Source organism: Novosphingobium sp. (assembly GCF_030696665.1).
Lineage (GTDB): Bacteria > Pseudomonadota > Alphaproteobacteria > Sphingomonadales > Sphingomonadaceae > Novosphingobium.
This window is the reverse complement of the sequence record NZ_JAUYRV010000014.1, coordinates 1-56,480: the sequence shown is the minus strand read 5'-3', so window position 1 is coordinate 56,480 and position 56,480 is coordinate 1. Positions and strand designations below refer to the sequence as shown.

The window sequence follows — 56,480 nt, the reverse complement described above, 5'->3', positions numbered from 1 at the left end:
GCAGGCCGCCACCCGTGGTCGCCACCTGGCCCAACACCCGGCCAACAACGGCGCGCAGGGCCTCCTGCACGATTTCGTCATAGGGGATCAGGCTGTCGGGTGCATCGCTCATGCCGCCACACCTGACCGCACAGGCCGCGTGGGTCAAGTAGGGACGGTGATTGATTCTCAAGAAGAGGGGCGTATAGGCGCTTGCCATGCGCACCGGATCGATCACGCGAAGGACCGAGGAAACCGACATTGCCGTGTCGGTAAACCTCGATGGCACGGGCACCTACAAGGTGGAGACCGGCATCGGCTTTCTCGATCACATGATCGAACAGTTCAGCCGCCACTCGCTGATCGATGTGGAATGCCGCGTGAAGGGCGATCTGCACGTCGATCAGCACCACACCACCGAAGACAGCGCCATCGCGCTGGGGCAGGCGATTGCGCAGGCGCTGGGCGATAAAAAGGGCATCACCCGCTACGGCCACACCTATTCGCCGATGGACGAGGCGCTGAGCCGCGTCGCGCTCGACATTTCGGGCCGCCCGGTGCTGGTGTGGAAAGCCGCGTTCACCCAGCCGCGCCTTGGCGAGATGGACACCGAACTGTTCGAACACTGGTTCGCCTCGATTTCGCAGGCCGCCGGGATCACGTTGCACATCGAAAGCCTTTACGGTTCGAACAACCACCACATCATCGAAGGCATCTACAAAGGCTTTGCCCGCGCGATGCGGCAGGCCATCGCCATCGATCCGCGCAAAGCCGATGCGGTGCCCTCCACCAAGGGCATCCTCGGTGGCTGAGACGCTCGCGCTGGTCGATTACGGCGCGGGCAATATCCGCTCGGTCGAAAACGCGCTGAAAGCGGCAGGCGCGCAGGGCGTTGTTGTTACCGCTGATCCCAGTGTCGTTCGTGCCGCTGATCGCATCGTTTTGCCGGGTGTTGGTGCGTTTAAAGCGTGCGTAGGTGCTCTTAGGTGCGTTTCAGGATTGGTCGAGGCGATGGAGGAGCGCGTGCTGGTTGGCGGCGCCCCGTTCCTTGGAATTTGCGTGGGAATGCAATTGCTTGCCGATCGCGGCGTTGAGCATGGCGTCACCGATGGCCTTGGCTGGATCGGCGGTGAAGTGCGCGTGATCGAACCGGCCGACTCCACGATCAAAGTCCCGCACATGGGCTGGAACGATGTTGCCCCGATGCCCCACACCGGGGCTGCGGAACTGCTCGACGCGGGCGAGGCCTACTTTCTCCACTCCTACCACTTCGTGCCAGAACAAGGCGCGCACGTGGCGGCGATGAGCGATCACGGCGGCGGAATTGTCGCTGCTGTGGCGCGTGACAATATCCTCGGTGTGCAGTTCCACCCGGAAAAGAGCCAGGCTTACGGCCTTGCGCTGCTCGCCCGTTTTCTTGAATGGAAGCCCTGATTCTATGATCGTTTTCCCGGCCATCGATCTCAAGGGCGGGCAAGTCGTCCGCCTTGCAGAAGGCGACATGGACCGCGCGACGGTCTATGGCGACAACCCGGCGCATCAGGCCACGCTGTTCGCACAGGCGGGCAGTCAGTTCCTCCATGTCGTTGATCTCGATGGTTCTTTTGCAGGCCGGGCAGAGAACCGCGAGGCTGTGGAGGGCATTCTCAAGGCATTCGACGGTCACGTTCAACTTGGCGGCGGCATCCGCACGCGCGAGGCGGTGACCGGTTGGTTCGACCTTGGCGTTGCCCGCGTCGTGATGGGCACGGCTGCGCTGAAAGACCCGCAGTTCGTCAAGGACATGGCCAAGGAGTTTCCGGGCGGGATCGTCGTCGCGGTCGATGCGCGCGATGGCATGGTTGCGACCGAGGGTTGGGCCGATGTGTCCGACGTCGAAGTGGTCGACCTCGCCCGCCGGTTCGAGGATGCGGGCGTTGCCAGCCTGCTGTTCACCGACATCGGCCGCGATGGCCTGCTCAAGGGCGTGAACCTTGATGCGACGGTCGAACTGGCACGCCGTGTGGATATTCCGGTCATCGCCAGCGGCGGGGTGAAGGGCATCGATGATATTCGTATGCTCAAGATTCACGAAGTCGACGGGATCGAGGGCGTCATCACCGGTCGTGCGCTGTTCGAAGGTCGGCTCGATCTGGCGGCGGCTATTGCGATGGCTGAGGCGTGAGCGTGATTTCGCACACGATCCTCCCCGGTACGGGGAGGGGGACCGCCGCAGGTGGTGGAGGGGGCTCTCGTCCACTCGGAACCTCGGTCGCGCACTTTGACGCAGCCCCCCCTCCACCATGCTACGCATGGTCCCCCTCCCCGTGCCGGGGAGGATGGTTGTGACCGTCCGCGTCCGCGTCATCCCCTGCCTCGATGTCCGCGATGGCCGCGTGGTCAAGGGCGTGAACTTTGTCGATCTGCGCGATGCGGGCGATCCCGTGGAGCAGGCGCGCGCCTATGACAAAGCGGGCGCGGATGAACTGTGCTTTCTTGATATTTCCGCGACGCACGAAGGGCGCGGCACGCTGCTCGATGTGGTCGCGCGCACCGCGGAGGTCTGCTTCATGCCGCTGACGGTTGGTGGCGGAGTGCGGGCCGTGGAAGACGCGCGCGCGTTGCTGCTCGCCGGGGCTGACAAGGTGGCCGTCAATTCCGCCGCCGTGGCCCGGCCCGAACTGGTGCGTGACATTGCCGAGAAGTTCGGCGCGCAATGCGTGGTCGGATCGGTCGATGCGCGCAGGGTAGCACCCGGCAAGTGGGAAATCTTCACCCACGGCGGGCGCAAGGCCACCGGCATCGATGCGCTGGCCCATGCGGTGAACCTCGCCATATTGGGTGCGGGCGAACTGCTCGTCACCTCGATGGATGGCGACGGCACGAAGCAGGGCTATGATCTTGAACTGACCCGCATAATTGCCGATGCGGTGCCGGTGCCGGTGATTGCCAGCGGCGGCGTCGGCTCGCTGGATCATCTGGTTGAAGGTGTAACCAAAGGCCATGCCAGCGCGGTGCTGGCAGCTTCGATCTTCCACTTCGGCACACATTCGATTGCCGAAGCGCACGCCGCATTGCGGGCTGCCGGGCTGCCCGCACGATCTTGAGTCCCAAGATGGGGCATTAACCATCTGATATAAGGGATATTACCGAATCACGCGTTCTGGCAGGGGAGGCGCATTAACTAATGCAAGGTCGTCTGTCCTGTGGTTCGTCTGGTTTCCTCTCTTCTCCTCGCCATTGCGTCGGCTACGCCCGCTTTTGCGCAGTCGAGCGGCATTTCAATTCCTGAGCCGACCGATGGCGCGCTGTTCGCGCTGGGCGTGGTCGGCCTGATCGTCGGCCGCCAGATCGCCAAGCGGCGGGGGTAAGGTTTACCCATCGTCATTCCCGCGCAGGCGGGAATCCAGCCCCCAAAGAGTCGTCGCTTTGCGACGGCTTTTTTGTTTGACTGGATTCCCGCCTGCGCGGGAATGACGATCGTGCGCACTGGAATGACGATATTGAGCGTGGGAGTGGCGAATGTCGGGTAAAGCGCCGCCACTTGACCATAGCCCCCCATCCGCGCCATTGCGGGCGGCATGGAACACGGTGACACTCTCGCCCGGCTTGAAGCCACGATAGCCCAGCGCCGCGCGGGCGATCCGTCTGCCAGCTATGTGGCCAAGCTCAACGCCAAAGGCATCGCCAAGATCGCGCAGAAAGTGGGCGAGGAGGGCACCGAAACCGTCATCGCCGCGCTCGTCGGAGACCGGCAGGAATTGGTGGGTGAGGCGGCAGACCTGATCTTTCACCTGATGGTGCTGCTATCGGCCAAGGACGTGCCGCTGGCCGATGTGCTGGCGGAACTCGAACGCCGCGAAGGCACTTCAGGTATCGCCGAAAAAGCCAGCAGGAGCAGCTGACATGGCCGTTGACGCCACGCTTCCCTATGATGACCAGAACATTTTCGCGAAAATCCTGCGCGGGGAAATCCCCAACCGCACTGTCTATGAAGACGACTTTGCGCTGGCGTTCCATGACATCAACCCGCAGGCGCCAACGCATGTGCTGGTGATCCCCAAGGGCGCCTATGTGTGCTGGGATGATTTCTCCGCCAAGGCCTCCGAAGCTGAAATTGCGGGATTCGTTCGCGCCGTGGGCAAGGTGGCGCGTGATCTGGGACTGGTTGCGCCGGGCTATCGCCTGCTCGCCAACACCGGCACCGACAGCCATCAGGAAGTGCCGCACCTGCACGTCCATCTCTTCGCCGGACAGCCGCTCGGCCCGATGCTGGTGCGCTGAATAGCACCACTGCGGGGGTAAGCGGTTAACCAAGCCTTGCCCAACGACTCGTCGCAAGGGTAGAGTCGACCGCGAATGCTTTTGCCCCAGCCCCCTTCCGGCCTGTTTGACGGCCCGCAGCACCTCTACCCGGTCCGCGTCTACTTCGAGGACACGGACCTTTCGGGCGTGGTCTATCACGCCAACTATCTGCGCTGGTTCGAACGCGCCCGGTCAGACATGCTCCGCCTGCTTGGCATAGACCAGCGCGCCGCGCACGAAGCGGGGGAGGGGGCCTATGCCGTGAGCGCGATGGACTTGCGCTATCTGCGGCCCGCCAGGCTGGACGACGATGTACTGATCCGCAGCCATGTGGCCGAACTTTCTCCCGCCACCTGCCGGATCGTGCAGCGTGCGTTCAGGGAAGACACGCTTCTGTGCGAGGCGAAGGTGCGTGTTGCCTTTGTCGCCCCCAATGGCCGCCCGCGCCGCCAGCCGCGCGAATGGGTGGCAGCCTTTCAAACCATACTTACCGCTCCTGAAGGACCGATAGCCGCATGATTCTCCCGATGCTCGCCAATGGCGTTTCCTTCGCGCCCACCTCGCTGAACCCGGTGCAACTGTTCCTCGATGCCGATTACGTGGTGCAGGCGGTGATGGTCGGGCTGGTGCTGGCCAGCGTCTGGACCTGGACCATCATCATCGGCTTTTCGCTGAAGATGGGCAGCACGCAGCGCGCCTGCGACAAGTATGAGCGCGAATTCTGGGAGACGCGCGATATTGACGCGTTCCAGAAGGAGCAGAAGGGCAAGGACCTGCCATCGATGCGCGTGGCAAATGCTGCGCTGGCCGAATGGCGGCGCTCCACCGCAGGCAAGGCGATTGACCGTGAAGGCACGCGCCAGCGGCTGACCACGGCGTTGGATGGCGCAGTGGTGCAGGAAACCGATACCTTGGCGAGCCGGTTGAACTTCCTTGCCACGGTCGGTTCGGTCGCGCCGTTCGTCGGCCTGTTCGGCACGGTTTGGGGCATCATGGACAGCTTTTTCAACATCGGCGCGCAGCAGAATTCGTCGCTCGCCGTTGTTGCCCCCGGCATTTCCGAGGCGCTGTTCGCCACCGCCATCGGCCTGTTCGCCGCTATTCCCGCAGTGATCGCCTACAACCGCTTTTCGCACCGCGTGAACCGCTTCGAAACGCGGCTCTATCGCTTTGCTGATCGGTTCCACGCCTCGCTCAGCCGCGAACTGGAGGCCTGAGGCATGGCAATGTCGGTAGGCGGCGGCGGAAGCAGCCGCGGCAGAGGACGGCGGGGCCGGGGTGGCCGCACCGCGATGAGCGAGATCAACGTCACGCCGTTTGTCGACGTGATGCTGGTGCTGCTGATCATCTTCATGGTCACCGCGCCGATGCTGGCCGCAGGCGTGCCGGTAGATCTGCCCGACAGCAAGGCCGATCCGCTGGACCAGCAGCAGGACCAGATCACCGTCAGCATCGACGCGCAGGGCGGCGTGTTCCTCGATGATGAACAATTGGCTCCGGGCGAACTGACCGATCGTCTGGCAGGCCTGCAGCGTGGCGAAAAGCCGCCGCTGGTTACCCTGCGGGCTGATCGCGTGCTCGATTGGGGCCGCGTTGCCGCCGTGATGGGCGAATTGAACGCGGCGGGCTTCAAATCGATCTCGCTGGTCACCAACAGTTCATCCGCGCCGCAATAGGCCTGATTTGATGCGAGAACCCACCGCAGGCAGCTTGACGAAGCAGGAAGGCGCAGGGCTGGTCATTGCGGCCGCAGCCCACGCTGCGCTGCTTGTTGCCTTCACGCTGTCCCCGCCGGGCAAGACGGTGAAGCCGCCGCCCGAGCGGATGGAAGTGACGTTTTCCGAAGAGATCTCGCAACAATCGACTTCGCCCGATCCGATGGCTGAGGCCGCACCCGATGTTGCGCCCGAACTGGGGGAGGCGCAGCCAGAGCCGGTAGTGGAACCGCAGCCGAGGCCTGAGCCGCCCAAGCCGGTGCCGCCAGCGCCTGCGCCAAAGCCGCAACCAGCGCCGCCCAAGCCTCAGCCGCAACCCAAACCAGTGCCGCCGAAGCCCGCGCCTCCGAAACCTGCGCCGCCCAAACCCGCGCCGCCCAAGCCTGCCCCGAAGGTCCAGCCGAAACCCGCGCCAAAGCCTGCGCCATCCAAAGCAGCCACTCCGGCCAAGGCATCGCCCGCCAAGAAGGCCACTGCCGACACCAGCCCGCGCCGTCGCCCCGATGCGCCTGCGGGCGGCAGCCGGATCGGTGACGATTTCCTCAAGGGCATTCCCGGCGCGACCAAGCCGGGCACCGCCAAGGCTGCACCTGCTGCCACGATTGGCCCGGACGTACGGTCCTCGCTCGCCAGCGCGATTTCGCGTGAGATCAAGCCACACTGGGCGGCGCCGCAGGGCGTGGATGCAGACAAGCTGGTGACGATCCTTGCATGGGATCTCAACGCAGACGGAACTCTGGCCGGGCGTCCGCGCGTGGTCGACCAGCAGGGTATCACGCCAGCGAATGAGGCGCAGGCCAAGCGCCATGCCGAACAGGCGGTGCGCGCGGTTCAGCTTGCCGCTCCGTTTGATCTGCCCGACATGTATTATTCCGGTTGGAAGCGCGTCACCGCCTTCCGCTTTGACAGGAAGTTGTCCCAATGAAGTTGCGTTTTCTCGTCCTTGCAGCGGGCCTCGTTTCGATCCCGGCACTGGTGGCCGCACAGCAGGTTACTCTGCCCACATCGGCGGCTGAACCCGCTGAGGAAGGTCTGACCGGCTCAGTCTCGGACGAGAACGAATGGCAGGATCTTGGCATCGCCATCCCCGCGTTCCCCACCAACTCCAGCGTGGCGACCGAGGCAACCGGCGGCACCACCGAGGCGCTGGGCAAGAACGTGGCGCGAGTTGTGTTCAACGATCTGAAGAATAACGGGCTGTTCAAGCCGCTTGGTCCGGACCAGTTGCCCGCTGTTGCATTTCCGCAAGTTGCTGCGCCCACTTTTGACACGTGGCGCGGGCGTTCGGCAGAAATGCTGGTGCAGGGCTTCGTAAAGGCCAACCCGGACGGTCGGCTGACGGTCGGCTGCTATCTTTATGACGTGGCGCTGGGCAGCGAACTGGCGCGGCAGGGCTATGTGGTAAAGCCCGACGAATGGCGCCGCGCCGCGCACAAATGCGCCGACATGGTCTATTCGCGCCTGTCAGGGGAAAGCCCGTTCTTTGACAGCAAGATCGCCTATATCGCCGAAACCGGCCCCAAGGACCGCCGCCGCAAGCAGCTGGCGATCATGGATTCGGATGGTGCGAACCACCGCTTCATCACCAATGGGCAGGCCACGGCGCTGACCCCGCGCTATTCGCCCGACTACAGCAAGATCGTCTATCTCAGCTACCTGAACGGCGCGCCGCGTATCTATGTTTACAATATCGGCAGCGGGCAGCAGACGCTGGTCACATCAAGCACCAACCCCACCTTTGCCCCGCGCTGGTCGCCCGATGGCAAGTACATCCTCTATTCGATGGCGATTGCGGGCAATACCGACATCTACCGTGTGCCCGCCACCGGCGGCACCTCCACGCGGCTGACCGACAGCCCCGGCATTGACGTGGGCGGGTCGTATTCCCCTGATGGCAGCAAGATCGTGTTCGAAAGTGACCGGTCAGGCGGGCAGCAGCTCTATGTGATGAACGCCGATGGATCGAACCAGAAGCGCATCAGCTTTTTCGGTGGCCGTGCCGCTACGCCCGAATGGTCGCCGCGCGGAGACCAGATTGCGTTCACGCACATGGCAGGCAACTTCAAGATCGCGGTCACCGATCCCTATGGCAAGGGCATGCGATCGTTGACCGATTCGTGGCAGGACGAAGCGCCCACTTGGTCACCCAATGGCCGCATCGTGCAGTTCTTCCGCACCGAACGCGGCAGCGGCAAGACGGGCATCTGGCAGGTTGACCTCACTGGCCGCAACGAGCGGAAACTGAACACGCCGGTCGATGGTTCAGACCCTGCGTGGGGTCCAGTCCTGCCGTGAAACACGTAAAAATCCGCCTCTTGTCATTCGTCCGTGCAGACCGCACGATGCACCCATCATCTCTCCCGTTCCTCCCAAAGGAGAATGCCATGAACCGTTCGCTCCTCATCGCCGGCATTGCCGCGACAACGCTGGCGCTGGGCGCCTGCGCTTCCAAGCCCAAGGAACTGCCGCCCGAACCGGGCACCGCCAACACCCAGACCACGCAGCCGCCGATGCAGGCGACGGGGCCGGTCCCCGGCAGCCAGGCTGATTTCATGGCCTCGGTCATGTCTGACACGGTGCTGTTCGATCTGGACCGCTACAACATCGATGCGTCGGATCAGGGCGTCCTGCAAAGTCAGGCGCAGTGGCTCGGCCGTTATCCGAACAAGTCGGTGACGATTGAAGGCCACGCGGACGAGCGCGGCACACGCGATTACAACCTTGCGCTGGGTGAGCGCCGCGCCAATGCGGCGAAGAACTATCTCGTCAGCCTCGGCATTGATCCGTCGCGCGTGATGGTGGTCAGCTATGGCAAGGAGCGCCCGGTTGCGCTGGGTTCTGACGAAGAATCGTGGGCGCGCAACCGCCGTGCTGTGACCGTTACAGTCAACTGATCCACGCCGTCTGATGCAAAAGGCCCGGACGTTACACCGGGCCTTTTTTGCGTTCCCGTCACCCGGTTCATCTTGACCTTTGCTCCTGCGTTCGGCTTTGCATTTCTGATGGCGCGTCCAACACGATCCTCTGACTGGGGTTTTCCCCGCTGGCGCGGCTATGGCAGCGGGCGCGATGCTGCGCCTGTCCGCCTGTGCGATCGCGCCGGGTGCAATGAAAAGGGCGATTGCCCTGCGCCGAAGTCTCCGAACAATCCGGATCGCTGGTATTTCTGCGTGGCCCACGCCGCCGAATACAATCAGGGATGGAACTACTTCGAAGGGCTGGACAAGGAAGAGGCCGAGGAGCGTGAACAGGCCGAACGCAGCGACACTTCGGGGTATCGGCAGGCGTCATGGGCCGAATGGGGCGGTTCGGGCGATGGCAGCCGCAGCCGCGACGAACTGCGCGCGCTCGAAACGCTGGGCCTTGATCCCGATGCCGATTTCGATGCGGTGAAGAAGGCCTGGCGCACCAAGGCCAAGGAAGTCCACCCCGACGTCCGCCCCGGTGACAAGGCGGCAGCAGAGCAGTTCCAGAAGCTGCAGGTGTCCTATGAAGTCCTGCGCGCCGCCGAAGAACGCCGCGAGTGGAAGGGCTGAGGCTCAGCCCTTCGCCAGCGCCTCATCGAGCAGCGCCGAAACCCGCGCCTCATCGGGAAATCCCTCGGCAACCCAGCGGCTCTCAACCGCCCGCAGCAGCCGCGCCACGTCCGGCCCAGCGGTAACCCCGCGGGCAACAATCGCGCCGCCCTTGAGCGGGAACGTGGGCACGTCCCACCCATCGAGCGCCGCCACGGCCTCTCCTGCCAGCAGCAGCCGGTCCCGCGCCTCGGTCATGCCGAGTCGATAGGCCATCGCCCGTGCATCTACCTTAGCGCCATCACGCGAAGCCGCTGTTGCCAGCCGCTTGCGCTGCGCCACCGACAACCGGAGACGCGCGGCCACTTGCTCTGCCAAGGGCGGATCGGCAGGCAACAGCGCTGCCAGCCTGCGCAGCGCATCCGGCCCAACGCCCAGCGCGGCTTCATGCGCCGTCAGCGCCTCCAGTCCGTCCACCTGCGCCTCGGGCAGCACTTGCGCCAGCACGCCCAGTTCCGCCATCCGCCTCACCGTGGGTGCAGGGTCCGGCAGCGCTAGCAGCGTCATCAATTCCCAGCCCACCCGCTCGCGCGAGAGGCCCTTCATCCCTGCCGCCAGTTCACCGACCGCGCTTTCCGCCTCCGCATCGGCAGGTATCGATCCAAACCGCGCCTGAAACCGGAAGTAACGCAGGATGCGCAGGTAATCCTCGCGGATGCGCTCGCGCGCGTCGCCGATAAACCGCACCCTTCGCGCCGCCAGATCATCGCGCCCGCCGTGGTAATCGAACAGTTCCAAGGTCCGTGGATCGGCATAGAGCGCGTTGATCGTGAAATCGCGCCGCGCCGCATCGTCCTGCCAGTCGGAAGAGAACGCGACGGTGGCGTGGCGACCATCGGTGGAAACGTCGCGCCGCAAGGTGGTGATCTCCACCGGAGAGCCGCTGACCACTGCCGTCACCGTGCCATGCGCGATCCCGGTCGGCACAGCCTTGATCCCCGCCGCTTTCAGCCGCGCGGCGGTCTCCTCCGGCAGCAGCGTTGTTGCCATGTCGACGTCCTTGGGGGCAAGGCCCAGCAAGGTATCGCGCACCACACCGCCAACCCAGCGGCAATTGCCTTGCGCCTCAGGATCGAGCGCCTGCACCAGCGCCGCCAGATCCGCGCGTGCGGTCCATTCCGCAGCAGGCAGCCGCTCAGTCATGGTTTCATCAGGCATGCCACATCATCCGTTTGGAAAGATTGGAGATGATCGCCGCCGTCACGCCCCATATCCGGTGTTCGTTCCACATTATCTCGATAAAGCGCCCGGTGCGCCCGTTCCATTCCGCCGATTGCCACACGTGGTTCACCGGATCGAGCAGGAAGCCCAGCGGCGGCTCGAACCAGTCCGCCACCTCTGCCGGGTTGGGGTAGATCGGCAAGTCCGGCGGCACCATCGCCAGCACCGGCGTGATGTCATAGCCGGTGCCGGTCCGAAATCGGTCGCTCGTGCCGATCACGGTCACGTCCTCGGGCCGGATGCCCAGTTCCTCGTTGGCCTCACGCAGCGCGGCCTCGACCGGCGTCTCGCCCGGATCGAGTTTTCCGCCCGGAAACGCCGCTTGCCCCGGATGCGCGCGCATATGCGAGGGGCGATGTGTGACCAGCACGCCCGGCCCATCTGCATGGCCCACCCGATCCGTCACGGCGATCAGCACCGCTGCAGGCCGAAGCCCATGTTCAGGCAACGGCCGCCAGTCTTCGTACAAGTCCTGCAACGGCTCTTTATGCCCCGCTTCATACAACTGCGTCAGCCGCGAAAGCAGGCTCATGCCTCAGGCACCAACGCAAACCGCGCGCCCATGCTCTCCACCGCCAGATCATCCCCGGCCAGCGACAGCGCATGGTCGATCAACTGGCCATAGGTGCTGCGATTGAGCCGGGCCTCGGTGCCATGCCGCACCGCCAGATAGAACGCGGGAACCTCGGCCGTCCCCGCGACGCGCAAGGGATGCTCCGGCCCGCACACCACCAGATCATCAGAGTTCAGCCGAAAGGCGAGCGCGTTGCGTCCCGCCTCATCCAGCTTCACCTGCACGTCCACGGCAATGAAGGCCGCGTCCTCCACGGCAATTGCCAGCTTCTGGAACGGCGTCACCAGCCAGTGCTGCCCCTCTGCATCGCGCGTGAGCAGCGAGGAAAACGCCCGCACCATCGCCGGACGTTTGATCTCTCCGCCCTGGTGGAACCACCGCCCATCGGCGGCTATCCGCATCTCGCTTTCGCCCACCTCTTGCGGGCTCCACTGGTCTAGCGGCGGCAGCTTGCGCGCGGCCACCTGCTCGGCCAGCTGGCCAAGGCTCAGCGATGCAAGTTCGGGAGGCGGAACATAAGGCATGTTTCCGCCGATGCCAGATCAGGTCAGCGCCGCCAAGGCCCCAACATGCCCTCTTGCGGCAGAACGGCCGGATTTGCGGTGCGGCACAGCAGGCGATGCTGTTCATACGGTCCCGGCAGACGCCAACCGGCGGTGTGCGCGTTGCTGAAACCGAAGAAACGCTCGTAGTATTCAGGATCGCCGATCAGCACTTGCGGCAGCGGCGCGCGCGGATCAATGGCAGTCAGTACGGCGGTCATCAGCGCCTTGCCAAAGCCTTCGCCCTGAAGGTGCGGCATCACCGCCACCGGGCCGACCATGATCATCGGATGCATCCGCCCCTCGGCGTCGGTCAGACCCACCGGCCAGCTCTGGATCGATCCGGCCAGCATGTCATTGTCGTCGAGCGCCGCGAATGACAGGTTGCCCAGCGCCTCCATCCCCTCGCGCACCTTGTAGGCGGTTCGCCCGCGCCGCTCCGGTTCGAACGCGGAATCGAGCAGCTGGTCGACCAGTTCGGCATCGACATCGGCAAGCGGGATGATCTTGGACAACGGCGGGACTTTCAACAAACCGGGCATCCCGGAAGGAAGCGCGCCGATAGCCCCCCCGCGTGACGGCTGCAAGTAAACTGCTCAACTCTCTGCAAAGCTGAACGGCTCGGCCCCGCGTCGGTAATCGTCGGGCAGGATCTCGCGCCCGATCGGCGGCTCTGCCCGCGCGGTGCATTGTGTGCGGTGGCACAGGCGGCACGTCACGCCGATGGGGGTTGCGTTTGCAGCCTTCGGGTCCATCCCCGCCGCATAGACCAGACGCGGCGCATGTTCCGCCGCACAGGCCAGCGCGATTGCCCGCGTGGTGCGAGGGCGATCAAATCCGCCACCACCCGATGTCACCGTGCGCGCCAGCGAAAAGAAGCGCTGCCCATCGGGCAATTCCAGCCATTGCGTCAGGATCTGTCCCGGCGTGCGGAAGCATTCGTGCACCGACCACAGCGGGCATCCTCCGCCATGCGCGGCAAAGGGAAAGCCCGCGCCGTCCAGCCGTTTGGAAACATTGCCCGCCGCATCCACGCGGATAAAGAAGAACGGCACGCGCTCCTGCCCCGGACGGTTCAGCGTGGTCAACCGGTGCGCCACCTGCTCGAAACTCGCGCCAAATTGCCCCGAAAGCGCCTCAAGGTCATAGCGGCGCGCATCTACCGCGCGGGCAAAGCGATCATAGGGCATGACCAGCGCCGCCGCCGCATATCCCGCCAACGCGCGCCGCACCAGTTGCGCCGCCGTCTCGCTGGCAAAGCTCTCCCCCCGGATCACGCCGGAGATTTCGCCTCGCAGCGCAGTGTAGGCGATGTGCTGTAACAGCTGCCACGCGCGGCCCGAAGGTGAGAGCGTATCGTCCACCAGCAGCTGTTCGTTGTGCCGGTCATAGCGGCGCACCGCGTCCATCATCACATCGGGCGGCAGGAAGCGCACGCGCACGCCTTGCAGTCGCAGCCATTCCGCAGCGCCGCCTGCCTTGGCGATTTCGTCGGCCAGTTCCTCGGCCTTGGAATCGATGGTGGGGAAATAGTTGCGCCGCGCCGCCACGAATCTCCGCGCCTCACCCACCGGGTCGCTTGTGCCGGGACCGGGCAGGGCGCTGCGCTGGTCGGCCAGTGCCTGCTGCTCACGCTGCCACGCGCCATAAAGCCGCAACAGCGCCTCGGTCACACCGGGAAAGCTGGCGGCCACGTCCGACACTTCCAGTGCGGGCAGATCGATGTCGGCAAAGATCGGATCGCGCAGGGCATCGGTCAGCCGCCGCGCGTGATCGTCACGCTCGTCATTGGCGAGGTCTGCCATGTCGAGCTTGTAGGCCCGCGCCAACCGCAGCAGCAGGTCGGCGGTGAGGGGCCGCTGGTTGCGCTCGATCAGCGCAATGTAGCTGGGGGATATGTCCAGCTCATCGGCCATCGCCTGCTGCGTAAGCCCCAGTTCGCGGCGGATTCGCTTGAGCCTTGGCCCCAGATAAAGCGGTCTTGTCGACATTGCACATGGCCTCTGTAGCGTCTGCACAACTTTACAAGCATATCTTGTAAAGTTTGACAACATGACCGCGCACCGCATTCCGCCGCCGCGATTCGTCCGTTACCCCGATGTCACATCAGACGCAGACCACGTGAGGGAACACGGGACATGACCTACCACAGCAAGATCGTAGAAGCCGGCAAGGCCATCGCGCCATTCGCGCAGACCTGGGACGGGATTGAGCCGGAGAGCGTGGCCCGCATGCGCCTGCAGAACCGCTTCCACACCGGGCTCGACATCGCGCGCTACACGGCAAAGATCATGCGCGCCGATATGGCTGCCTATGACGCTGACCCGGCCAAGTACACGCAGTCGCTCGGTTGCTGGCACGGGTTCATCGGCCAGCAGAAGATGATTTCGATTAAGAAGCATTTCGGAACCACCAAGGGGCGCTACCTGTACCTGTCAGGCTGGATGGTTGCCGCACTGCGCAGCGAATTCGGCCCCCTGCCCGATCAATCGATGCATGAGAAGACCAGCGTTTCCGATCTGATTGAGGAACTCTACACGTTCCTGAAGCAGGCCGATGCCCGCGAACTGGGCATGCTGTTCCGCGATCTCGATACTGCCAAGAAAGCGGGCGATGCGGTCAACACTCACCGCCTCCTGCACAAGATCGACGAGTTCGAAACGCACGTCGTGCCGATCATCGCCGATATCGACGCAGGGTTCGGCAATGCCGAGGCAACCTATCTGCTCGCCAAGAAGTTCATCGAAGCGGGCGCCTGCTGCATCCAGATCGAAAACCAGGTTTCGGACGAAAAGCAGTGCGGCCATCAGGATGGCAAGGTGACCGTTCCGCATGAGGACTTCCTCGCGAAGATCCGCGCGGTTCGCTATGCCTTCATGGAACTCGGCGTCGATGATGGCGTGATCGTTGCCCGCACCGACTCGCTCGGCGCTGGCCTGACCAAGCAGATCGCCTACACCCGTGAGGCGGGTGATCTTGGCGACCAGTACAACAGCTTCCTCGATTGCGAGGCTGTCGATCCCGCCAATCTCGGCCACGGCGATGTGCTGATTGCCCGCGATGGCAAGTTGATGCGCCCCAAGCGCCTGCCTTCGAACTTGTTCCAGTTCCGTAGCGGAACCGGTGAAGACCGCTGCGTGCTGGACAGCATCACCTCGCTGCAGAACGGCGCGGACCTGCTGTGGATCGAAACCGAAAAGCCGCACATCGGCCAGATCGGTGGCATGGTGAACCGCATCCGCGAAGTGATCCCCAACGCCAAGCTGGTCTACAACAACAGCCCCAGTTTCAACTGGACACTGAACTTCCGTCAGCAGGTGTTCGACGCATGGGAAGCCGAAGGCCGTGACCTGAGCGCCTATGACCGGGCCAAGCTGATGAGCGTGGACTATGATGGAAGCGACCTCGGCATCGAGGCGGACGAGCGTATCCGCACGTTCCAGCGCGATGCTGCGGCGCAGGCGGGCATTTTCCACCACCTGATCACGCTGCCGACCTATCACACGGCCGCGCTCAGCACCGATAACCTCGCCAAGCGCTACTTCGGCGAAGAAGGCATGCTGGGCTACGTCAAGCAGGTCCAGCGCGAAGAAATCCGCCAGGGTATCGCCTGCGTGAAGCACCAGAACATGTCCGGCTCGGACATCGGTGACGATCACAAGGAATACTTCTCGGGCGAAGCCGCGCTCAAGGCCGGTGGCGCTCACAACACGATGAACCAGTTCGCCGCCTGACCGTCAGGCAGCAAAGCAAATCCTCGCGGCAATCACGCCCCGAAGATCCAAGAAGGAGACCCATCATGGCTGAACCTGCACGTGCCCGCGCGGTCCTCTCGACCGAGGACTTCAAGCTGATCCGCGAAGCCGTATTGCATTATCTCAAGGCAATCGAAGACCAGCCGGAATCGGTCAAGTTTTCGAACCTTTACCACCGGCTTGGCAGCGCATTGGGGCGTTAAAACTCCGGTGTCAGGCATCTAAGGATCTTTCCTGGGGAGGAAAGTCCGGCCCGTCGTGCTCCCGAGAGGGTGCGCGGCGGGCCAAATTTTTAACCATCAAAGGCTGCAAAGGACCGATTCCGCTTACTTTTGGATAAGATTTCGCAGGTATTGCTCATGCAGTGAAATCAACTTTCCCACCCCTTCCTGAACCTCGCTCCGACAACAAGTTGCCGGTGCTTGCCGTCATTGGCCTTCAGGAACCTGTCGAAGGGGACTGGGGGCGGTTGCGCGGCTTGCAGTATTCCAGTCTGGCAAAGCTGACATTCGCAAGGCTGTTCGGTCACGCAATCGCCGCCCTTATGGTGCTGCAGATCTATGCTGCGCAGGTTCATGCCGTGGCGATGATTGGCTGGATGGCGCTCCTGACCGGCGCGTTATACAGCGGCGCACGTTTTGACCGCTCGCTGCTCGACGCAGATCGCCGCCGGATCAGCCGCCACGAAATCCATCGCCAGACGCTGAACTCGCTGGCCATGTCGGTGGTGTGGGCCGTTCCGATGATTGCGTTTTCGCCGTTCGGTGATCCCACACAGCGGATGACGCTGTGGACGGTTCTTGCCATGTTGATGACCGGCATGGCGGTGACGTTCGTCGCGCTACCGATCGCAACAGTGATGTTTGCGGGCGTTGTCGGCGTATCGGCCATGATGACGCTGGTGTTCTTTGGGCAATATACCGCTGCCGCCATTGCCGCTGTGTTCATCGCCATCGTCAGTGTCGGCGCGATCGACGCCGCGCGCACGTTCCTGATCGCGCGCGTAGCCGAGGCGGGCATGGTCGAGAAGTCCGAAGTGGTGTCGTTGTTGCTGCGTGAATTTGAGGAGGGCGATGCCGACTGGTTGTGGCAGGTCGATGCCAACCGCCGCGTCCGCTCGGTCAGCCCGCGCTTCGCCTTTGCGCTCGGTGACGATCCCGCCGATATCGACGGCAAGCCGCTGATCCAGCTCATCGCCGGAGAGGCTTGGGACAGCGGTCATTTCCATTCAAGCCTCCACGATCTGGCCGAGCGGTTGAAGCGCCGTGAGAGCTTTTCCAATCTGCTGGTGCGCGTCACCTTGCGCGGAAGCCCGCGCTGGTGGGAGCTTTCCGCATCACCCAAGGTCGATGAGAACGGCACGTTCATCGGTTTTCGCGGGGTCGGGTCCGATGTCACCGAACAGCGGGAGAGCGCCGAAAAGATCGCTTGGCTCGCTCGCTACGACACCCTCACCGGCCTGCCCAACCGTCTGATGCTTACTGAAGCGCTGGGCAATGCGATGGGCTATGCCGAGAAGTGGCGCACCGAATGCGCGTTCATGATGATCGACCTCGACCGGTTCAAGGCGATCAACGATACGCTGGGCCACCTTGTGGGCGATCAGATGCTGGCGCTCGTGTCCGAACGGCTCAAGAAGATCGTGCATGAAAACGAGGTTTGCGGGCGGCTGGGCGGCGATGAATTCGGCGTGGTGATCCGCGATGCCGCCAACACTCAGCGCGTCGCCGATCTCAGCGCCGCCATCATCTCCACGCTTTCGCAACCCTACGAAGTCGATCACCACACGCTTTATGTCGGCGCCAGCATTGGCTCTGCTTTCGGCCCGCGTGATGGCGCTACCGTCGAAACCCTGCTGCGCAACGCTGACCTCGCGCTCTATCGTGCCAAGGACGATGGTGGCGGGCGGCACTGCGGCTATGAACCTTCGCTCCACGCCCATGCCGAGGAGCGCCGGAAGCTCGAATTTTCAATGCGCCATGCGCTTGAGCGCGACGAATTTTCGCTGATGTACCAACCCGTCGTCGATGCGGTCAGTGAAAAGGTGCTCAGCTTCGAGGCCCTGCTGCGGTGGAACAGCAACGAACACGGCTTCGTCAGCCCGGCCAAATTCATCCCCATCGCCGAGGACACACGCCTGATCGTGCCGATTGGCGAATGGGTTTTGCGTACCGCCTGCCGTGAAGCGATGAAATGGCCCGGCAATATCAAGATCGCGGTCAACGTCTCGGGCGAACAACTGCTTGACCCGTACTTTGCCGAGACGGTGGTTGGCGCGCTGACGGCCAGCGGCCTTTCGCCGCACCGGCTTGAAATTGAGGTGACCGAGAGTATCTTCGTGCGCGATGGGGCGACCGCGCAGATGACGCTGGAGAACCTGATGGGCATTGGTTGCGGCGTAGCGCTCGACGATTTCGGGACCGGATATTCGTCGCTCGGCTATCTGCGCAAGATGCGCTTTTCGACGATCAAGGTGGATCGCAGCTTTGTGCAGGGCGCGGCCAAGAGCAATCCTGAGAGTCTGGCCATCTGCCGCGCTGTGGTGGCGATGGCAGACAGTCTGGAAATGTCGACCACGGCCGAGGGCGTGGAGACCGAGCTGGAACTGGAAGTGATCCGCAAGATCGGCTGCAAGAAGATCCAGGGCTATTTCTTTGGCCGCCCGATGACCGGGGCCGACGCGCTTAGCCTGTTTGGCAAGATCCGCCAGCGCGAGCGGGCCTGAGGATCAGGCTTCGACCAGTCCGCGCACGACGCTTTCGAACAGGGCGCGGCCATCGGTGCCGCCGTGCGCTGCTTCGATCATGCGTTCAGGATGAGGCATCATGCCCAGCACGTTGCCGCGATCACCCAGCACGCCTGCGATGTTGCGGGCCGAGCCGTTGACAGGCGTGGCATAGCGGAAGGCCACGCGGCCTTCGCCTTCGAGCCGGTCAAGCGTGGCATCGTCGGCGAAGTAGTTGCCATCGTGGTGGGCCACCGGAATCGTGATCTGCTGACCGGCTTCGTAGCCTGCTGTGAACAGTGACTGGTTGTTTTCAACCGTCAACGCCACGTCGCGGCAGACAAAGCGGATGCCGGCATTGCGCATCAGCGCGCCGGGCAGCAAGCCCGCTTCGGTCAACACCTGAAAGCCGTTGCACACGCCCAGCACGGCCACGCCGCGCTCAGCTGCACGGACCACCGCCTGCATCACCGGTGAACGGGCCGCCATCGCGCCCGAACGCAGATAATCCCCATAGGAGAACCCGCCGGGCAGAGCGATGAAGTCTAGTCCATCGGGCAAATCTGCATCGCCGTGCCAAACGCGGTGGACAGTGCCGCCGCAGACCTGTTCGATGGCGACGGCCATGTCACGGTCGCAGTTGGAGCCGGGGAAAGTGATGACGGCAGAAGTGAAAGCCATGTCGTTTCGCTCCTGCGCTCAGGCCGCCTTTTCGATGCGGTAGTTTTCGATCACCATGTTGGCGAGCAGCTTGCGGCACATATCGTCCAGAGCTTCGTCCGATGTGCCGTCTGCCACATCGAGTTCGATCACGCGGCCCGCGCGCACATCGTTGACGCCTTCGAAACCGAGGCCTTCCAATGCATGGTGGATTGCGCGGCCCTGCGGATCGAGCACGCCGTTCTTGAGGGTGACAATGACGCGAACCTTCATCGACGGGGCCTTTCGGACACTTGAAGCATGAGAATCTCGGGGCGGCCTATGCAACCTGAGGCCGCGAAGAGCAACCCCGTGCATGGTGTAATCTGTTCAGGTTTCGGTGGCTTTTCCTGAAGGGGTTTACACAGTTTACACAGTCCTGAGAAACTTTGCACGGGGTCCGCTGCCGTTGCTGCATTGCGGAAAAAACGATGCACGCCCCGCGCAGCGCAAGCCCGGAATGGCGACGATGTGCAAACAGCAACGGGGTGCGTGATGGTGGTCATGGCGCGCACCCTAGCGGTCTTTGCGTAAGTAGGAAAACGATGACGCGCATGGGGCGGCAAGGGGGTATCTTCGCGGGGCCTGAAGGACGGGCCAAAGTCCATCCGGTGGCGGGCCGTTACCGCACCAACGCACCCCATGCGACGATCCGACGGCCCGCCACCGCCTTTTTCCCCGAGATATACGCCGGCCTTTACATGACAGATGCGTCAGTTATTATTGCATCATGCCCCGTGTAACCCCAGCCGACCGCCGCGACCGCATTATCGATGCTGCGCGCGCCGAATTTGCCACACGTGGCTTTGCCGCAGCGCGCATGGAGGACGTCGGAAAACGGGTGGGGATCAGCCGCGCCGCGTTGTATCTGGCGTTTGAAAGCAAGGAAGCGCTGTTCCGCGCGCTGGTGTGCGAAGTGATCACCGAAATGATGCCCGCGCTGCTGCCGGGCGATTATGGCACCTTGCCCGCACCTGCGCTTCTCCGCGCCTTTGTGAAGAACGCGATGAAGCGCATGGCCAGCCCCGACATGGCGTTCCTGCCGCGCCTGATCGTGGGCGAGGGGCGCAATTTCCCCGAACTCGCGCGGTTTTATCACGAGACCGCCACGATTTGCGTCCTTGGCGCGGTGGAGCGGCTGATCATCCACGGCATCGAGCGTGGCGAATTTGCCTGCGCCGATGCGAAGATGGCAGCGCACAGCGTGACCGGCGGAATCGTGCATGCGGCGCTGTGGCGCAGCGTGTTTGAGCCGGTGGGGGCAGACGTGCTGGATGTGGATTGGCTGGCTGAGTGCCATGCCGGACTGGTGCTGGCAGGGTTGCGGGTGGGGTGAGTTGGCGTTGCGCTTTGCGGTGAGCCACCACCCCCAACCCCCTCCTCTTAGGAGGACGGGGCTTTATTCGCGCGATCCGCAGAAGCGCCGCGCCCCCGCGAAGGCGGGGGCCTTGGTGTTGTGACGCGAAGTCGGCGTAAAACGACTGAGGCCCCCGCCTTCGCGGGGGAGCACCTGTGTTGGCGATGATCGTCAGGTTGCGGGTATTTCCGCGCCTTCGGGAAGGACCAGCAGTTCCACCGCCTTTTCCGGTGCAAGGTAACGTCGGGCGAGGGACTGCAGATCGGCGGCGGTGATTTTTTCCAGCCGGGCGCGGGCGGCCCTTGCGCGTATCAAGCGGTCTGGCTGGGTCTGCGCGCGGGCGGCAAGCGCCATCCAGCCGCCGTTGGTTTTCAGCGCATTGTCGATCCGTTCGAGCATCGGCGCGCGGGCGCGCTGCAGGACGTCGGAATCGACCGGCCGGGCACCCAGCAAGCGCATGGTTTCGGTTAGCGCGGTGCGGGTGGGGGCAAGGTCTGCCAGATCGACCGAGGCGTTGATCGTAAACGTGCCGTATCCGGTCCACACGCGGCTGAGGCTGCTTGATGCGCCGGGGCTGTAGGCCTTGCCCAGTTTTTCGCGCACAGTATCAAGCACTTCGATGCCGGTCACTTCGGCCAGGAGCGCAAAGGCCATCGCCTCATCGGGATCGCTGTCATCACGGGTGGGCCAGACCATGCGGATGATCGACTGGTTGGCCTCACCGGTGTGCCGAATGATGCGCGGGCCACGGGCGGCGGTGAAGGGGCGCTGGCGCTCTGCGGTGTAGGGGCGGAAATCAGGCTCTCGCACACCGAGCGCGCCCAACGTGCGGGCCACGGCATCTATCGTGGCAGCTTCGTCAATATCGCCCACAATGGCAATCTCGATGGCCCCCTGCGCGAGGCGGCTGGTGATGGCCTGGCGCAGCTTGTCATACGTCAGCGCGCTATAGGCCGATTGCGGCTGAAGCGTGAAGCGCGGGTCTTCGTCTGACAGAACGCCACCGATGGAATTGGCCAGCGCGGCACTGGGGGAGGAGCGCAGGCGGGCGAAGAAATTGGCGATGTTCTGCTGGTAAAGCACTTCGCCTTCGCGGCGGTAACCCGGATCGGTCAGCAGCGCGGCCCACAATTGCAGTTGCAGCGCCAAATCGCGCGGCGTGGTGGTGGCACTTGTATCGAAGGTATCGCCGCTGGAGCCGAGGCTGATTGAGACCGAGCGCCCGGCAAGCAGCGTTTGCAGGTCATCCTCGCTGTGCTGGGCCAGCCCGCCGCGCGCAAGCACGGCGGTCATCTCAGTGGCAAGCGGATCGGACTTGCTGTCCAGCATTTCTCCGCCATCGAGATCGAGGTTGAGCTGGACGCGGTCCTTGGCAAGATCGGTGCGTTTGACGTTCAGGCGCACGTTGTTGGCAAAACGGATCTGGCGGATGCCGTAGAGCGGTTCGACAGTGTCAGCCACGATCGAGCCTGCGGGACCGAAATCAGTGTAGGCGAAGGGCACCGGTGCCGGAACTTCTCCCGCCGGAGCCTTTGCGCGGACGGCTTTGGCGAAGGTCTGGCGCAACGCCTTTTTGCCGCCCTTGGGCAGGCTGCGGCCCTGAAACCGGATCAGCGGATCTTTCAGCGGGATCGCCTCGGCCTTTAGCGCGGCCATGACGACTTTGGGCGTGATGGTGGGGGCGAACTGGTTGAAGCGATCAAGGCCCGATTGCGGGGTGGTGGGCACCTGCTCATCACGGACCAGCGAGAGTGCGGCGTTGACCAGCGCGCCGTGGGGGCGGGTGTCGGCCCCGGCGGCGGCGTTTTCGAGTGCGGTACGAATGTTGGCGACCTGCTCGGCGATTTCGCCCTGCGTGAAGCTGCCCGAAAGCGCGCGGGCATAGGTTCCGGCAGCGGCGGCGAAACCGCGTTGCCAGCCGCCGTCGGTGGTATCGACGATGAGGTTGGTGGTGTGGCCGATCTTGAACACCGCGCTGGTGCCGAACCCTGCGCCCCGGAACGGCGGATCGGGAACGCGGCTCATGCGCTGAAAGCGGCGGTTGACGACGCCGTATCCGATCTGGCGTAGCAGTTCGGTGCGGCGGTTGGCCACCGTGTCAGGCTCGTCCACCCACGGGCCGTGGCGCGATGCGGTGACGCGTTCGGACAGCGAGGGATCGACGTGGATGTCGACTGCGGCCTTCTGTTTCGAATCGACCTTGCCTTCATCGGGGCGAGGGGTTTCGGGCTTTGGCTGCCAGTCGGCAAAGCGGGCGCGGATGGCGGCTTCGACAACGTCGGGGTCAAAATCGCCGACCACGATCATGGTGGTTTTGGACGGCACATATTCGCGCGCCCAGAAGGCCTTGAGCGTTTGCGCGGTGGAGGCGTTCAAAGCCTCAGGCGTGCCGATGGGCAGGCGTTTGGGGTAGGTGGCGGCGGGGTAGAAGAAGGCGAGCTGATCTTCAAGATTGGTGCGCTGCCAGCCTTGCCCATCGCGCAATTCCGAAAGGACCACGCCGCGTTCGCGCGCCACGGCTTCGGGATCAAAGGCCAGTTCGCTGGCGGTTTCGCGCATCAGCATCAGCGCGGTATCAAGCAGCTGGGGATCCGCACGCGGCAGGTCGAGCATGTAGAGCGTCTGTTCGAACGACGTCTGTGCGTTGGTGTCCGCGCCGAACGAAAGCCCGTTGCGCTCCAGCAGCTTGATCATCTCGCCTTCGGGCACGTGGGTGGAGCCGTTGAAAGCCATATGCTCGACATAATGGGCAAACCCGCGCTCGGCCTCGCGCTCGTCCAGCGAGCCGGTGGCGATGTCCATGCGCACCTGCGCGGTGCCAGCAGGCGTGGCGTTGCGGCGGATGATGAAGCGCATGCCGTTGGGGAGCTGGCCGTAGCGGAATGCCGGATCGGGGGGGAGGTCGCTCTGCTGGAAGGCCCACGTGGGTTTCGGGGCGCTGGCGACCGCTGCGGGCTGGGTTGCGCAGGCGGCGAGGGTGAGGGCAGCAGTGAGGGGGAATAGGAGGCGGAGGATCATTGCCCGGGTTTGTGCCCGGTTGGGGGCGGGGGCGCAATGGGGTGTTGGGGTATGTGTCGTGCTGGCGTCCTTCGACAGGCTCAGGACGAGCGAGGTAGGGGATGACGCACAAACAAAAACCCCCTCCGTCGCCGGAAGGGGCTTTGTGTCAGCGCAAAGCCGAAACCTTACTTCTTCCCGCGCAGCTTCCGATGTGCGCCGAGGTCGAACACTTCGCTCGGCCCGCCGTCGTTTTCCAGCAGGCCCAACCGGCGCGCGACTTCCTGATAGGCTTCTTCTTCGCCGCCGAGATCCTGACGGAAGCGGTCTTTGTCGAGCTTTTCGCCGGTGGTCATGTCCCACAGGCGGCAGCCGTCGGGGCTGATTTCGTCGGCCAGGATTACGCGGCTGTAGTCGCCGTCCCAGATGCGGCCGAATTCAAGCTTGAAATCAACGAGGCTGATGTTGATGGCCGCGAACATGCCGCACAGGAAATCGTTGACGCGGATCGCCATGCTGGAAATGTCCTGCATTTCCTCGCTGCTGGCCCAGCCGAAGCAGGCGATGTGTTCTTCGGCGATCAGCGGATCGCCCAGCGCATCGTCCTTGTAGTAGTATTCGATCAGGGTGTGCGGCAGCGGCTCACCCTCTTCGATGCCGAGGCGCTTGGAGATGGACCCTGCGGCGATATTGCGCACGACCACTTCGATCGGGATGATTTCGGCCTGACGCACCAGCTGTTCGCGCATGTTCAGGCGGCGGATGAAGTGGGTGGGGATGCCGATGTGGGCGAGGCGCGTGAACACATACTCGCTGATGCGGTTGTTGATCACGCCCTTGCCGTTGATCGTGCCACGCTTTTGCGCGTTGAACGCGGTGGCATCATCCTTGAAATACTGGATGATCGTGCCCGGCTCGGGGCCTTCGTAAAGGATCTTGGCCTTGCCTTCGTAGATCTGGCGGCGACGAGACATCATCATGTTTCCTGCACGGCGCCGGGTGCAAATTCCCGGCCAGAATACAAAACCCCGGCATCGCGATGGGGGCGAATCCATCGCAAGCGCCGGGGCGTTCATCTGGCCCATAGGCGAACATGGGCAAAAGTGCAATTGCGGTGGGACGGGGCGCCCCCCAAGCGCCGTGACCTTACTTCTGGCCGAGCAAATGCTGCTGCCAGAACTGGATTTCGGTCCAGAACTGGTAATCTGCGTTCTCCTTTTTGGCAAAGCCGTGGCCTTCGTTGAGGCCGACGATGTGCCACGCGGGGCGGCCCTTGGCGCGAACGGCGGCGACCATCTGGTCGGCCTCGCTTTTGGGAACGCGAGGATCATTTGCGCCGGTGACGACCATCAGCGGGATGGTCAGCCTGTCCACGCTGGTGAGCGGCGAGATTTCGGCGAGTTTGGCGCGCTGCTTCGGATCGCGCTCGTCGCCGTATTCCACGCGGCGCAGATCGCGGCGGTAGCCTTGCGTATTTTCAAGGAAGGTAACGAAGTTGCTGATCGCCACGATGCAGTCTGCGGCCTTGAGCCGGTCACCAAAGCGGATGGCCGCAGCGTAGCACATATAACCGCCGTAGGAGCCGCCGGTCACCGCGATACGGGCAGGATCGATGGCGGCATCGGCAGACAGCGTATCGAGCATCGGGCCGATGTCCTTGACCGAATCCTCGCGCTTGAACGCGCCATTATCAAGGCTGACGAAGCGCTTGCCGAAGCCGGATGAGCCGCGCACGTTGGGGTAGAACACGGCCACGCCCAGTTCGTTGATCAGGTAGTTGGTGCGGCCCTTGAAGCCGGGGGTGGACTGGCCTTCGGGACCGCCGTGGATGTTGAAGATCAGCGGGCGCTTGCCGGGGAACTTCGCCGGATCGGGGCGATAGAGGAAGCCGGTGACGGCCTCGCCATCGAAGCTTTTGACCTGGACGAATTCAGGTTCGACATTGGCGGCAGGGTCAAGTCCGCCGGTTTCGCTTTCGGTCCAGCGCGTGACCTTGAGCGTGACAGGATCGACCGCGAAGGCATCGGCAGGCACTTTGGCCGAGGACAGGGTGAGGCCGATGGTGCCCCACGGCGCGACTTCGAGTCCGCCGATGACGCCCGCGGGCAGAGCCACCACATCGCGCACCGCGCCGGTCTTTGGATCGAGCAGGCGCAGTTTGGACTGGCCAGCTTCGTTCAAGTCATAGGCGATGAAGCTGCCGTCCTTGGCGATGCTGAAGCCTTCCACGTCACCGGGCGCATCCGGCGCGCGCGGGGTGAACTTGCCGGTCTTCAGGTCTATCGTGCCGAGGCGCTGATAGTCGGAGCCTTCGTCGCTCGTTACCCACAGCGTGCCATCGGGGGCGTAAGTTGCGCCGGAATAGGCGACGGCTTTCTTGTGGTCGCCAATGGCGGTGCGCTTGCCGGTGGTGAGATCAAGGTTCCACAGATTGCTTTTGGTGACCGAGATGTATTCGCCCACGATGGCGCTCTTGCCATCAGGTGCGAACGTGGTCAGCGCCCAGCCGCCGGTCGGCACTTCTGCCAGCATGCGCGTGGTTGCAGGATCGCGCGGATCGACGACGTAGATGTCGGACGAGACGCCGTTGCGGCGGGTGGAGGTGTAGGAAAACCACTTGCCATCATCACTGAACACGCCGGGTTCGTTGCGGCTTTTGCCATCGGTGAGCAGGGTGAGCTTGCCGTTCTTGAGTGTGTAGAGCTGGAAGAATTCGTCACCGCCCTTGTCTTTGCGCACCACCAGCGTGCCATCGCTGGGCGCATATGTTGCGCCCAGCGGCTCGGCTTCGAAGCTGATCTGGCGGCGGGCCATCAGCGGGCCGGACACCTTGTGAAGCTGTGCCACATTCGCAAAGCGGGTGGAAATGAGCATCGACCTGTCCACCGGGTTCCAGCCAAGAAAGCCTGCGGTGCGGAATTCCATGTAGGGCCGTGTCGCCTCAACCAGCGCCATCGGCACTGAGGGCGCGCCATCAGCTTCGATAGTGGCGGGCTTTGCGGCATCCTGCGCATGAGCGGGCAGCGAGCAGGCAAGCGCGATGAAGGGCAGGATGCGGCGCATGTACAGGGAACTCTTCGGTTAGAGCGTTGCGGATGAAACCAGTTTGTGGCTGGTGCAAGTCCTTGCCGCAAATGAATTCTGCCATCTTTGCAAAGGAGGGTTGCTGCATTTCCGGCAGCGGTGCTGACAGCGCGGGTGAAGCTGCGCTAACTTACGGCAAAGGAGACCCGGAATATGACCAGCCCTGCCGCCCGCCCCTTGTGGAATCAAGCAGATGCGATTGCCCTGCTTGCCCGCTATTACGCTGCGTTCAATGCGGGGAACTGGCAGGGCATGCTCGATTGCCTGAGCGACGATGTGGCGCATGACGTGAACCAGGGCGAGCGGGTTGCGGGCAAGGCTGCGTTCGCGGAATTCCTTGACCACATGGAGCGGTGCTACAAGGAACGGCTGGACGACATCGTGTTGATGGCGAACGAGGATGGCACGCGCGCCGCGGCAGAGTTCGTGGTGCATGGGGCTTATCTGGCCACGGATGAAGGGCTGCCCGAAGCGAACGGCCAGACGTATGTCCTGCCAGCCGGGGCGTTTCTGGCGATCAAAAATGGCAAGATCACGCGGCTGACGATGTATTACAATCTGGCTGACTGGATGAAGCAGGTGGTCGGCTGATGGCGATTTCGGTCAGGCCGCTGACCGGCGATGAGATCGCGGCGGCGCTTGGCGATCTGGCGCAGTTGCGGATCACGGTTTTTGCGGCATGGCCTTATCTTTACGATGGCGATGCGGCCTATGAAGCGGAATATCTGGCCGAATATGCCAGTGCGCCCGAGGCGGTGCTGGTGGCGGCGTTTGATGGGGCGCGGATTGTGGGTGCGGCGACGGCGGCACCGATGATGCACCAGAAAGCGGAGTTCCGCAGCCCGTTCGACGCACGGGGGATCGACACTTCGCGGTTGTTCTATTTTGGCGAAAGCGTGCTTTTGCCCGAATATCGCGGGGCAGGGATCGGCCATGCGTTCTTTGATCACCGCGAGGCGCAGGCGCAGGCTTGCGGGGCCAATGCGGCCTGCTTTGCTGCGGTGATGCGGGCGGCGGATCATCCGGCAAGGCCAGCGGATTACACTCCGCTCGATCCGTTCTGGACCAAGCGGGGCTATGCTCCGGTGCAAGGGCTGATGACCGAACTGGCGTGGAAAGAGCACGGCGATGACGCGGAGCGGATGAACACGATGCAGTACTGGTTGCGGCAATGGTGAGCTTCACGATTGCCGCCGCGCAATACCCGATTGATCTGTTTGATGGCTGGGATGCCTATGCCGCCAAGCTGACCCGCTGGGTGGAGGATGCAGCTGTGGCGGGGGCATCGCTGGCTGTGTTCCCTGAATATGGGGCGATGGAACTGGCGAGCCTTGATCCTGAAACGATGGGCGATCTGGCGCTTTCCATTGAAACGGTTTCAGCTTTGTTGCCGCGTGTGGATGCCCTGCACGCAGCGCTTGCGGTGCAGACCGGCATGCACATTCTGGCAGCATCTGCCCCGCGCAAGGATGCCGACGGGCGCTTTCGCAATGCCGCGCGGCTGTTTGCGCCGAATGGCAAGGTGGGCACGCAGGACAAGCTGGTGATGACGCGGTTTGAACGGGAACAGTGGCATATTGCTGCGGGTTCGGTGCTGCGGGTGTTTGATACGCAGCTCGGAAAACTTGCGGTAAACATATGTTATGACGCCGAATTTCCACTACTGGCGCGGGCCTGTGTAGAGGCCGGAGCGGATGTACTGCTGGTGCCGTCCTGCACGGATTCGCTGCATGGATACTGGCGCGTGCGTCTGGGAGCACAGGCACGGGCGCTGGAAGGGCAGTGCTATGCGGTGCAATCGCCCACGGTGGGCGAGGCGGCGTGGTCTCCGGCGGTGGACATCAATCGCGGGGCGGCGGGGATCTATGGCCCGCCGGATCGGGGTATGCCTGCCGATGGCGTGCTGGCGACAGGTGTTGAGGGCGTCAGCCAGTGGGTCTTTGCAGACGTGGATATTGCACTGATCGCATCGCTTCGCGCCGATGGCGGGGTTCTGAACATGAAGCACTGGTCAGAGCAACCCGGCGCAATGCCTTTGCCGTCTGTCGAGATCGTAGACCTACGGTAATTCATCCAGATTGGCTGGACATTTTGTCACGTAACGTGTTTGCTGCGATGCGGGAGAGGATCCGTTCCTGATCGGCATGGGGAGACCCTGTCAGCGAGGTATCGTGATCCTGTGAGTCAACCTTCGGTTCTGTTCGTCTGCCTTGGCAACATCTGCCGATCGCCACTGGCCGAAGCGGCCCTGCGCGCGCGGGCTGTGGCCGCAGGTGTTGCCATCACCATCGATTCCGCCGGAACCGGGGACTGGCACGTAGGCCGTCCGCCCGATCCACGGGCGGTAGCGCTTGCGCGCAAGTACGGGCTTGATATTTCAAGCTATAGTGCCCGGCAGGTGACGGAAGAGGACTTCCACAAGTTCGGTCATGTCTTCGCGCTCGATCCGCAGAACCTGAAAGACCTGCGCCGCATCGAACCTTCGCGCCACATTGCCGAAGTACGCCTGCTGATGGACCTTGTGCCGGGGCGCAAGGGCACAGCGGTGCTCGATCCGTATTACGGCGATGAAGAGGATTTCGAACTGGCCTGGGCAGACGTTTGCGCCGCAGCAGACGTGCTGGTGAAGCGGTATTCGAGGTAAGCCAAGGTCTCCCCATTTGTGCTTTGCTAAAGCGGGGCGGTTCAGCTGTTCTTGTCGGTCGATCAGCCCAAGGCAACAGTGATACGGGCTTCTGCCACCGTTGCTTCATCAATCAGCACGCGCAACGCTTTTGCGGCGTCATTGAGAAGGCCGGGGCCGATGGGGCGCTCACCCGAAATGAAGCGGCGGATGGCGCGTTCATCTATGCCGAGACGCCGGGAGGCAGATGTGGTTCCGCCAAGAACCTGAACGCAGTGGGCAAAGTGCTCGCACATTTCTTCCGCTGTGAATGACGCGGTCATCGTTTCCCCTTTTGCCACGACGGGCATTGCAAATGTTTCAGTGGCCACTTCGCCACGCCGTGCCCTATAGGCCCAAAAATGGAAATCACGGAAGATGATCACGCGCTGAGCAGGCCGCAACGGCGTTTGCTGCGGCGGATTTACAACGGCCGAACGGTTCCGGTGGTGGTTGATGGCGTGCCTTTCCTGACCTTCAGGCAGGCAAGCCAGTATCTTCAGTCCCTTTCGCCTGACGCCCGCGACGCGGCCTATGCTGCGATGAAGGAGCAGGGCCGCGATGCACGATCAGAAGCAGTAATCACACCACCACCAGCTTGACCCCGGCGTCGCGCAAACTTTGCGCGGTATCCGGCGCTACGCTGCTGTCGGTGATCACCATATCGATCTCGTCCAGCCCGCACACGATGGTGCCCGATTGGCTGCGGAACTTGCTGCTGTCTACCAGCAGGATCACTTCCTCGGCGCGGTCGATCAGGCGGCGCTCGGCAGCGACCAAGACCGGGTCTGCCTGCATCACCCCTTGCAGGCCAATGGCGGCGGCCCCCATGAACAGGCGCGGGGCGTGGAAGCGGGGCATCGATTCCTCGCCCGCCGGAGCAAGGATGATGTTCTGTTCACGGAACACTGCGCCCGATGGCAGCAAGATGCGCGTGCCTGTTTGCGGCAGCAGCGCGTTGACGATGTGCAGCGAGTTGGTGAGCACTTGCAGGCCCAGCCCATCAAGGTGCGGGCACATCTGCAGCGTAGTGGTGCCGCCATCGATCATCACGCCTTCGCCGGGCGTACACAACGCGGCGGCGGCTTTGCCGATGGCCTGCTTGGCAGACAGGTTTTGCGTGATCGACTGGTCGAACGGGGTGCCCATCAGGCGCGGCCCGCTGGTGTCTTCGCCCTCGGGCAGCTTGGCCCCGCCATGAACGCGCACGATCTGGCCACCATCCTCAAGCCGGGTCAGGTCACGCCGGATCGTTGCCGGGGAGGCGGCCAGCATGACCTCCAGATCGCGATAGCTGACGAAGCCGGTGGGGCGCAGCGCCTCGAATATCCGTCGTTCCCGTTCCGCTGCGTGCATTTTGCCTGTCGTCTCCTTGCGACCCGCTTATGCACCCGTGCCGAGCATGTTGCCAGCGCCTATCACCACAGTCGCGCCCACCAGCAGACCGATCCCGCTGAACACCAGACGGCGCGTGCGCTGGGAGCTTCCGGTCCATTCCTTGAGTGCAAAACCCCATAGCGTGGAGAACAGGATGATCGATGCCATGTGCAGCGTCCATGAGGAAAAGCCGTAAGCGCCCATCTGGCTTTCGCCCATCGTGTAGAAGAAGAACTGGCCGTACCACAACGTGCCGCCCAGCGCCGCCAGCAGCCAGTTGGCCAAGAGGTTAGGCTTCTGGCCGGGGGACGCATCGGGTGAAGCTGCGCCGAAGAACTGGCCGAAGCTCTGGTTCTTCCACAGCAGGTAGGCGCACCACAAAGCGTTGGTGGTCAGCCCGCCAGCCAGAACAACGCACAGCACGGGAAGACCTTGGCTGAGCGGGTCTGTCCCTGCAGCCAGCGTCAGATCACGGATCGGCTGCCCGGCGGCAAGGCCCCAGGCAAAGCAGCCTGACATGATGCCCGAGAAAGTCGCGATCAGCAGGCCCTTGCGCAAGTTGAACTCAGCCACGCCTTCGGATTGTGCGCCGCCAAGATCGGCCTCCTTGGCGCTGCCAGCGCGGGCAACGACGACGATGCCGATCAGCGTGATGACAATACCCAGCAGGGTGAGCTTGCCGCTGTTGGTCGCTGCGATCTGGCCCAGTGTGCCGTCGAAAATTGGCGGCCCCATCGTGCCGATCACGGTGGTAAGGCCCAGCGCCACTGCCATGCCGAGCGACAAGCCAAGGTAACGCATGGTCAGGCCGAAGGTCAGCCCGCCAAAGCCCCACATCGCGCCCCAGAACCAACACCACAGCAGCGTTTCGCGCGGGGTGGCGGACAGCACGCCCAGAAGGTCGTTGGTCTGGACCGAGGCGAAGAACCACGGGGCGATCAACCACGAGAACAGGCCGCCCGCTAGCCAGAACACTTCCCACGACCACAGCTTGATACGCTTGTAGGGCACATAGAAGCTGGCTGAGGAGAAGCCCCCGATCCAGTGGAATAGTACGCCCAATGCGGGGTTCGCGCCCATCGATCCTGTCCCTTGTTTTTATGGTTTTACGAGTATCGAGCGGTCGATCTCGCTGATGTTCTTCACGCCGGTCAGCGTCATGGCGACCCGCATTTCCGCCTCGATCAGGCGCAGCATGTGTTCGACACCGGCTTGTCCATTGGCGGCCAGCGCAAACACCCACGCGCGGCCCAGCAGCACGCCTTTGGCCCCCAGCGCCAGCAACCGCACCACGTCCAGCCCAGAGCGTACGCCGCCATCGGCCAGCACAGTCAACCGGTCGCCCACGGCATCGGCAATGGCGGGCAGGGCGCGCGCGGTGGAAGGAACGCCATCAAGCTGCCGCCCGCCGTGGTTGGAAACCACGATCCCGTCTGCGCCAAGGTTGGCGGCTTCCACTGCGTCTTCGGCATCGAGCAGGCCCTTGATGACCAGCGGGCCGTTCCATTCTGAGCGGATGAAATCGAGATCGCGCCATGAAATCGAGCTGTCGAAATTCCCGCGCATCCACGCAAAGAAGTCTTCGATCCCGGTCTTGCCTTCCAGCTTGCGCGCCACGTTGCCCAGCGCGTGCGGGCGGCCCATTACCCCCACGTCCCACGCCCAGCGAGGCTTCATCGCGCCCTGCATTGCGCGGCGGATCGCTCCGGTCATGCCAGCAGCTCCGGCAAGGCCCGAATGGTAATCGCGGTAGCGACTGCCCGGCACCGGCATGTCCACCGTGAACACCAGCGTGGAGCATTGCAGCTCCACCGCCTCCTGCAGCAATTCGCGCACGAAGCCACGGTCGCGCGTCATATAAAGTTGGAACCAGAAGGGCTGCGTTGCCGCCATTGCCACTTCACCCAGCGAGCAGGCCGAGACGGTGGAGAGCGTGAACGGAATCCCCGCAGTTTCCGCTGCGCGCACGGCCTGACACTCCCCGCGCCGCGCGTTCATGCCCGCAAGGCCGATGGGGGCGAGCGCAACGGGGAGGCGCAGCTTCTGGCCGAACAGTTCGGTCGAAAGATCGAGGTCTGCCACATCGCGCAGCACGCGCTGGCGCAGGGCAATGTCGCGCAGATCCTCGACGTTCCGCTTCAGCGTCGTCTCGCTGTACGATCCGCCATCGATGTATTCGAACAGGAAATGCGGCAGGCGGCGGCGGGCAAGTTCGCGGAAATCGGGGATCGAGGCGGCGATCATGCAGCGGTTCTTTCGGCAGAGGCGGCAACCTCGGCCTGCCAGCGATTGCGATAGCTGCTAAGGTCGGCGTCCAGCGGTTGCACACGGACAAGCTGGCCCTGCGGTGTCAGCGTAGGGTCGATCAGGCGGAGTGCGCCGAACGATACGTCGTTGTGCGCGTTGGCGGTATAGACTGCCGTGTCAGGACGAAGCGATGCCAGCGCGCGGACGAAGACTTCGGCTTCGGCAAAGCGGCCCTCCACCAGCAGGCGGTCAGAAGCGCCGATCAGGTCCAGCGCGGTATCGGCAACCAGCGCGGCATAAAGGCAGGCGGCAGCACGGCGTTCAAACCAGTCTTCGGGCCGGTTGATCCAGCCAAAGCGCCCCTGCGCAAAAGGGCCAAAGCCGCGCATCAGCGTGGGCAGGATCATGCGGCCCCGGCCCAGCACTTCGGGCACAGCGGCAAGCAGCGCGGGCTGATCCGGCTTGATGTCCACGCGGCGCGTGTCAATCTCGATCAGCGTCTCGATCTCGCGCCCGCCCATGAAGCGGGCAGAGGGCACTGCCCGTCCGTGGACGTCCACATTGACCAGGCAATCGCGCGCTTCGGGCAGGGCAGTGGTATCGACCGGTGTGGCAGGCAGGCGCATACCGATGAACCATGTGCCGGTGGAAAGCACGGTGGCTTCGTTATCGGCAATCTCGGCAAACCCGCGTGCGGCGAGGAGCGCCGCGTTGGAATCATGCAGACCGGCCAGCACCTGCACATCGGGCGACAGACCGGTTGCGGCTGCGATCTCGGGCCGCAGCGTGCCTACCACGTCGCCAGCGCGCTTGATCGGGGCAAAGCGGCTTGCCCAGCCCCGGCGCTCGGCCATTGGGGAAAAGTCTGCGTCCTGGGGGCACCACAAGTCCGAATGACAGCCAAGACTGGTCACTTCGCTCACCGCTGTTCCGGTGAGGAACCACGCCCAATATTGCGCCCACGGCAGCAGCGTGGCGCGCGCCATTGTGTCGGGGTGAAGCTGGTCCAGCCAGTAAAGCTGGCTGCCGAAGTTCAAGCCATCGGGCAGGGCGGGCGATCCGGTCTGTGCAAAGGGATCACGCTGCGCCCGATACCCCGCCAGCACCGCCTCCGGTACCGGCTGCTCGTAATCGAGCGGAGGGAAAGCCAGCGCGCCGTCGATCAACGCACAAACACCCGCACCGTGGCCAACCGGCACGATCCGCGAAACCGGCACATCGGCAAAGCGCCCAAGCGTATCAAGCAGCCACGCCCCGATGGCAGGCGCATCAAGGCGGCGGATTCCGCCCACTTCCAGCGGAATGTTGGCCCGCACCTGACGGTCGAGCATATGCCCGCCTGCGTCCCACAGGCTGACCTTGCTCAGCGTCTTGCCAAGATCGATGACGATTGTTGCGCCCGAATCCAAGCGCGCTCTCCCTATGTTCTTTGTAAACGATCAATAACAATCAACTATGATCGTTTCCAGCAAAAAGCGCGGCGTCAGAAAACTGCGTGGTCCCCCCGTTCCGGCGTTGCACTGCCGTCAATCACCTCGCGGTAGTAATCGAACAGCGTGTCGGTGCCAGTGGAGCGCGTGGCCGCAGCGTCGTAGCGCCCGGTTGCGGGATCAAGCACGAGCATGGATTCGCTGGCATAATAGCGCCCGATGCGCGCCAGTTCTGCCTTGGCCGCCAGCCCCGGAATGACCTTGCCAAACAGGCCCAGCGCCATGCCAATGGTGTCGAGCAGTGCAAGCGGAACGGAGCGGAAGCGCGGTGGCTGGCCCAGCATGGAAAATAGCGCCTCGCCCTGTTGGCGCGGGGTGATCGCTTCACCCGGTCCGCCGATGGGCAGCACGCGGTTCCAGCGGGTTTCGTCGTTCAGGCAGCCGACGATATATTCGGCCAGATCGCGGTCGCTGATCGGCTTGCACGCGGTCAATTCGCCATTGCCGAAGATCAGGAAGGGCTTGCCCTTGCGCACCCGCTCGATCTGCCCCGACAGCGATTTGAAAAACGCGGTCGGGCGCACGATGCTGTAACGCAGGCCCGATGCCGCCAGCGCAGCCTCAAATGCCAGTTTGGCATGCTGGAACGCCAGCAGCGGCTTTTGCACGCAGATGGCTGATAGCAGAATGAAATGCGGCACGCCTGATCGCTGGGCCGCTTCAAGCACGTGCAGATTGGCGCGGTGATCCACAGCCCAGGCTTCGGCAGGCACCCCGGTGCGCGATGCAAGGCAGGAGACGACGACATCAAACCGGCCTTGCGCAAACACGGCGGCCAAGGCGGCAGGGTCTGAAACCTCAGCTTCGATAACATCCGCTTGTGCGGCAAGCGAAGCATCATGCCGGCGCACAAGGCACGTAACCGCATACCCGTGCGCCACCAGCGCTGCCACGGTAGCCCGCCCGATCGTTCCGGAGGCGCCCACCACGCAAACCTGCATCACGCCCCCTCTCGGCGCACCACGTCAGCGCGCCTGAGCAGCACTGCGGCAGATGCAGCTTGCGATCAATCTGTCAGTTCAGGGCTTTTTCTTGGCTTTGTGTTCGGCAATCAACCCGTCCAGATCCAGAATGCGGACGCGTTCAGGCGTGTCCTTGGCCAAGCCTTTGAGGCGGCATGTCGCCCACAGGCTTTTGCGCTCTGCTTCGAGGGCCTTGAGATAGAGGTCAGCCATAAAGTCTCCGTAATTTGAATGTGTTGCGCAGCCCGGCGTTATCGCCGTGGCCGCTTGCCTGAAGTGTTTGAAGGCGCGCGCCCTCTGCTCTCGGCAGCGTCGGCGCGGTCACGCCGGGTTGCGCGCGTTGCCGAATTTGTCGCGTCTTCCAAAGCCAGCTTGCGCCAGCGGTCAAGGCGAGCGAGGTCCAGCGTTCCCTGCTTCAGCGCGGCCTGAATCTGGCAGCCCGGTTCGCCTTCATGCGCGCAATTTGTAAATTGGCAGGTCAGCGCAAGTTCCACGATGTCGTCGAAAACCTCGGCAAGGCCTGTGGCTGCTTCCGAAAGCTGCAACTCGCGCATGCCTGGTGTATCGAGCAGCCATCCACCCTGTTCCAGCCGATGCATCTGGCGGACTGTGGTGGTGTGCCGCCCCTTGCCGTCTTCTTCACGCACAGCTTGCGTGGCAAGGCAGTCAGAGCCTCTGAGCGTGTTTACCAATGTCGATTTGCCGACGCCCGAAGACCCCAGCAGCGCGACAGTCTGGCCAATTCCGCACCACTTGGCGAGGCGGGCAACACTTGCCGCATCGCGGGCGTTGACGGTTTCCACCACCAGATCCGGGCCAAGCGCGCGGGCCTTTTCGATAAAGCTCTCCGGCCGGTCGGTGAGGTCCATCTTGGTCAGGACGAGAACTGGCGCAACGTCCACCTCACGCGCCAGCACAAGATAGCGTTCAAGCCGCGCGACATTGAAATCCTGATTGCACGAAGCGACGATGAACAGCGTATCAACGTTTGCCGCAATCACCTGCAGCTTTTGGCGCCCTCCGGCTGCCAGCCGCTTGAACAGGCTGGCGCGCTGCAGCAACCGCACCGGTTCAAGGCTTTCCCGATCCAGCAGCAACCAGTCGCCAACAGCGGGCCGGTCCTCTTCCGCGTCAGCCCCGGGAATGCGCGCTTCGATCAGACTTTCGATGCCATCGCGGGTCACCGCAATCTTGCCACGGTGGACCGCCGTCACTCGAACGGGCAGGCACCCAGCCATTTCCTCGTCCGAGAGTTGGGCGCTGAAAAACGACTTCCAGCCAAGTTCAGTCAATTGGGTGTTCTGTGATGCCATGATATGTCGATAGCGACTTTCCATGTATCGGGCGCGGCTGACCTTCGGCGAGCGCCCGGGCTTTTGATACATGGCCCAATACAGATCAAACAGCCAATCGCCAACGGGCGAAGTCCGCACCGCAACAATTCCCGCACGCATCATTAAAGCGAAGCCAAAACGGACGTGGACGACCCCGCGACCTTTTCAGCACGACCGGCCGGATAGTGCGCCGCGATCAGAGCATGAAGTCTAAGTCAGTGAGCGTGATGGTGCCGGTCAGACGGATTTCCATGTCGGCCCTTCCATCACCATTGGTGTCGCCGTAAACCACTGTCATCCCCGGACTTACCGCTGTGTCATAGCGCAGTTCGCCCGCGATGCCTCCGAACGCGGCATCGCCGATGAAGGTGAAGTCGTTGTTGCCGACATCCACGCTGCTAGCATCGATGGTGCTGAGGTCGATGGTGTCGAACCCTTGCATGAAGTCGGCAATGGTGTCGGCCTTTGCCGTTCCCGCGCCGCTGTGGAATGTGGCGTCGAAATCGAACACGTCGTCGCCCAAGTGACCGGTCAGGATATCCTTGCCGACACCAGCCTTGATGACATCGTTGCTGTCCGAACCGAAGATCGTGTCATTGCCGGAGCCGCCATCGATCGCAACCGTCCCAAATATGATGATCCCGAAAAGGTTGATGAAATTGTCCGCGCTGTCGCCGATGATCGAGACGTTCGCGAACCCATCGGCGTCGATGAATTCGACATCATACATGTTCAAGCCGCTGATCTTCACGTTTGCCGATGCTGCTCGGACTATATCAATGCCGTTGCCACCATCAAAGGTATCGAAGCCGGCACCGCCTTTGATCAGGAACACGTCGTTGCCGTCGCCGCCCACTAGCTGATCATTGCCGGTCCCGCCGTCGACGGTATCATCTCCGCTCGTCCCCAAGATGATGTCTGCCCCTGCGCCAGCGTTGATCGCCACAACTGTCCCAACGACGGTGATCCCGCCCAGGTCAATATTGTTGGCCGCATCGTCGCCAACTATCGAAACGTTCGCAAATCCGTCGGTGTCGATGAATTCGATGCCCGCCATGTCGAGGCCGCTGATCTTCGTGTTGGCTGATGCCACCCGGATCGTGTCGATACCGTTGCCACCGATGTAGCTGTCAAAACCGGCACCGGCTTTGACCACGAACACGTCGTTCCCGTCACCACCGAAAATCGTATCGTTACCGGCCTCCCCTTCGATGGTGTCGTTTCCGTTCGACCCCACGACATAATCCGCGCCTGCACCAGCCTTGATCGATGTGATCCCGACCAGCGTCGATCCGGAGAAATCGAAGAAGTCGTCATCGGCCGAACCGCGCACAGAGACGCCGGTCTTGCCGTTGGCAGTGATCAGTTCGACATTGTCGATCCACGTCAGTCCGATGACCGTATTGTTTGCCAGCGCGCGCACTTCGTCAGTGCCGCTTTCACCGTTGATCAAATCAAATCCGTTCGCCGTTGCCGACCCTGAGAAGGTGAACAGATCATCGCCGCCGCCGGAGCGGAAAATATCGTTACCCTTGCCGGCAATGAACGTGTCGTTGCCGTCCAGCGTGGTGATGTCGTCGTTGCCTTCCATGCCATCGACCGTCCATGTGTCGTTGGTCGAAGCGACGAAGATGTCGTCCCCGGCAGTGCCGACATAGCTTTGCGGCGTGTTCAATATCTCGACGGTCAGTTGAACATACTGCACGACAAACTGGCCTAAGTGGTCCATTGCCATCACTAGAAATGACGTTTCTCCGACATCACCAGTGCCCGGCGTGCCGATCAACTCGCCGGTGCCTGCGATGATCGAAAGCCATCCCGGCACACCCCCCCCAGTATAGTCCAGCGAATACATCAAGGTGTCGCCGGTATCCGGATCGCTGAACGACGCGCTCGGGTTGAAGCTGAACGCCACACCCACGTTGGCAGTCTGCGATTCGATGGACGTAACTGTCGGCTGGTCATTGATCGGGGTGATGTCGAGGGTGGCGGTCGAGCTGGCAGTCAGGCTGCCGTCCGAGACGGTGTAGGCGAACTCTGCGGCGGTATCGTCGTTGGCCGCCGGGGTATAGGTCCAAGTGTCATCGCCGTTGGCTACCAGTGTGCCATTGCCCGAAATCAGGGTGAGCAAGGTGATGGCCAGCGCCGGGCTGTCGACATCGGTAGCGCCGACGAGCAGTTCAGCCGCCGTGATGATCCGCGCGCCGCTGTCTTCATCGATGGCGGCAAGCGTTACCGGCGCGGCAGTCGGCGCGTCGTTGGTACGCCCGATGTCTGCGCTGCCGTAGATGACATAGGCTTCGCCGGCATTGGTGCCGCCATCGTCGCCCAAGGGGGCACCGACGATCAGATCGGCAAAACCGTCGCCGTTGATGTCGCCTGCCGATGAAACCGAACGCCCAGCCTGATCACCCGCGACATCGCCCTGAATGATAAAGCCGTCACTCGTGGAAAGGCTGGTGAGGTCGACATCAGCGCGCGTGGCTCCCGCTTTGCCGAAGATGACATAGGCCTCGCCAGCATTGCTGCCGCCATTGCCGCCATTGAGTGCGCCGACGATCAGATCGGCAAAGCCATCGCCGTCGATGTCACCCGCTGTCGAGACGCTGAAGCCTGCACTATCACCCGCGACATCGCCCTGAATGATAAAGCCGTCACTTGTGGAAGGGCTGGTGAGGTCGATATTGGCGCGCGTGGCTCCCGCTTTGCCGAAGATGACATAGGACTCACCGGCATTGGTGCCGCCATCGTCGCCACTGGACGCACCCACGATCAGGTCGGCAAAGCCGTCACCATTGATGTCGCCAGCCGACGAAACGCTGAAGCCTGCCTCATCACCCGCCACATCGCCTTGAATGACGAAGCCGTCGGCAGCCGCAAGAGAAGTGAGGTCGATGTTTGCGCGGGTGACCCCTGCCTTGCCAAAGATGACATAAGCCTCGCCAGCATAAATGCCGCCATTGTCGCCTCCAGACGCGCCGACGATCATGTCGGCAAAGCCGTCGCCGTTGATGTCGCCCGCCGACGAAACGCTCCGGCCTGCGAAATCGTAGGCGACATCGCCCTGAATGATGAAGCCGTCGGCAGCGGCGAGGCTGGTGAGGTCGATGTTGGCGCGGGTGGCCCCGGCCTTGCCGAAGATGACATAAGCCTCACCGGCATCGGTGCCGCCATTGTCGCCTCGAGTTGCACCAACGATCAGGTCGGCAAAGCCATCGCCGTTGATGTCGCCTGCTGATGAAACGCTGGAGCCTGTCCGATCAAATGCCACATCGCCCTGAATGATGAAACCGTCGGCAGCGGCCAGACTGGTGAGGTCTATGTTGGCGCGGGTGGCCCCGGCCTTGCCGAAGATGACATAGGCCTCGCCCGCGCCAACTCCACCATTAGAGCCGCTGGGCGCGCCCACGATCAGGTCAGCAAAGCCGTCACCATTGACGTCGCCCGCTGACGACACGCTCCGGCCTGCGTAGTCACCCGCGGCATCGCCCTGGATGATAAAGCCTTCGCTGGCCGTAAGTGAGGTGAGGTCGATGTTGGCGCGAGCGGCCCCGGCCTTGCCGAAGATGACATAGGCTTCGCCAGCACCGGTGTAGCCATTATCACCATAGGGCGCGCCGACGATCAGATCGGCAAAGCCGTCTCCGTTGATGTCGCCCGCCGAGGAAACGCTAAGGCCTGCCTCATCACCTGCCTCATCACCCTGAATGATGAAGCCTTGGCTTGATGTCAGCCCGGTGAGGTCGATGGTCTTGGCGGCAACCGGCGCGGCGACGGTGATCGTGACGTGTCCGGTATCGCCCTGCACGCCGTCCGAGACGGTGTAATCGAATCCGGCGATGCCGGTGAAGCCAGCGGTCGGGGTGAAGCTGATGGTCTTGTCGGCGTTGAGCACCACGGTGCCGCCGGTTGCATTGCTGACCGCGCTGACCGTCAGCGTGAACGCGCTGGCATCGTTGCCGAGCAACTGGAACGCCGCATATGTCGCGGTCTGGTCCTGAACCGCTGTCAGCGCGTCATCCCCGGCAACTGGGGCGGAACCGAAATCTGCGCGGCCATAGATGACATAAGCCTCACCCGCAGCACTGCCGCCATTGTCGCCAAGAGGCGCGCCAAGGATCAGGTCTGCAAAACCGTCGCGATTGATGTCGCCTGCAGACGAGACGCTTCGGCCTGCGAAATCGCCCGCGACATCGCCCTGGATGACGAAGCCGTCGCTCGCAGCAAGACTGGTGAGGTCAATGTTTGCGCGGGTGGCCCCGGCTTTACCGAAGATGACATAAGCCTCGCCGCTATAGGTGCCACCGTTGTCGCCACGGTGCGCGCCTACAATCAGATCGGCAAAGCCATCGCCGTTGATATCGCCTGCTGACGAGACGCTGTTGCCTGCCTCATCACCAGCTACATCCCCCTGGATGATGAAGCCGTCGGCAGCCGCGAGGGAGGTCAGGTCGATATTGGTGCGGGTGGCCCCGGCCTTGCCGAAAATGACATAAGCCTCACCGCTATCGGCACCACCATTGTCGCCTCGGCGCACGCCAACGATCAGGTCGGCAAAGCCATCGCCGTTGATATCCCCTGCTGACGAGACGCTCTGGCCTGCGTAATCACCAGCCACATCGCCCTGAATGATGAAGCCGTCCGCCGCCGCGAGGGAAGTCAGGTCAATATTGGTGCGGGTGGCCCCGGCCTTGCCAAAGATGACATAGGCTTCGCCGCTATCGGCGCCACCATTGTCGCCACGCGGCGCGCCTACGATCAGATCGGCAAAGCCATCGCCGTTGATATCCCCTGCTGACGAGACGCTGCTGCCCGCCAGATCACCAGCCACGTCGCCCTGAATGATGAAACCGTCGGCAGCCGCAAGGCTGGTCAGGTCGATATTGGTGCGGGTGGCTCCGGCCTTGCCGAAGATGACATAAGCCTCACCGGCAGCGGCCCCTCCGTTGTCGCCAGCAAGTGCACCGACGATCATGTCGGCAAAGCCATCTCCGTTGATGTCGCCCGCTGAAGCGATGCTCTGGCCTGCGTAATCACCAGCCACGTCACCCTGAACGATGAAGCCATCGCTTGCAGCAAGCGAGGTGAGGTCGATATTGGCGCGAGTGGCCCCCGCCTTGCCGAAGATGACATAGGCCTCGCCTGCATCGGCCCCACCATTATCGCCACGACCCGCGCCGACGATCAGGTCAGCAAAGCCATCGCTGTTGATGTCGCCTGCTGCCGCAACGCTAAAGCCTGCCTGATCACCAGCCACATCACCCTGAATGATAAATCCGTCGCCCCCGGCAAGGCTGGTCAGGTCGATATTCGCACGCGCGGCCCCTGCTTTGCCAAAGATGACGTAGGCCTCTCCGGCATTGATCCCGCCATTGTCGCCATAGCGCACACCGACGATAAAATCGGCAAAACCATCGCCGTTGATGTCGCCCGCTGATGAAACAGTGCCCGCCTGATCACCCGGCAAATCACCCTGAATGATGAAGCCCTGGCTCGATGTCAGTCCGGTGAGGTCAATGGTCTTGGCGGCCAGTGGCGCGGAGACGGTGATCGTGACGTGTCCGGTATCGCCCTGCACGCCATCGGAGGCAGTGTAGTCGAAACCGGCGGTGCCGGTGAACCCGGCAGTGGGGGTAAAGGTGATGGTCTTGTCGGCGTTAAGCACCACGGTGCCGCCCGTGGCATTGCTGACCGCGCTGACGGTCAGCGTGAACGCACTGACATCGTTGCCGAGCAATTGGAACGCCGCAAGTGTCGCGGTCTGGTCCTGAACCGCTGTCAGGCTGTCATCCCCGGCCACCGGCGCGGACCCGAAATCCGCGCGGCCATAGATGACATAGGCCTCACCGGCAGAGGAGCCGCCGTTGTCGCCATAGAGCGCGCCAACGATCAGATCGGCAAAGCCGTCGCCGTTGATGTCGCCCGCCGAAGCAACGCTTTGGCCTGCCCGATCAGAAGGGGCGTCGCCTTGAATGATGAAGCCGTCACTCGCGGTAAGGCTGTTCAGGTCGATATTGGCGCGGGCGGCTCCCGCCCTTCCGAAAATGACATAGGCCTCACCGGCATTGTTGCCGCCGTTGTCGCCACGGGGCGCACCGACGATGAGATCGGCAAAACCATCGCCGTTGATATCGCCTGCCGACGATACACTCCGGCCCGCCTGATCATTAGAGGCATTGGCCTGGATTTTGAAGCCGTCGCTCGCCGAAAGGGAAGTGAGATCGATATCAGCGCGCGTGGCTCCGGTCTTTCCGAAGACGACATATGCCTCGCCTCCCAACGCCCCGACGGTCAGATCGATAATACCATCACCGTTGATGTCACCTGCCGAAGCAACGCTCCAGCCTGCAAGATCACTAGCCAAATCGCCCTGAATGATGAAGCCGTCACTTGCAGAAAGGCTGGTAAGGTCGATATCGACGCGGGTGGCCCCGGCTTTGCCGAAGATGACATAAGCCTCGCCGGCATAGTTGCCGCCATTGTCACCGTAGGGTGCTCCGACAACTATATCGGCAAAGCCATCCCCGTTGATATCGCCTGCTGACGAAACGCTGCGGCCTGCGTAATCACCAGCCACATCGCCTTGGATGATGAAGCCGTCAATCGCGGCCAGAGAAGTGAGGTCGATATCGACGCGGGTAGCCCCGGTCTTGCCGAAGATGACATAGGCCTCACCGGCATTGGTGCCGCCATTGTCGCCAGCATCCGCACCGACGATCAGGTCTGCAAAGCCGTCGCCATTGACGTCTCCTGCCGATGATACGCTATATCCTGCCCGATCACCACCCTCGTCGCCTTGGATGATGAAGCCGTTACTCGCGGTAAGGCTGGTCAAGTCAATGTTGGCGCGAGTTGCCCCGGCCTTGCCGAAGATGACATAAGCCTCGCCAGCATTGCTGCCGCCATTGTCACCAAAGCGAGCGCCAACGATCAGATCGACAAAGCCATCGCCGTTGATGTCGCCCGCCGACGAGACGCTGGAGCCCGCCTGATCATCGCCAGCATTGCCATGAATGATGAAACCGTCACTCGCAGCAAGGGAGGTCAGGTCGATATTGGCGCGGGTAGTCCCGGCATTGCCGAAGATGACATAGGCCTCGCCAGCGTTGCTGCCGCCATTGTCCCCACGGGGCGCACCGATGATGAGGTCTGCAAAACCATCGCCGTTGATGTCGCCCGCTGACGAAACGCTGAAGCCTGCCCGATCATCAGCCACATCACCCTGAATGATGAAACCCTGGCTCGAAGTCAGTCCGCTAAGGTCAATCGTCTTCGCCGCCACCGGCGCGGCGACGGTGATCGTGACGTGCCCGCTATCGCTCTGCGTGCCGTCAGACGCTGTGTAATCGAACCCGGCGGTGCCGGTGAAGCCCCCGGTCGGGGTGAAGCTGATGGTCTGATCGGCGTTGAGCACCACGGTGCCGCCCGTCGCATTGCTGACTTCGGAGATCGTCAGCGGGAATGCGCTGGCGTCGTTGCCGAGCAACTGGAACGTCGCATATGTCGCGATCTGGTCCTGAACCGCGGTGAAGCTGTCATCGGCAACCACGGGTGCCAACCCCAAACCCGCGCGGCCATAGATGACATAGGCCTCACCCGCATCGCTGCCGCCATCATCGCCACGGGGCGCGCCGATGATCAGGTCGGCAAAGCCATCGCCGTTGGTGTCGCCCGCTGCGGCGACGCTGCGGCCCGCCTGATCACCCGCGCCATCGCCCTGGATGATGAAGCCGTCGCCAGCGGCAAGCGTGGTCAGGCTGATATTGGCGCGGGTGGCCCCGGCTTTGCCGATGATGACATAAGCGTCGCCTGCATCAACCGCGCCGTTGTCGCCCAAGGGTGCGCCGACGATCAGGTCGGCAATGCCATCGCCGTTGATGTCGCCCGCTGACGAAACGCTGAATCCGGCCTGATCGCCCGCGACATTGCCCTGAATGACGAAGCCGTCGCTGGCTGAAAGGGCGCTGAGGTCGATATTGGCGCGCGTCGCTGCGGCCTTGCCGAAGATGACATAAGCTTCACCGGCATCGCTGCCGCCATCGTCGCCGCCAGACGCGCCGACGATCAGATCGGCAATGCCATCGCCGTTGATGTCGCCCGCTGATGATACGGTGCGGCCTGCCTGATCGCCTGCCGCATCGCCCTGAATGATGAAGCCTTCGCCCGCTGTCAGGGTGGTCAGGTCGATGTTGGTGCGCGTGGCTCCGGCCTTGCCGAAGATGACATAGGCCTCACCGGCATGCGTGCCGCCATTATCGCCAGTTGGCGCGCCCACGATCACGTCGGCAAAGCCATCGCCGTTGATGTCGCCTGCGGATGATACGCTGAAGCCTGCCTGATCCCCTGTCGCATCGCCCTGAATGCTGAAGCCATCGCTGGCCGCAAGGCTGGTCAGGTCGATAGTGGCGCGCGTGGCCCCGGCTTTGCCGAAAACGACATAGGCCTTGCCGGCATATGCCCCGCCATAAGGCGCGCCGACGATCAGGTCGGCAAAGCCATCGCCGTTGGTGTCACCGGCTGATGAGACGCTCCACCCTGCGGAATCACCGGCCACATCGCCCTGGATGATAAATCCGTCGCTCGCGTCAAGGCTGGTCAGGTCGATGTTGGCGCGCGTGGCTCCGGCCTTGCCGAAGATGACATAAGTCTCACCGGCACCAGCGCCGCCATAGGGCGCGCCGATGATCATGTCGGCAAGGCCATCGCCGTTGATGTCACCCGCCGACGCGACGTTCAGCCCGGCATAGTCGCCCGCCGCATTGCCTTGCACGATGAAGCCGTCAGTCGCAGCAAGGTTGGTGAGGTCGATTGCGGGGCGGGTGGTTCCGGCCTTGCCGAAGATGACATAAGCCTCACCGGCGTTACTTCCGCCATTAGCACCAAATGGCGCACCCACGATCAGGTCGGCAAAGCCATCACCATTGATGTCACCGGCGGACGAAACACTATAGCCCGCCTGATCGCCAGCCACATCACCCTGAATGATGAAGCCCTGGCTTGATGTCAGCCCCGCAAAGTCGATGGTTGGCGCCGACATTGAACTTCACTCACTGTTAAAAAACGGTTAATGCCGGGATCACTTGACACGGTCATTTTGTCAAATGATTCCCGCGTAAACCGTGACTGCGCTTTAAGCAAAACATTGGATTTTATATATGATTTTCGGTCTCTTAACTTATGGATGACAAGCCGCTTATCGATAGTGCTGAACAGACTTCGCCTGTTGACCATGCGGGCGAAGCATTTTCGCTTGTTACGTCACGTCATTTCCCGGAATGGCTGGCCTCGGTAAAGTATAGCCTGGCATTCACCACTTATCAGGCCGGCAAGGTGTTCTTCCTCGGCGTAAAGCCTGATGGAAAAAGCTCGGTCTTCGAACGCACTTTTGCGCGGTGCATGGGCATGGGTGTCAGCGGCAATGGCCGATCAATCCTGCTCGCTTCGGAATATCAGGTCCACCGGCTCGACAATATCCTGCCCGATGGCGCGCGCAACGCCGATGGCATGGACGCCGCGTTCGCTCCGCATCAAAGCTGGGTAACGGGCGATCTGGATATTCATGACATCGGCTTTGGCAAGGATGGCCAGCCCATCTTCATCAACACGCTGTTCAATTGCATCGCCACCGTCAGCGAAGGGTACAGCTTCAAACCGCTGTGGAAACCGCCGTTCATTTCCCGCTACGCCGCCGAAGACCGCTGCCACCTGAACGGCATGGCGCTGGAAGACGGTGCGCCGCGTTTCGTCACTGCCGTTTCGCGGTCAGACACGGCAGACGGCTGGCGTGATCGCCGCGTTGATGGCGGCATCGTGATCGATGTTGCCAGCGGAGAAATCGTCCTCGGCGGGTTGTCGATGCCGCATTCGCCGCGCTTGTATGGCGGCAAGCTGTGGCTGCTCAATTCGGGCACGGGTGAATTCGGCTTTGTTGACCAGACGGCCGGTTCCTTCGTGCCGGTTGCCTTTGTGCCGGGGTTTGCGCGCGGCATGGCCTTCGTGGCCGGCCACGCGGTGATCGGCCTTTCGCTGCCGCGCGATAACCGGACATTCTCCGGCCTCCCGCTGGAAAGCGCGCTGGCCCAGCGCGATACCGAGGCGCGGTGCGGGCTGGCCGTGATCAATCTGGAAAGCGGCGACATGACCGGCTGGGTGCGCGTGGGCGGCGTGGTGCGCGAACTGTATGATGTGGCTGCGCTGGCCGGATTGCAGTACCCCTCGGCCATTGGGTTCAAATCAAACGAAGTGAAGCACGTCCTGTCGATCGATTATTGATCGGGGTAGGGGCTTGCCTGCGTGCGGTGGCATGGCCCGCCCCGCCAGGGCAAGTGCCGACTGTGGTGGTCAAGCGAAGCTCTTGGCGATCATGCACCCCCGGTCTATGCCCGTGTGCAAACAGGGGTTTTTGTTTCAGACATGCAGATTGACGCATTCATCGGCAAATGGCTCGGCGTTACCGGCGGGGCCGAACGCGCCAACTATGCGCAGTTCATCAACGATTTCTGCTCGGCGCTCGATTTGCCTGAACCGGGCGTTGCCACCGGCGGGGTGCTGGGCCAATACCAGTTCGAAGGTCCGGTGCCCGGCGGCGGGGCAGGGGGCAGCACCGGCGCGATCGATCTGTACAAGCGCGGCTGCTTTATCCTTGAGGCCAAACAATCGCGCCTACCCGCTGCCGAAAGACTGCAGCCGCAACTGTTCGATGTGGCGCAAACCGCGCCCACATCACCCGCAGGCGCGCCCTATGACCGGCTGATGCGCGATGCTTTGTCTCAGGCAAAGCGCTATGCTGTGAACCTGCCCGGCAATCACCCGTGGCCGCCCTTCCTTATCGTTTGCGATGTGGGCCGCGCGTTCGAGGTCTATTTCGATTGGTCGGGCAACGGGCGCGGCTATGGCCATTTCCCTGATCAGCATTCCTACCGGTTCGAACTGCACCGCTTTGCTGATGCGGCGGTGCAGGATACGTTCCGCGCGATCTGGACCGATCCCGCCCGGATCGATCCGCGCGCCCGCTCTGCCGAAGTATCGCGCGGCATCGCGCGGCGGTTGGCCGATGTTTCCAAATGGCTGGAGGGCACGCAGCGCGCCCGCACCGCGCAGGCCAGCGACAGCGAACGCAGCCTTGCGATCGAGGAAACCGCACTGTTCCTGATGCGCATTGTCTTCTGCATGTTTGCCGAAGACGTGGGGCTGCTGCCCAAGGACAGCTTTTCGGGCTTTCTGGAAAAGGCCGTGGCCAATGAAGCCGCGTTCGAACCCGAACTGCGCCAGTTGTGGGGCGTGATGGGGCGTGCAGGCGGGGAACGCTATGCCTCGGCCATCGGCGGCGATGTGCGCTATTTCAACGGCGGCCTGTTCGCTTCGGCACAGACCTTCAGCCTGTCTACCGCGGATCGCGGCGAATTGCTCGAAGCGGCCAAGGCAGACTGGACCAAGGTGGAACCCGCCATCTTCGGCACCCTGCTGGAACAGGCGCTGACGGCCAGCGAACGCGCCAAGCTGGGCGCACACTACACCCCGCGCCCTTATGTGGAACGGCTGGTGCAGGCCACCATCATGGACGTGCTGGACGCCGAATGGGAGGCCATCCAGAAGCCGTCTGCCCTTCAGGAGAGAGGGTTGGGTGTGGGGGCGGCACACGCAGCGCTCGCAGTCCCCCACACCCCGGCCCTCTCCCCTGAAGGGGAGAAGGATGCCATGCTCTCCGCCGCCCACGCTTTCCACGCCCGGCTGGCATCTTTGCGCATTCTCGATCCCGCGTGCGGCACCGGCAACTTCCTGTATGTGGCGATGGAAAACCTGATGCGGCTGGAAGGGGACGTGATTGAAACGATCCGCCAGCTGGGCGGACATGCCTTGCCCAAGGTGGGGCCGCAGCAATTTCTGGGGCTGGAGCTGAATCCGCGCGCGGCGGTGATTGCCGAACTGGTGCTGTGGATCGGCTGGCTGCGCTGGCGCATGAAGAACGATCCCGCCGCCGCGCCCGAACCGGTGCTCAAACAGTTCGGCAACATCAATTTCGGCGGTCATGCGGGGTATGACGCGGTGCTGCGCCGCAAGCCCACCGGAGAGCCGGACACCGACCACCCGATGATCCCCGATTGGCCCGAAGCCGATTTCATCGTGGGCAATCCGCCGTTTATCGGCAAGGGTTCCCAGATGCGCAACGCCTTGGGCGACGACTATGTCGAGGCGCTGTGGAAGGCCAACCCGCGCGTTCCCAAGAGCGCCGATTTCGTGATGCAGTGGTGGGACCGGGCAGCAGACATCCTGCTGTCAAAGGACACCCCGCTGGCACGGTTCGGCTTTGTCACCACCAACAGTATCACCGGGTCGTTCAACCGGCGGGTAATGGAGCCCTATCTGAAAAGCGGCGATCTTTCGCTCACGCTGGCTATCCCGGATCATCCGTGGACCAAGGCAACGCGCGATGCTGCCGCCGTTCGGATCGCTATGACCGTGGCGGCGCGCGGTGAAAGCGATGGCAGTCTCGTGGAAATTACCCGAGAAGCGGGGCTCGATACAGACAATCCAGACCTAGACGAACGGGAAACCTTGGGGCGGATCAACCTCGACCTTTCGGTGGGTACTGATGTCAGCTTCGCCGTCCCCCTAAAAGCCAATAGTGGGTTATCCTGCAACGGTATGATGTTGGCGGGGATGGGTTTTAAGATCACAAAGTCCGAGGCTGAGAAGTTTATCCGCGATGATGGCGAAGATGCTCGCAAAGTGGTGCGTCCACATATCGGCGGCGGTGAATTGCTGAAGCGCCCGTTGGATGAGTATGTTATCGATTTTGCCCATTTGTCTGAAGTGCAGGCGCGCAAACGTTTTCCCGCTTGCTATCAGCACGTTTTGGCAAAGGTTAAGCCAGAGCGGGATGAAAACCGCCGACCAGCGCTAAAACGGCGCTGGTGGGTCTTCGCAGAGCCAAGATTCACCTTTCGTCCAACGCTTCTAGATATCGAAAGGTACATAGCAACAACCCGAACGGCAAAGCATCGGGTGTTCCAGTTTCTGGCAGTCGAACTTGTACCCAACCACGAAATAATTGCGATCGCCCTTGATGATGCGTTTTGCCTTGGAGTGCTGTCTTCGCGAATCCATTGCGAGTGGGCGAGGCAGACGGGTGCAACGCTTGAAGATCGGCCTCGTTATAACAAGGGTCAAGTCTTCGACCCATTCCCCTTCCCCGACGCTACGCCTGCGCAGCGCGCCGTCATTGCCGAACTGGCCGAGGAACTGGACGCCACGCGCAAGGCGGCGCTGGCCGAAGTGCCGAAGCTGACCATGACCGAGATCTACAACTTGCGCGATCGGCAGCGCGCCGGGCAACTGACCGATCTGATCGAGGTGGAGCGCGCCAGCGCCGCCCGCGTCGGCATCGTGGCGCGTCTGCACGAACAGATCGATGCTGCCGTGGCCGCTGCCTATGGCTGGCCGGATAACCTGCCCCCGTCCGAAGTGGTCGCCCGCCTCGTCGCGCTCAACGCCACCCGCGCCGCCGAGGAAAAAGCCGGCACCGTGCGCTGGCTGCGCCCCGAATACCAGCAACCCCGCTTTGGCCCGAAAGGCTGATGGGGCCTCCTTCGACAAGCTCAGGATGACCGGGCTTCGGCAAGCTCAGGATAGGCGGGGATTAAGAACCGGGGTCTGCACCGTGACCCGCTCATGCTGAGCCTGTCGAAGCACAAGCACAAAGCGCGGTTCATGCGGGAGAAGTGGTGCCCGGGGACGGAACCGCGAAAATCGCTTATATATCTGATACTTAATCGAAAGGCCGATGTGATTTTTGAGACATGCCCCCGAAAAAGCCCCCAAGAAAATTGGCCTGCATTCTGGAGCGGGTGCGATTCCAGCAGCACCCTTTGAGCTCTCTTATCACCCCGTTTGAGTCACCGATAGCATCCTTGTTACCACCTTCGAGAATATGGCTTTCAGAAGGCCGCTATCAACATCGGCATCGGGGGCTCGGCGCCGACCGGATCCGGCAAAACCGGCTGTGCGATGCGTTTGCCGGTATTGCTGATACTCGGTGGCAGGATAGAGAAGCCAGTTTCCTCGCGCTCCCGCTGCGTTCTCCGCTTAGCCAGTAATACGGTCTTTTTTCCGGCGGCGGCGGGGGTGTCCCCCTAGAGCGCCAATGGCTCTTCGCCAACGTCCCGAACCGCCATCGTGCGGCGCGCAGGCGACGCCGTCATTAAGCCCCTCGCGATGGCTCATCTCGTCGCCACCATCACAGTTACCTACCACCCACCGACGGACGGATAGAAGCCGCGATCATCGTCCTCGCCGAAGACATGTTCTGTTTCAAAAAGTGCCTCGAGTCCGGCGACAGACATTCTTTGCTCGGCCCGTTCGAGCACGTCGCGAGCCCAACGGACGAATTCAACGGTGCGGGCAGAATCGTCGTGCCCAAGCTCTGCCGTGAGTTGCGAAATTACGAGCCGCAACTGGTCGCGCCGCTCCAGGCGAGCAAACACTTCGCCGAGGACCTTGGATCGACGGTCCTCAATGTAGGCGCGCCGCTTGGCCTCGATCCGACGGCGGGTCGCCTCCTCTTCCCGAAGCCGTGCCTCTTCAGCCTTGCGGTCGTCCTCTCTCATGGCAGCGCCAAGCACGGCTATGGCGACGGCGATGTCGGCGGCCATGTTTTCAAGGCGCTGGATCTTGGCATCCTTGAACGAACGGCGGATCTGGGATGAATATCGCAGGTAAACGTCCATTTCGAACGCCACCTGGCCTGTCGGACTGTGATCCCATTCGGGCCATGGATTGCTGAAGGTAAAGCCGACAATTGAATCCAAGCTGTTCCGCGCCCAGCGGCGGTCCCGTTGCTTGCGCCGTTTCTCCTCGTCGGCCAGCTCCTGTTCCGTCGGCACGTGCTTCGATCGCTTTACAGCCTCCTTGAGACTGAAAGGTATCGTCACCACACCGTCGGTGAACGCAGCCCGCTCACCTTTGCCGCTCAGCTCAAACCCTTGCAGCCGGGCAGCAGCGACAATCCGATTCAAGCATGTCTCGATCCGGTCGATTGATGCCGACGCAATCTCGATGGCGATAAGACCGTGTTGTGAAACCGAAACCAGCCCGAACGGGCTCGGCTTTGCCGTCCGGAGCTTGGCGATGGATTTTGTGACGATGGGATGCGCCGGCGCGTCTGCTGCAACCTCGACTTCCGATGCGCGGATACGGGCCTGCTCGCGCGCGCTTGCGATCTCGTCCGGCTCCCTGCGTAATTCGCCGCCCGCAATCACTACGGTATCCGAAATCCCGGATTTCAGTTTGGGCAATGGCGTTCGCTTCACCTTGTGCCCGGCGGCGTGCTTCGCCCACCAACCCAGTGGTGGATTGGGGATGTCATGCTTTCGGCAAATTTTATGCAGCGCCACATCTGACAGACTGAAATCCTTGGCGAGATGCGTCAATGGCTTGGACCAGACGAGCTCGTAGAATTCCTCGCGGGTATAGCGCTGCTTCATGTGGCCTCCGGAGCGCACTTGATTGATTTGATTTGCCGATGGAAATGTCTTGATACTGTGGGTTCACACCTTGAAATGCTATATCTGCACAGGTGGCGCGAAGCGCCATTTCATGTTTGGCGTAGAAGGTAAGGTGTCCTGGTGTTTTTCCAATTTTGACATCGGCGGCATGTCATACGTCCTAAGGACGTATGACATGCCGCCGTGCATAAGTCAACGCGACTGAGTTCTTGCGAAGGTCTAGACATGGCATGCACCACCGGTTATACGTCCTAAGGACGTATAACCGGTGGTGCTGCATTGACTTACTTTAGCCAAGCAATCGCGCAGGCGATCGAAGACAGTGGCTTGCCACTCGTCACTGAATTCTCGCTTTATCGCCTTGCATCACCCATCGTTGAAACTGGGGAATATGCGGGGCGTAAAGTCAGTCGTGTGCCATCTTTCTGGCATGCGCAACAGGCGAGAGCAATGATCCGAACGCTGGCAAAGCGCAAAGCCCTGGTCCCCGACGACGATTTTCGGACCGGCGTCTGGCACGTCGTAGGCGCATTGCAGTCAGCAAGCGCTGAAGAGGCGATCTGTCTGGTGGATCCATTCGCTTACATATCCCACCTTTCAGCTATGCATCGCTTTGGCATTACAGAGCGCGCGCCTGAGAGTTTGCATATAACGACGCCAAGCCGAGCCTTGTGGACGGTTCTGCGTGAGGAAAAGACGCAGATGCTATTTGGAGATCGCGCACCCGGCGAAGTCCCGACCCTAGCCCGAATTGGCTGCGCGCCAATTGTTCGCCGTCGTCCTGTTGTCGTCCATGAAAGCAAGCACCCTGCAGAGCCGACCCCCCTCGCAGACAACCATGCCCGGATCGCTCCAATTGGACGAATATTCTGTGACATGCTCGACCAGCCGCAGCTTTGCGGCGGAATGCATCATGTGCTCGACTGTTTTGACAGGCATGCGGAGAATTGGCTGGAAGACATCGCTACCGCGGTGGACAACTTTGACAGCCCGATTGTCAAAGTTCGGGCTGGCTACATTCTTCTGGAGTGGCTCGAACTGGAGTGTGACGCTGCCGCGAAATGGGTGCAGTTTGCCCAGCGCGGCGGCTCGCGTAAACTCGATCCGCACGCACCGTATGGCGCGACGTTTTCGGAAAAATGGATGATTGCCCTCAATGTCTGAACACGAGGATGCCTCTGTCGATGTGGTTGATGTCGACGTCCGAGGCTGGGTCGATGCTGCACGAAGTGATCCCCAACTTCATCGCGACAGGCAAGTCACAGAGATAGTCCTCGCTGCGATTGGTCTGGCGCCCACCCTGAAGCAGAGCCTTGTTCTCAAGGGAGGGACACTGATGGCGATCGCATTTCACTCGGCTCGTGTGACAGGTGATGTTGACTTCACCGCCATGGGACCGCCTGACGGCTTCGACATATTGCTACGCGAAGAACTGGATAAGGCTCTTCCGCAGGCAGCGATCCGTCTTGGTTACCTTGATCTCCTTTGCAGGGTGCAGGGAGTGAAGCGACGACCACGCCCGGAACTCTTCGAAGAAGCGGACTTTCCTGCCCTGGAAATTCGGATCGGATCGGCTCAGCGCGGATCCGCACAGGCAGAGTTGCTGGCAAAGGGCAAAGCGGCACGTACCCTGTTGATTGAGGTGAGTTTCCGAGATCAGGTATATGCGTTTCAGGAGCTTCACCTGACCCATGCCAATATCGGTGTTCAGGCATTCACGATCGAAGAGTTGATCGCCGAAAAATTGCGGGCACTGCTTCAGCAGCCCATTCGTCGACGCAATCGACGGCAAGACGTATACGACATTGCGTTTTTGCTGCGGGAAAACCACCCTTCCGCCGAGGCGAGAGCGGCAATTCTCGAAACGCTGTTAGAGAAGTGCAAGTCGCGTGGCTTGTTGCCGAACGCAGCTTCTCTGGACAATCCTGAAGTTCGAGAACGCGCCCAAATGGAATGGGAGACGTTGCGCCTCGAACTTGCCGATCTGCCGCCCTTCGACGACACGTTTGCGGTCGTGGCAGAATTCTACAAGTTGCTTCCCTGGCCGGAATAGTGCTGCGCCTTGCTCGGGGAGGCGCCAGGCGATGCTTCTGCGCATTTGAACTTCGTGACAGCCGCTTCGAGCGTCCGATGTAGGGTGGTGGAACCCGCGTCCTTGCCGAAACGGGCGGTCCAAGCCATCGCATAGTGCTAACCCGCTAGGGATCGGCGGAGCGGACAAGCGCAATCAGGATTTCGGCAAAGGCAGCTTCCACCGTGGCGGGTGAGTACCCGAGCCGCTCCGCAGTCTGCATGATCGACAGATTCTCGAATCGCAAGAGCCGGAAGACCTGCTGGTGAAAGGGGGGCAACGCATCGACGGCTGCCTGCATGGCCTTGCGGCGGCGCCAGGCGGTCCAACGGGCTCGGGGAGAAAGTCTGCGCAGGAAGCGAAGTGGGGCAAGGGACATGAGAAACCTCCTGCCGTCTGCCATCTTGCCATGATGGTAAGTGCAGCGGCGCAAAGGCCGTCCCGCCCGGTCGGAAAGGTTGGTGTGCACCCCAAGGGCCGCAACGGTAGTGGAGGACCCGGCGCAGCCGGGTTGCAGCACCGACTGGACCGGGCAAGACCGGCTTAGCGCTGCGCTTGCGGAGACTCCGGCAAGGCAAGCGGATCAAGGGAGAAATCGGCTTAGGCCGCTTGCGCTAACCGTGGTCTGTACTTTTCCAGGCAATGGAATCACCCGACGAAAGGCTGGTTCAAAAATCCAGTGAGGCAAAGGTCATCGGCTGCACGGTCAATGGTACGGCTCGCATGCGACGCCATCGCCATCTCCGTCGAGGCCCTCACGATAGCCCGGCTCGCCCAGATAGATTGGCGCGGTACCCGCCGCGCGGGCCGCATCGCACCGTGACCAGTAGTCACCTCCTTGCGGCGCGCGTTTACGCGCAAAGCCCAGGCTGACGGCCGCGACATCAAGCTTGTCGTACCACCGGGCGTCATGGCGAGAGACCCCACGCCGAACAACAGACCGCCACCGGCGGCAAGGCCCAGAATCTGGGCCACACTCCAGCCACGTCGCGGCGCGCGTTTCGGAGAGGGCACACGGCCTTTGCGAGGGCGGGAGCGCCGGGAGGGGATGCCGTGGATTTGCGCCATGCGCCCAAACTAACGCACTGATCGTAAACGGGTGGTAACCCGCAACGATCGCGGCAGCGACCGTTCGTGCAAGCCCCGAGGGTGGCTGAGGGTGGGCAGGAGTACGGCCGCCCACAAGGGGCGGTCTCCATCGCTGGCTTGCATAGCTGTCAGAACGCGAATGCACCCTGACCGCTGGCCGTGACGAATGTTTCGGCCTCGCCCGCAGCGTCGCGCTCGCGCCCGGCTTCGGTCCAGTGCAGGAACCCGGCGCGATCATGGGCAAGCCAGCCGCTTTCGATGCCGTGGATCAGGGCCCATGCCACGTCGTTGGCAGCGAGCGCCGGGTGATTGATTGGCCAGTGCGCGGGAGCCTTGCCCGGCTGGCAAGGCATCGGGCGTGAAAAGGCCAGCAAGCCGCACCGCTCGGCAGGCTCAGCCGCATTCATCGCCCCCATGATCGTGCGAGCTTCGCTCACCGAAAGATAGCCTTGCCGCTTTCCGCCGTGGGCCGAATAGGAAAGGCCATAGGCAACGGCGCGGGCGATATCTTCGTCGGTGGTAAAGCGCCGCGTCTCGAGCAGCGCGCGCCATTGCCCGGCACTGACCAGATCGACGGCATGCCACCACAGGCCGGTGTGGGCATTGCTCACGCCATAGGCATTCGGTGCGCCACCGGGAGCAAGCGCGATGCCCAGCACCTCCTCGACGTGACGCACAAAGGGATGATCGGTGAGCAGCGGATGCATCAGACCGATACGCCGGGGCGCTTCACCAAGTCCTGCACTGACCTCGATCGGAAACCGAAAGAGCCGCGAAGGGAGGTTCCACGGATGGGAGAGCTGAAAGTCGTGCGGCACGGACAGGCTGCGGTTGAGGTCGAGAACGTAGGTGGAGGCGGCGAGGCCGCGCTCCACGATCAGGGTGTCGAGATTGTCTATCACGCGGCCTCCTGCTGCGCAGCGGGCTTTGCCAGCGTGTGGAGAAAGGCAACGGCACGCTCGGCATGGGCGGCAGCCTGCACGATCGCGCGGCGGTCGTTCTTCAGAACCTGAATCCAACTTCCAAGGTAAGCAGCGTGATCGGCGCGCGGCTCCAATGCCAGACCAAGGTCGGCGGCCAAGAAAGCGGCGCCAAGCTCTGCTACATATCCTGACAGTCAAGTATGCTGCGAGGCTTTTGCTTAATACATCACTCCCTACCTTTCAGGTAAGATGCGTATTCCCACTTGGGCTGGTTTTCGAGGCACGTCTGCTAAAAGCCCTTGCGGAAATTGAGTG

At 62.5% G+C, this 56,480-nt stretch carries 52 protein-coding genes (1 of these 52 running past the window's edge); 27 read left to right on the top strand and 25 right to left on the bottom strand.

Features of this window, described 5'->3' with window-relative positions:
- Nucleotides 1-112: the start of an SspB family protein gene (locus Q8R81_RS03170; RefSeq protein WP_305616097.1), read on the bottom strand. 386 nt of this gene lie to the left of the window's left edge; the window shows 112 of its 498 coding nt (coding positions 1-112); it begins with the start codon at nt 110-112; its stop codon lies off the left edge, out of view.
- 85 nt (nt 113-197) lie between these two features.
- Between Q8R81_RS03170 and hisB the strand changes: the two genes are divergently transcribed.
- From hisB to Q8R81_RS03100, 14 genes are all read left to right on the top strand, one after another.
- Entirely contained in the window at nt 198-791 is a 594-nt protein-coding gene (gene hisB / locus Q8R81_RS03165) for an imidazoleglycerol-phosphate dehydratase HisB (protein WP_305615991.1), read from the top strand.
- Complete coding sequence (gene hisH, locus Q8R81_RS03160; RefSeq protein WP_305615990.1) at nt 784-1,413, top strand: imidazole glycerol phosphate synthase subunit HisH; 630 nt, start codon at nt 784-786, stop codon at nt 1,411-1,413. Before hisB ends, hisH begins: the two co-directional genes overlap by 8 nt.
- A gap of 4 nt (nt 1,414-1,417) precedes the next feature.
- Nucleotides 1,418-2,143 carry a 1-(5-phosphoribosyl)-5-[(5-phosphoribosylamino)methylideneamino]imidazole-4-carboxamide isomerase gene (gene hisA / locus Q8R81_RS03155; protein ID WP_305615989.1) on the top strand — a complete coding sequence of 242 codons (726 nt, stop codon included), beginning with the start codon at nt 1,418-1,420 and terminating at the stop codon, nt 2,141-2,143.
- Nucleotides 2,144-2,303: 160 nt separating this feature from the next.
- Nucleotides 2,304-3,065: an imidazole glycerol phosphate synthase subunit HisF gene (gene hisF / locus Q8R81_RS03150; protein WP_305615988.1), complete on the top strand. Its 762-nt coding sequence runs from the start codon at nt 2,304-2,306 to the stop codon at nt 3,063-3,065.
- Between the two features lie 99 nt (nt 3,066-3,164).
- Nucleotides 3,165-3,329 (top strand): hypothetical protein, encoded by a 165-nt coding sequence (locus Q8R81_RS03145; protein WP_292624666.1) that lies wholly within the window; start codon nt 3,165-3,167, stop codon nt 3,327-3,329.
- Nucleotides 3,330-3,539: 210 nt separating this feature from the next.
- Nucleotides 3,540-3,863 carry a phosphoribosyl-ATP diphosphatase gene (locus tag Q8R81_RS03140; protein WP_305615987.1) on the top strand — a complete coding sequence of 108 codons (324 nt, stop codon included), beginning with the start codon at nt 3,540-3,542 and terminating at the stop codon, nt 3,861-3,863.
- Nucleotide 3,864: 1 nt separating this feature from the next.
- Nucleotides 3,865-4,242, top strand: coding sequence for a histidine triad nucleotide-binding protein (locus Q8R81_RS03135; RefSeq protein ID WP_305615986.1), 378 nt, complete (start codon nt 3,865-3,867; stop codon nt 4,240-4,242).
- Nucleotides 4,243-4,317: 75 nt separating this feature from the next.
- A complete protein-coding gene (locus Q8R81_RS03130; protein ID WP_305615985.1) occupies nt 4,318-4,782 on the top strand; it encodes a YbgC/FadM family acyl-CoA thioesterase in 465 nt (154 codons plus the stop codon).
- A complete protein-coding gene (tolQ, locus tag Q8R81_RS03125; RefSeq protein ID WP_305615984.1) occupies nt 4,779-5,480 on the top strand; it encodes a protein TolQ in 702 nt (233 codons plus the stop codon). Before Q8R81_RS03130 ends, tolQ begins: the two co-directional genes overlap by 4 nt.
- A 3-nt stretch (nt 5,481-5,483) precedes the next feature.
- On the top strand, nt 5,484-5,939 hold the full coding sequence (locus Q8R81_RS03120) for an ExbD/TolR family protein (RefSeq protein ID WP_305615983.1): 456 nt from the start codon (nt 5,484-5,486) through the stop codon (nt 5,937-5,939).
- A gap of 34 nt (nt 5,940-5,973) precedes the next feature.
- Nucleotides 5,974-6,903 carry a hypothetical protein gene (locus tag Q8R81_RS03115; RefSeq protein WP_371135300.1) on the top strand — a complete coding sequence of 310 codons (930 nt, stop codon included), beginning with the start codon at nt 5,974-5,976 and terminating at the stop codon, nt 6,901-6,903.
- Nucleotides 6,900-8,273 carry a Tol-Pal system beta propeller repeat protein TolB gene (gene tolB, locus Q8R81_RS03110; RefSeq protein WP_305615981.1) on the top strand — a complete coding sequence of 458 codons (1,374 nt, stop codon included), beginning with the start codon at nt 6,900-6,902 and terminating at the stop codon, nt 8,271-8,273. Before Q8R81_RS03115 ends, tolB begins: the two co-directional genes overlap by 4 nt.
- Nucleotides 8,274-8,362: 89 nt before the next feature.
- Nucleotides 8,363-8,872 carry a peptidoglycan-associated lipoprotein Pal gene (gene pal, locus Q8R81_RS03105; protein WP_305615980.1) on the top strand — a complete coding sequence of 170 codons (510 nt, stop codon included), beginning with the start codon at nt 8,363-8,365 and terminating at the stop codon, nt 8,870-8,872.
- Nucleotides 8,873-8,980: 108 nt separating this feature from the next.
- Nucleotides 8,981-9,514, top strand: a complete 534-nt coding sequence (locus tag Q8R81_RS03100; RefSeq protein ID WP_305615979.1) for a J domain-containing protein — start codon at nt 8,981-8,983, stop codon at nt 9,512-9,514.
- Between the two features lie 3 nt (nt 9,515-9,517).
- Here Q8R81_RS03100 and Q8R81_RS03095 read toward each other — a convergent pair whose 3' ends face one another.
- The 5 genes from Q8R81_RS03095 to Q8R81_RS03075 form a co-directional block, all read right to left on the bottom strand.
- Entirely contained in the window at nt 9,518-10,696 is a 1,179-nt protein-coding gene (locus Q8R81_RS03095) for a CCA tRNA nucleotidyltransferase (RefSeq protein ID WP_305615978.1), read from the bottom strand.
- 7 nt (nt 10,697-10,703) lie between these two features.
- The gene (locus tag Q8R81_RS03090) at nt 10,704-11,306 is read right to left on the bottom strand and encodes a CoA pyrophosphatase (protein ID WP_305615977.1); all 603 of its coding nucleotides are present in this window, start codon (nt 11,304-11,306) and stop codon (nt 10,704-10,706) included.
- Nucleotides 11,303-11,872, bottom strand: a complete 570-nt coding sequence (locus Q8R81_RS03085; RefSeq protein ID WP_305615976.1) for a DUF1285 domain-containing protein — start codon at nt 11,870-11,872, stop codon at nt 11,303-11,305. The genes Q8R81_RS03090 and Q8R81_RS03085 overlap by 4 nt, the downstream gene beginning before the upstream one ends.
- A gap of 23 nt (nt 11,873-11,895) precedes the next feature.
- Nucleotides 11,896-12,405 carry a GNAT family N-acetyltransferase gene (locus Q8R81_RS03080; protein ID WP_371135299.1) on the bottom strand — a complete coding sequence of 170 codons (510 nt, stop codon included), beginning with the start codon at nt 12,403-12,405 and terminating at the stop codon, nt 11,896-11,898.
- 81 nt (nt 12,406-12,486) lie between these two features.
- Complete coding sequence (locus tag Q8R81_RS03075) at nt 12,487-13,881, bottom strand: short-chain fatty acyl-CoA regulator family protein (RefSeq protein WP_305615974.1); 1,395 nt, start codon at nt 13,879-13,881, stop codon at nt 12,487-12,489.
- A 147-nt stretch (nt 13,882-14,028) separates the two neighbouring features.
- Between Q8R81_RS03075 and Q8R81_RS03070 the strand changes: the two genes are divergently transcribed.
- The 3 genes from Q8R81_RS03070 to Q8R81_RS03060 all read left to right on the top strand — a co-directional run bounded on the left by Q8R81_RS03070 (nt 14,029) and on the right by Q8R81_RS03060 (nt 18,370).
- A complete protein-coding gene (locus Q8R81_RS03070; protein WP_305615973.1) occupies nt 14,029-15,624 on the top strand; it encodes an isocitrate lyase in 1,596 nt (531 codons plus the stop codon).
- 65 nt (nt 15,625-15,689) lie between these two features.
- Complete coding sequence (locus Q8R81_RS03065; protein WP_011444689.1) at nt 15,690-15,848, top strand: hypothetical protein; 159 nt, start codon at nt 15,690-15,692, stop codon at nt 15,846-15,848.
- A 215-nt stretch (nt 15,849-16,063) separates the two neighbouring features.
- Nucleotides 16,064-18,370 carry a bifunctional diguanylate cyclase/phosphodiesterase gene (locus Q8R81_RS03060; protein WP_305615972.1) on the top strand — a complete coding sequence of 769 codons (2,307 nt, stop codon included), beginning with the start codon at nt 16,064-16,066 and terminating at the stop codon, nt 18,368-18,370.
- A gap of 3 nt (nt 18,371-18,373) precedes the next feature.
- Here Q8R81_RS03060 and purQ read toward each other — a convergent pair whose 3' ends face one another.
- Together purQ and purS are read right to left on the bottom strand one after the other, a co-directional pair.
- Nucleotides 18,374-19,051: a phosphoribosylformylglycinamidine synthase subunit PurQ gene (gene purQ / locus Q8R81_RS03055; protein WP_305615971.1), complete on the bottom strand. Its 678-nt coding sequence runs from the start codon at nt 19,049-19,051 to the stop codon at nt 18,374-18,376.
- Nucleotides 19,052-19,069: 18 nt separating this feature from the next.
- On the bottom strand, nt 19,070-19,303 hold the full coding sequence (purS, locus tag Q8R81_RS03050) for a phosphoribosylformylglycinamidine synthase subunit PurS (protein ID WP_305615970.1): 234 nt from the start codon (nt 19,301-19,303) through the stop codon (nt 19,070-19,072).
- A 496-nt stretch (nt 19,304-19,799) separates the two neighbouring features.
- Here purS and Q8R81_RS03045 point away from each other — a divergent pair, with 496 nt between their 5' ends.
- Complete coding sequence (locus Q8R81_RS03045; RefSeq protein WP_305615969.1) at nt 19,800-20,405, top strand: TetR/AcrR family transcriptional regulator; 606 nt, start codon at nt 19,800-19,802, stop codon at nt 20,403-20,405.
- Nucleotides 20,406-20,597: 192 nt separating this feature from the next.
- On the opposite strand, the gene Q8R81_RS03040 is transcribed toward Q8R81_RS03045, so the two are convergent.
- The 3 genes from Q8R81_RS03040 to Q8R81_RS03030 all read right to left on the bottom strand — a co-directional run bounded on the left by Q8R81_RS03040 (nt 20,598) and on the right by Q8R81_RS03030 (nt 26,486).
- Complete coding sequence (locus Q8R81_RS03040; protein ID WP_305615968.1) at nt 20,598-23,444, bottom strand: pitrilysin family protein; 2,847 nt, start codon at nt 23,442-23,444, stop codon at nt 20,598-20,600.
- 167 nt (nt 23,445-23,611) lie between these two features.
- Nucleotides 23,612-24,397, bottom strand: coding sequence for a phosphoribosylaminoimidazolesuccinocarboxamide synthase (gene purC / locus Q8R81_RS03035; RefSeq protein ID WP_305616096.1), 786 nt, complete (start codon nt 24,395-24,397; stop codon nt 23,612-23,614).
- Between the two features lie 172 nt (nt 24,398-24,569).
- Entirely contained in the window at nt 24,570-26,486 is a 1,917-nt protein-coding gene (locus tag Q8R81_RS03030; protein WP_305615967.1) for a prolyl oligopeptidase family serine peptidase, read from the bottom strand.
- 174 nt (nt 26,487-26,660) lie between these two features.
- On the opposite strand from Q8R81_RS03030, the gene Q8R81_RS03025 reads away from it, so the two are divergent.
- The 4 genes from Q8R81_RS03025 to Q8R81_RS03010 all read left to right on the top strand — a co-directional run bounded on the left by Q8R81_RS03025 (nt 26,661) and on the right by Q8R81_RS03010 (nt 29,151).
- Nucleotides 26,661-27,098, top strand: a complete 438-nt coding sequence (locus Q8R81_RS03025; protein ID WP_305615966.1) for a ketosteroid isomerase-related protein — start codon at nt 26,661-26,663, stop codon at nt 27,096-27,098.
- Nucleotides 27,098-27,685 carry a GNAT family N-acetyltransferase gene (locus Q8R81_RS03020; RefSeq protein WP_305615965.1) on the top strand — a complete coding sequence of 196 codons (588 nt, stop codon included), beginning with the start codon at nt 27,098-27,100 and terminating at the stop codon, nt 27,683-27,685. Before Q8R81_RS03025 ends, Q8R81_RS03020 begins: the two co-directional genes overlap by 1 nt.
- The gene (locus tag Q8R81_RS03015; protein ID WP_305615964.1) at nt 27,679-28,575 is read left to right on the top strand and encodes a carbon-nitrogen hydrolase family protein; all 897 of its coding nucleotides are present in this window, start codon (nt 27,679-27,681) and stop codon (nt 28,573-28,575) included. The genes Q8R81_RS03020 and Q8R81_RS03015 overlap by 7 nt, the downstream gene beginning before the upstream one ends.
- A gap of 111 nt (nt 28,576-28,686) precedes the next feature.
- Entirely contained in the window at nt 28,687-29,151 is a 465-nt protein-coding gene (locus Q8R81_RS03010; RefSeq protein ID WP_305615963.1) for a low molecular weight protein-tyrosine-phosphatase, read from the top strand.
- 62 nt (nt 29,152-29,213) lie between these two features.
- Here the strand turns inward: Q8R81_RS03010 and Q8R81_RS03005 are convergent, their stop codons facing one another.
- Nucleotides 29,214-29,453: a helix-turn-helix transcriptional regulator gene (locus Q8R81_RS03005; protein ID WP_305615962.1), complete on the bottom strand. Its 240-nt coding sequence runs from the start codon at nt 29,451-29,453 to the stop codon at nt 29,214-29,216.
- 78 nt (nt 29,454-29,531) lie between these two features.
- Here Q8R81_RS03005 and Q8R81_RS03000 point away from each other — a divergent pair, with 78 nt between their 5' ends.
- Entirely contained in the window at nt 29,532-29,771 is a 240-nt protein-coding gene (locus tag Q8R81_RS03000) for a hypothetical protein (protein WP_305615961.1), read from the top strand.
- Here the strand turns inward: Q8R81_RS03000 and Q8R81_RS02995 are convergent.
- From Q8R81_RS02995 to Q8R81_RS02960, 8 genes are all read right to left on the bottom strand, one after another.
- On the bottom strand, nt 29,752-30,525 hold the full coding sequence (locus Q8R81_RS02995; RefSeq protein WP_305615960.1) for a DeoR/GlpR family DNA-binding transcription regulator: 774 nt from the start codon (nt 30,523-30,525) through the stop codon (nt 29,752-29,754). The two genes, Q8R81_RS03000 and Q8R81_RS02995, sit on opposite strands and share 20 nt — an antisense overlap.
- A gap of 27 nt (nt 30,526-30,552) precedes the next feature.
- Nucleotides 30,553-31,626 carry an L-rhamnose/proton symporter RhaT gene (gene rhaT / locus Q8R81_RS02990; RefSeq protein WP_305615959.1) on the bottom strand — a complete coding sequence of 358 codons (1,074 nt, stop codon included), beginning with the start codon at nt 31,624-31,626 and terminating at the stop codon, nt 30,553-30,555.
- 18 nt (nt 31,627-31,644) lie between these two features.
- Entirely contained in the window at nt 31,645-32,790 is a 1,146-nt protein-coding gene (gene lldD, locus Q8R81_RS02985) for an FMN-dependent L-lactate dehydrogenase LldD (RefSeq protein ID WP_305615958.1), read from the bottom strand.
- A complete protein-coding gene (locus tag Q8R81_RS02980; protein ID WP_305615957.1) occupies nt 32,787-34,202 on the bottom strand; it encodes an FGGY-family carbohydrate kinase in 1,416 nt (471 codons plus the stop codon). The genes lldD and Q8R81_RS02980 overlap by 4 nt, the downstream gene beginning before the upstream one ends.
- A gap of 74 nt (nt 34,203-34,276) precedes the next feature.
- Nucleotides 34,277-35,209, bottom strand: a complete 933-nt coding sequence (locus tag Q8R81_RS02975) for an NAD(P)H-binding protein (protein ID WP_371135298.1) — start codon at nt 35,207-35,209, stop codon at nt 34,277-34,279.
- Between the two features lie 93 nt (nt 35,210-35,302).
- On the bottom strand, nt 35,303-35,458 hold the full coding sequence (locus tag Q8R81_RS02970; protein ID WP_305615955.1) for a hypothetical protein: 156 nt from the start codon (nt 35,456-35,458) through the stop codon (nt 35,303-35,305).
- Nucleotides 35,459-35,496: 38 nt separating this feature from the next.
- On the bottom strand, nt 35,497-36,558 hold the full coding sequence (rsgA, locus tag Q8R81_RS02965) for a ribosome small subunit-dependent GTPase A (RefSeq protein ID WP_305615954.1): 1,062 nt from the start codon (nt 36,556-36,558) through the stop codon (nt 35,497-35,499).
- A gap of 217 nt (nt 36,559-36,775) precedes the next feature.
- The gene (locus Q8R81_RS02960) at nt 36,776-45,616 is read right to left on the bottom strand and encodes a cadherin-like domain-containing protein (RefSeq protein ID WP_305615953.1); all 8,841 of its coding nucleotides are present in this window, start codon (nt 45,614-45,616) and stop codon (nt 36,776-36,778) included.
- A 140-nt stretch (nt 45,617-45,756) separates the two neighbouring features.
- On the opposite strand from Q8R81_RS02960, the gene Q8R81_RS02955 reads away from it, so the two are divergent.
- Together Q8R81_RS02955 and Q8R81_RS02950 are read left to right on the top strand one after the other, a co-directional pair.
- The gene (locus Q8R81_RS02955) at nt 45,757-46,851 is read left to right on the top strand and encodes a TIGR03032 family protein (RefSeq protein ID WP_305615952.1); all 1,095 of its coding nucleotides are present in this window, start codon (nt 45,757-45,759) and stop codon (nt 46,849-46,851) included.
- 141 nt (nt 46,852-46,992) lie between these two features.
- Nucleotides 46,993-50,157: a DNA methyltransferase gene (locus Q8R81_RS02950; RefSeq protein WP_305615951.1), complete on the top strand. Its 3,165-nt coding sequence runs from the start codon at nt 46,993-46,995 to the stop codon at nt 50,155-50,157.
- Nucleotides 50,158-50,825: 668 nt separating this feature from the next.
- Here the strand turns inward: Q8R81_RS02950 and Q8R81_RS02945 are convergent.
- A complete protein-coding gene (locus Q8R81_RS02945) occupies nt 50,826-52,061 on the bottom strand; it encodes a hypothetical protein (protein WP_305615950.1) in 1,236 nt (411 codons plus the stop codon).
- Between the two features lie 300 nt (nt 52,062-52,361).
- Here Q8R81_RS02945 and Q8R81_RS02940 point away from each other — a divergent pair, with 300 nt between their 5' ends.
- Nucleotides 52,362-53,246, top strand: coding sequence for a hypothetical protein (locus Q8R81_RS02940; protein ID WP_305615949.1), 885 nt, complete (start codon nt 52,362-52,364; stop codon nt 53,244-53,246).
- A complete protein-coding gene (locus Q8R81_RS02935; RefSeq protein WP_305615948.1) occupies nt 53,239-54,135 on the top strand; it encodes a nucleotidyl transferase AbiEii/AbiGii toxin family protein in 897 nt (298 codons plus the stop codon). The genes Q8R81_RS02940 and Q8R81_RS02935 overlap by 8 nt, the downstream gene beginning before the upstream one ends.
- A 145-nt stretch (nt 54,136-54,280) precedes the next feature.
- Here the strand turns inward: Q8R81_RS02935 and Q8R81_RS02930 are convergent, their stop codons facing one another.
- From Q8R81_RS02930 to Q8R81_RS02915, 4 genes are all read right to left on the bottom strand, one after another.
- Complete coding sequence (locus Q8R81_RS02930) at nt 54,281-54,454, bottom strand: sigma factor-like helix-turn-helix DNA-binding protein (protein ID WP_305615947.1); 174 nt, start codon at nt 54,452-54,454, stop codon at nt 54,281-54,283.
- 405 nt (nt 54,455-54,859) lie between these two features.
- A complete protein-coding gene (locus Q8R81_RS02925; RefSeq protein WP_305615946.1) occupies nt 54,860-55,480 on the bottom strand; it encodes an excalibur calcium-binding domain-containing protein in 621 nt (206 codons plus the stop codon).
- A complete protein-coding gene (locus Q8R81_RS02920) occupies nt 55,371-56,144 on the bottom strand; it encodes a hypothetical protein (RefSeq protein WP_305615945.1) in 774 nt (257 codons plus the stop codon). The genes Q8R81_RS02925 and Q8R81_RS02920 overlap by 110 nt, the downstream gene beginning before the upstream one ends.
- Nucleotides 56,141-56,359 (bottom strand): zincin-like metallopeptidase domain-containing protein, encoded by a 219-nt coding sequence (locus tag Q8R81_RS02915; RefSeq protein ID WP_305616095.1) that lies wholly within the window; start codon nt 56,357-56,359, stop codon nt 56,141-56,143. The genes Q8R81_RS02920 and Q8R81_RS02915 overlap by 4 nt, the downstream gene beginning before the upstream one ends.
- Nucleotides 56,360-56,480 lie beyond the last annotated feature (121 nt).

What these genes read in the sequence shown, in the direction of transcription:
- hisB (WP_305615991.1), top strand. Translation starts at nt 198, where the DNA reads ATGCGCACCGGATCGATCACGCGAAGGACCGAGGAAACCGACATTGCC.
- hisA (WP_305615989.1), top strand. Translation starts at nt 1,418, where the DNA reads ATGATCGTTTTCCCGGCCATCGATCTCAAGGGCGGGCAAGTCGTCCGC.
- Q8R81_RS03140 (WP_305615987.1), top strand. Translation starts at nt 3,540, where the DNA reads ATGGAACACGGTGACACTCTCGCCCGGCTTGAAGCCACGATAGCCCAG.
- Q8R81_RS03135 (WP_305615986.1), top strand. Translation starts at nt 3,865, where the DNA reads ATGGCCGTTGACGCCACGCTTCCCTATGATGACCAGAACATTTTCGCG.
- Q8R81_RS03130 (WP_305615985.1), top strand. Translation starts at nt 4,318, where the DNA reads ATGCTTTTGCCCCAGCCCCCTTCCGGCCTGTTTGACGGCCCGCAGCAC.
- tolQ (WP_305615984.1), top strand. Translation starts at nt 4,779, where the DNA reads ATGATTCTCCCGATGCTCGCCAATGGCGTTTCCTTCGCGCCCACCTCG.
- Q8R81_RS03120 (WP_305615983.1), top strand. Translation starts at nt 5,484, where the DNA reads ATGGCAATGTCGGTAGGCGGCGGCGGAAGCAGCCGCGGCAGAGGACGG.
- tolB (WP_305615981.1), top strand. Translation starts at nt 6,900, where the DNA reads ATGAAGTTGCGTTTTCTCGTCCTTGCAGCGGGCCTCGTTTCGATCCCG.
- pal (WP_305615980.1), top strand. Translation starts at nt 8,363, where the DNA reads ATGAACCGTTCGCTCCTCATCGCCGGCATTGCCGCGACAACGCTGGCG.
- Q8R81_RS03100 (WP_305615979.1), top strand. Translation starts at nt 8,981, where the DNA reads ATGGCGCGTCCAACACGATCCTCTGACTGGGGTTTTCCCCGCTGGCGC.
- Q8R81_RS03095 (WP_305615978.1), bottom strand. Translation starts at nt 10,696, where the DNA reads ATGACTGAGCGGCTGCCTGCTGCGGAATGGACCGCACGCGCGGATCTG.
- Q8R81_RS03090 (WP_305615977.1), bottom strand. Translation starts at nt 11,306, where the DNA reads ATGAGCCTGCTTTCGCGGCTGACGCAGTTGTATGAAGCGGGGCATAAA.
- Q8R81_RS03085 (WP_305615976.1), bottom strand. Translation starts at nt 11,872, where the DNA reads ATGCCTTATGTTCCGCCTCCCGAACTTGCATCGCTGAGCCTTGGCCAG.
- Q8R81_RS03075 (WP_305615974.1), bottom strand. Translation starts at nt 13,881, where the DNA reads ATGTCGACAAGACCGCTTTATCTGGGGCCAAGGCTCAAGCGAATCCGC.
- Q8R81_RS03070 (WP_305615973.1), top strand. Translation starts at nt 14,029, where the DNA reads ATGACCTACCACAGCAAGATCGTAGAAGCCGGCAAGGCCATCGCGCCA.
- Q8R81_RS03065 (WP_011444689.1), top strand. Translation starts at nt 15,690, where the DNA reads ATGGCTGAACCTGCACGTGCCCGCGCGGTCCTCTCGACCGAGGACTTC.
- purQ (WP_305615971.1), bottom strand. Translation starts at nt 19,051, where the DNA reads ATGGCTTTCACTTCTGCCGTCATCACTTTCCCCGGCTCCAACTGCGAC.
- purS (WP_305615970.1), bottom strand. Translation starts at nt 19,303, where the DNA reads ATGAAGGTTCGCGTCATTGTCACCCTCAAGAACGGCGTGCTCGATCCG.
- Q8R81_RS03045 (WP_305615969.1), top strand. Translation starts at nt 19,800, where the DNA reads ATGCCCCGTGTAACCCCAGCCGACCGCCGCGACCGCATTATCGATGCT.
- Q8R81_RS03040 (WP_305615968.1), bottom strand. Translation starts at nt 23,444, where the DNA reads ATGATCCTCCGCCTCCTATTCCCCCTCACTGCTGCCCTCACCCTCGCC.
- purC (WP_305616096.1), bottom strand. Translation starts at nt 24,397, where the DNA reads ATGTCTCGTCGCCGCCAGATCTACGAAGGCAAGGCCAAGATCCTTTAC.
- Q8R81_RS03030 (WP_305615967.1), bottom strand. Translation starts at nt 26,486, where the DNA reads ATGCGCCGCATCCTGCCCTTCATCGCGCTTGCCTGCTCGCTGCCCGCT.
- Q8R81_RS03025 (WP_305615966.1), top strand. Translation starts at nt 26,661, where the DNA reads ATGACCAGCCCTGCCGCCCGCCCCTTGTGGAATCAAGCAGATGCGATT.
- Q8R81_RS03020 (WP_305615965.1), top strand. Translation starts at nt 27,098, where the DNA reads ATGGCGATTTCGGTCAGGCCGCTGACCGGCGATGAGATCGCGGCGGCG.
- Q8R81_RS03015 (WP_305615964.1), top strand. Translation starts at nt 27,679, where the DNA reads ATGGTGAGCTTCACGATTGCCGCCGCGCAATACCCGATTGATCTGTTT.
- Q8R81_RS03005 (WP_305615962.1), bottom strand. Translation starts at nt 29,453, where the DNA reads ATGACCGCGTCATTCACAGCGGAAGAAATGTGCGAGCACTTTGCCCAC.
- Q8R81_RS03000 (WP_305615961.1), top strand. Translation starts at nt 29,532, where the DNA reads ATGGAAATCACGGAAGATGATCACGCGCTGAGCAGGCCGCAACGGCGT.
- Q8R81_RS02995 (WP_305615960.1), bottom strand. Translation starts at nt 30,525, where the DNA reads ATGCACGCAGCGGAACGGGAACGACGGATATTCGAGGCGCTGCGCCCC.
- rhaT (WP_305615959.1), bottom strand. Translation starts at nt 31,626, where the DNA reads ATGGGCGCGAACCCCGCATTGGGCGTACTATTCCACTGGATCGGGGGC.
- lldD (WP_305615958.1), bottom strand. Translation starts at nt 32,790, where the DNA reads ATGATCGCCGCCTCGATCCCCGATTTCCGCGAACTTGCCCGCCGCCGC.
- Q8R81_RS02970 (WP_305615955.1), bottom strand. Translation starts at nt 35,458, where the DNA reads ATGGCTGACCTCTATCTCAAGGCCCTCGAAGCAGAGCGCAAAAGCCTG.
- rsgA (WP_305615954.1), bottom strand. Translation starts at nt 36,558, where the DNA reads ATGGCATCACAGAACACCCAATTGACTGAACTTGGCTGGAAGTCGTTT.
- Q8R81_RS02960 (WP_305615953.1), bottom strand. Translation starts at nt 45,616, where the DNA reads ATGTCGGCGCCAACCATCGACTTTGCGGGGCTGACATCAAGCCAGGGC.
- Q8R81_RS02955 (WP_305615952.1), top strand. Translation starts at nt 45,757, where the DNA reads ATGGATGACAAGCCGCTTATCGATAGTGCTGAACAGACTTCGCCTGTT.
- Q8R81_RS02950 (WP_305615951.1), top strand. Translation starts at nt 46,993, where the DNA reads ATGCAGATTGACGCATTCATCGGCAAATGGCTCGGCGTTACCGGCGGG.
- Q8R81_RS02945 (WP_305615950.1), bottom strand. Translation starts at nt 52,061, where the DNA reads ATGAAGCAGCGCTATACCCGCGAGGAATTCTACGAGCTCGTCTGGTCC.
- Q8R81_RS02935 (WP_305615948.1), top strand. Translation starts at nt 53,239, where the DNA reads ATGTCTGAACACGAGGATGCCTCTGTCGATGTGGTTGATGTCGACGTC.
- Q8R81_RS02930 (WP_305615947.1), bottom strand. Translation starts at nt 54,454, where the DNA reads ATGCAGGCAGCCGTCGATGCGTTGCCCCCCTTTCACCAGCAGGTCTTC.
- Q8R81_RS02925 (WP_305615946.1), bottom strand. Translation starts at nt 55,480, where the DNA reads ATGATCGCGCCGGGTTCCTGCACTGGACCGAAGCCGGGCGCGAGCGCG.